The organism is Azospirillum sp. HJ39 (assembly GCF_041507355.1).
Taxonomy (GTDB): Bacteria; Pseudomonadota; Alphaproteobacteria; order Azospirillales; family Azospirillaceae; genus Azospirillum; species Azospirillum thiophilum.
The window spans coordinates 1-57,671 of record NZ_CP167912.1 but is presented as its reverse complement, the minus strand read 5'-3'; the positions used below and the strand labels follow the sequence as shown (position 1 = coordinate 57,671).

Genomic DNA, 57,671 nt, shown 5'->3' with positions numbered 1-57,671 from the left:
GACGGGCTCGCCACCGGCCTGCGCGCCCTGGCGCGGCGCATGGGGGTGACGCTGCCGACCCTGCTGCTTGCCAGCTACGCGGCCTTGCTGCACCGCTATTCCGGCCAGGACGACATCCGCGTCGGCTGCACGCTGGCCAATCGGCGAAGCGTGGACAGCGAAAGGCTGATCGGCTTCTTCGTCAACATGGCGGTGCTGCGCGCCGACCTGTCGGACGATCCCGCCTTCGACGCGCTGCTGCGCCGGATCGGCGAGGCGGCGCTCGACGCCCAGGCCAACCAGGACCTGCCCTTCGACCGGCTGGTGGAGGAGTTGCAGCCCCAGCGCGACCTTGCCCACCATCCGCTGTTCCAGGCCGCCTACGACCACCAGTGGCAGCGGCTGGACGGTCTCGACCGGCTGCCGGGCCTGCGGGTGGAGGCCGTCGAGCATCTGCAGTTCGCCACCCAGTTCGACCTGATCCTGCACACCACCGAGCGGGTGGAACCGGACGGGACCGGCCGGCTCGGCGCCTTCTTCACCTACAGCCTCGACCTGTTCGAGCCGGAGAGCGTGGAGCGGATGGCGCGGCACTGGCTGACCCTGCTGCGCGGCATCGTGGCCGACCCGGCGCTGCCGGTCACCCGCCTGCCGCTGATGGATGCGGCGGAGAGGGCGGCGCTGGTCGCCGGCTGGAACGATCCCGTCCGCAACATCGCCCGCCCTCCGGCACCGCTTCCGGCCGACGCCCCCGGCCTCCATGCCCGCATCGCGGCCCAAGCGCGCCTGCATCCCGATGCCCCGGCCGTGACCTGCGATGGCCTGACCCTGAGCTATGGCGAGCTCGACCGCCGCAGCGACCGGCTGGCGCGGCAGCTGCGCGGGCTCGGCGTCGGGCCGGACCGGCTGGTCGGGCTGGCGGCGGAGCGCTCCTTCGACCTGATCGTCGGCATGCTCGGCATCCTGAAGGCGGGCGGCGCCTATCTGCCGCTCGACCCCTCCTATCCCGCCGACCGGCTGCTCTACATGCAGGCCGACAGCGGCATCGGGCTGGTCGTCACCCAGGCCCATCTGAGCGGCAGGCTGCCGCTGGCCGATGGCGTGCGGGCGCTCTGCGTCGGCGAGGAGCCCGACGCGCCTGACGGGCCGCCGCCGGATGGACCGCCACCGGACCTGGGCCGGGCCGGATCGCTCGCCTACTGCATCTACACGTCGGGGTCTACCGGCCAGCCGAAGGGCGTGGCGGTCACCCATGCCAATGTGCTGCGGCTGTTCGATGCCTGCCCGCCCGACATGCGCTTCGACCGGCATGACGTCTGGGCTCTGTTCCATTCCTATGCCTTCGACTTCTCGGTCTGGGAAATCTTCGGCGCCCTGCTGCATGGCGGGCGGCTGCTGGTGGTACCCTACTACACCAGCCGGTCGCCGGCCGACTGCTTCGCCCTGCTGCGGGACGAGGGAGTAACGGTGCTGAACCAGACGCCCTCCGCCTTCCGGCAGCTGGTGCCGGTGGCTCTGGGCTCGCCGCGCGACGCCCTGTCGCTCCGGCTGGTGGTGTTCGGCGGCGAAGCGCTGGAGATGGAGAGCCTGCGCGGCTGGTTCGAGCATTTCGGCGACAGCCGTCCGCGGCTGGTCAACATGTACGGCATCACCGAGACCACCGTCCATGTCACCCATCGCCTGCTGGCCATGGCCGACCTGCCGAAGCCCGGCGAGGCAACAGACCGGCCGGAGGCCGGCGCCCCGGTCGGCATGCCGCTCGGCGACCTGCGCTGGTACTTCCTCGACCGGCATCTCCAGCCGGTGCCGCCCGGCGTGGCGGGTGAGATCCATGTCGGCGGAGCCGGGCTGGCGCGGGCCTACCTGAACCGTCCCGGCCTGACCGCAGGGCGTTTCGTCGCCGATCCCTTCGGCGGTTCCTTCGGCGATCCGGGTGGGCGCCTCTACCGCAGCGGCGATCTCGCGCGCTTTCGGCCCGATGGCCGGGTCGAGTATCTCGGCCGGGCCGACCAGCAGATCAAGCTGCGCGGTTTCCGCATCGAGCCGGGCGAGATCGAGGCGGCGATCCGCCGCCAGCCCGCCGTCGCCGACGCCGCCGTGCTGCTGCGCGGCGATGCGGCCGACCGCCGTCTCGTCGCCTATGCCGTCGCCGACGAGGCGGCCCTGCGCGACCGGCCGGAGGAGCAGCGCAGCGATCTGGTCGGGCAGTGGAGCACGGTGTTCGACGGCACCTATTCGCGCGCGGACGCCGCGGCTGGGCCGGGCTTCACCGGCTGGAACGACAGCTACGACGACCGGCCGATCCCCGAGGCGCAGATGCGGGAATGGCTGGACGCCACGGTCGCGCGCATCCTGGCCCTGGCTCCCGAACGGCTGTTGGAGATCGGCTGCGGCGTCGGTCTGCTGACCCAGGCGGTGGCGCCGCACTGCGCCGTCTATCACGGAACCGACTTCTCGGCACAGGCCATCGCCGATCTCGGCGCCTGGGCGGCCGGGAGGCCGGACCTGGCGCATGTCCGGCTCAGCCGGCGCGAGGCCACCGATTTCGCCGGGGTGGAGGAAGGCGGCTACGACACCGTCGTCATCAACTCCGTCGCCCAGTATTTCCCCGACGGCGACTATCTGCTGCGCGTGCTGGAGGGAGCGGCACGGGCCTTGCGGCCGGGCGGGCGCATCTTCCTGGGCGATCTGCGGCCGCTGCATCTCCAGCCGCTGTTCCATGCGTCGGTGGCGCTCTGGCGGGCGGAGGCGCAGGCGAGCCCCGCCCAACTGCGCGCCCGCGTGGTCCGTGCCATCTCCGAGGACGGCGAACTGCTGCTCGCCCCCGGCTTCTTTGCCGCCCTGCGCGGCCGGGTTCCGGGGATCGGCCGCATCGACATCGATCTGCGCCGAGGCCGGGCCGACAACGAGCTGACCCGCTACCGCTTCGACGCCGTCCTGCACATCGGCGCGGAGGAGGTGGCACCGGCCGGCGGCTGGCGCGAGGCCGGAGAGGATCTGGCCCGCCTCGACCGCCTGCTGGCGGAGGAGCGGCCCGCCGGCCTGCGGATCGCCGGGATCGCCAACCGCCGGCTCGCCCGCGACCTTGCCGCCTGGACGGCGATGTCCGCCGCATCCTCGCCCGCGGCGGGTGCATTGCGGGAGCGGATCGACCGGCTGGAAGCCGCCGGCGCCGATCCCGACGCCTACCGGGCGCTTGCCGAGGCGCATGGCTACCGCGCCCGCATCGGCTGGAGCGCCGGTCCGGACGGTGCCGGCGATGCGGACGGCCGCTTCGACGTGGAGATCTTCGACCCGGCGCGGCTGGAGCGTTCCCCGGCGGTGTCCGAACCGGCGACTGCCGGCGGTTGGCGCGCACAGTGCAGCGACCCTCTGCTCGCCCGGCAGCGGCGGTCCTTCGCGCCGCGCCTGCTGTCCGCCCTGCGCGGCAGCCTGCCGGCGCATATGGTGCCCTCCCAGCTGCTGCGCGTCGACCGGCTGCCGCTGACCGTCAACGGCAAGCTGGACCGCGACCGGCTGGCCGACCATGAACAGCCCATGCAGGTGACCGCCGCCGCCCATGTCCCGCCGGAAAGCCCGGTGGAGCAGGCGCTGGCCGCCATCTGGGCGGAGGTGCTTGGCCTCACCCGCGTCGGCCTGGACGACGACTTCTTCGAACTGGGGGGCCATTCGCTGCTGGCGACCCAGGTGGCCTCGCGCATCGCGGCCGATCTGGGAGTGACGCTGGACATCCGCGCCCTGTTCGAGGCGCCCGTCCTGCGCAGCCTCGCCCGCCGGGTGGAGGAGCGGCGAGCCGCCGCCGAGCCGGCCGCCGCATCCGCCATCGAAGACGAGCTGGCCGCCGCGCTGAAGGCCATCGAAGGCCTGTCGGAGGTCGAACTGAACGCGCTCGCGGATGCCGCCCTGACCGGCGGCGCCACTACAGACAGTGCCATTACGGGGACCGCCCGATGACCAGCAGCCCGTCCACTCCGTCCCTGCCGACCGTCCCGGCCATCTCCCTCGACGGTCTGTCGCACAGCCAGCGCCGGGCGCTCGCCGCCGTTCTGGCTGCCAAGGGCATCGACATCCATGCCCGGTTTCCGATTCCCCGCGCCGACCGGTCGGCGCCGCTGCCGCTCTCCTATGCGCAGCAGCGGCTGTGGTTCCTGTGGCGGATGGATCCCGGCGGGGCGGCCTACAACATTCCCGGCGCCATCCGGGTGACGGGGCCGCTCGACCCCGTCCTGCTGGAGGCGGTGTTCGCCCATCTGTCGGACCGGCACGAGGCGCTGCGCACCACCTTCGCCGAGCGCGACGGCCAGCCCGTCCAGGTCATCCATCCCCGGCTGGCGCCGGTGCTCGCCACCATCGACCTGCCGGTGCTTGCCCCCGCCGAACGCGAGGCGCGCGCGCGGGTTCTGGCGCGCGAGGAGGCGCTGGCTCCCTTCGACCTCGGCACCGGCCCGCTGCTGCGGCTGACGCTGGTCCGGCTGGCGGCGGCGGAGCATCTGCTGCTGGTCACCCTGCACCACATCGTTGCCGACGGCTGGTCGGTGGAACGCTTCCTGACGGAATTCGCCAGCAGTTACGACGCCCTGCGGGCCGGCCGGCAGCCGGACCTGCCGGCGCTGCCGGTCCAATATGCCGATTATGCCCAGTGGCAGCGCGACTGGCTGGAGGCCGGCGAGCGCGACCGGCAGCTCGCCTACTGGCGCGACCGGCTCGGCACCGAGCACCCGGTCCTGTCGCTGCCGTTCGACCGGCCGCGTCCGGCGGTGCTGGGCGCCCATGGCGGCACGGTGGCCTTCCGGCTGGGCGGGCGGCGCAGCCGCGACCTGAAGGCGCTGGCCCAGGCCCGCGGCGTGACGCCCTTCGTCCTGCTGCTGGCCGCCTTCAAGCTGCTGTTGATGCATCACAGCGGCGAGACCGACCTGCGGGTCGGCGTGCCCTTCGCCAACCGCAACCGCAAAGAGACGGAAGGGGTGGTCGGCTTCTTCGTCAACACCCTGGTCCTGCGCAGCCGGCTGGACAGCCGCGAGGGCTTCGGCACCCTGCTGGCCCGGCTGCGCGACACCGCGCTGGAGGCCCAGGCGCATCAGGATCTGCCCTTCGAACAGCTGGTCGAGGCGCTCCAGCCCGAACGCAGCCTCAGCCACAACCCGCTGTTCCAGGTGAAGTTCAACTACGGCTTCGACACCTCCACCCTGCCGGCACCGGAGGGGCTGGCGCTGGCGCCCGAGCCGACCGAGTTCCTGGGCGCCCATTTCGACCTGGCGCTGGATATCGCCGACGCCCCGGAGGAACTGCTCGGCTCGATGACCTATGCGTGCGACCTGTTCGACGTCGCGAACGTGGAGGGTCTGGTCGCCGACTATTGCGGTCTGCTGGACTCCGTCCTGCGCCAGCCCGACGCCCCGCTCTGGCGCCTGCGTCCGCAAGGCTCCGCTCCGGCCGGCGAGGCCGTCAGCCGGCGCGATCCGGCGCCGGGCGTGCTGGAGCTGTGGAACGCCCGTGTCGCTGCCGATCCGGAGGCCGTCGCGGTGCGCGACAGCGGGCGGACGCTCACCGTGCGTGAGGTGGACCGCCTTGCCAACCGGCTGGCGAACGAGCTGCGCGAAGCCGGCGTCCGGCCGGGCGACCGGGTGCTGTTGTGCTTCGAGCGCTCCTGCGGCCTGGTCGCCGCGCTGCTCGGCGTCATGAAGGCCGGTGCCGCCTATGTGCCGCTCGATCCGCTCCAGCCGGCGGAGCGGCTGCGCCGCCTCGCCCTGTCCAGCGGTGCCCGCCATGCCGTCGCGGCGGGGGCGACATTGGCCGCCGCGCAGGCGACCGGGCTGCCTTGCCTCGCCCTCGACGGTCCGCACATCGCGGCAAGGCCGGACCGCTTCGACGGCCCGGTCCCGGCCGGAGCGCTTCCGGCCTACGTCATCTACACCTCCGGCTCGACCGGCGAACCCAAGGGGGTCGTCGTCAGCCACGGCGCGCTCGGCAGCTATCTGCGCGGCGTCCTGGAGCGTCTGGCCATGCCGAAGGGCACCTCCATGGCGATGGTCTCGACGGTCGCCGCCGACCTGGGGCACACGGTGCTGTTCGGCGCGCTCTGCCATGGCGGCGCCCTGCATCTGGCCGACGACGCCACCGCGCGCGATGCCGACCGCTTCGCCGGCTGGATGGCCGCGTGCGGCGCCGGGGTCCTGAAGATCGTGCCGAGCCATCTGCGCGGCCTGCTCCATGCCGAGCGTGCCGCCGACGTGCTGCCGCGGGATCTGCTGGTCCTGGGCGGAGAGGCCTGCGACGGCGGGCTGGTGGAACGGGTGCGGCGGTTGCGGCCGGGCCTGCGCGTCCTCAACCACTATGGCCCGACCGAGACGACGGTCGGCGTCCTCACCCACGAGGTTCCGGCCGCCGGTTCCCCCGCAATACCGCCTGTCGTTCCGCTGGGCCTGCCGCTGGCGGATGTCCGCGCCTGCGTGCTCGACGCCGACCTGGAGCCGGCGCTTCCCGGGGCCGTCGGCGAGCTGTACCTCGGCGGCGACAGCCTTGCCGACGGCTATCTCGGCCAGCCGGCCCTGACTGCGGCCCGCTTCGTTCCCGATCCGCAGCCGCGCCGGCCGGGCGACCGGCTCTACCGCACCGGCGACCGTGTCCGCCTGCGCCGGGACGGGGTTCTGGAGTTCGTCGGCCGCCTCGACGATCAGGTGAAGATCCGCGGCCACCGCGTCGAGCCCGGGGAGGTCGCCCTGGTCCTGAAATCCCTGCCCGGACTGGCGGACGTGCTGGTGGTCGCCGGCACCGCCGACCATGGCCCGGCCGCCGGGCAGCTGATCGCCTATTGCGTGCCTTCCGCCGCAAAGCCCGACATCGCGGCCCTGCGCGAGACGGCTGCGGGCCTGCTGCCGGATCACATGGTCCCGGCCCATTGGGTGACGCTGGACCGCCTGCCGCTGACCGCCAACGGCAAGCCGGACCGCAAGGCCCTGCCGGTCCCGGCCGCCGCCGAACCGGCGCCTCAAACCGCGATGACCGAGACGGAGCAACGCCTCGCCAGCATCTGGGCCGAGGTCTTGAAGCGTGAGACGGTGGATGCCGGAGCCAGCTTCTTCGCCCTCGGCGGCGATTCGATCCTCAGCCTGCAGCTGATCGCCCGTGCCCGCAAGCAAGGGCTGAAATTCACCCCGAAACAGCTGTTCGAGGCGCAGAGCATCCGTGCGCTCGCCGTCCTGCTGGATGCCCGGGCGCAAGGCAGCGCTCCGGTTCCGGCCCAGGCCCAGGCCCAGGCCCCGGAGCCGCTGGCCGTGCCGGAAGAGGCGGCGATACCCGTCGTGCCGCGTGGCGACAGCCTGTCCCTGTCCTCCACCCAGCGCCGCCTGTGGTTCCTGTGGCGCCTCGACCCGGCCAGCACGGCCTACACCATCTCGACGGCGCTCCGCCTGCGCGGCCGGCTCGATAGCGAAAGCCTGCGGCGGGCCTTCGCGCAGGTGTCCATGCGGCACGAGACACTGCGCACCCGCTTCATCGATCGGGGCGGCGAGCCCCGGCAGCTCATCGACGCGGATCCCACCTTCGACTGGACGGTCGAGGCGCTGGAGGACGTCGCGCTGCTGGAAAGCCGGCTGCGCGGCGAGGCAGCCCGTCCCTTCGACCTGGAACGGGGGCCGCTGCTGCGGTTGCGGCTGTTCCGCCTGCCGGGCGGGGACGAGCATGCGCTGTCCCTGGCGATGCACCACATCATCTCCGACGGCTGGTCGATGAACGTCCTGGTGGATGAGATCGCCCAAACCTATGCGCTGCTGGCTGCCGGTCAGCCGGCGGCACTGCTGCCGCCGCCGCTCCAGTATGCCGACTATGCCGCATGGCAGGAGCGGTGGATGGAGGGCGCCGAAGCGCGCCGGCAGCTCGACCATTGGCGGGGCCGGCTGGGCGGCGAACAGCCGGCGCTCGATTTGCCGGCCGACCGTCCGCGCCCGCCGATGCAAAGCCATCGCGGTGCGGCGGTGGAGTTCCAGCTGGACTCCTCCCTGGTTGCCGGTCTGGTCGCCGTCGGGCGGGAACAGGGGGCGAGCCTCTTCATGGTCCTGCTCGCCGCCTTCGCCGCCCTGTTGCACCGTCACGGCGGCCAATCCGACCTGCGCATCGGCGTGCCGACCGCCAACCGCGGCCGGGTCGAACTGGAAGGGCTGGTCGGCTTTTTCGCCAACACCCAGGTCCTGCGCATCGAACCCGACAGGAGGCTGCCCTTCGACCGTTTCCTGGCCCATGTGCGCGACGAGGTGCTGGCCGCCCAGGCGAACCAGGACCTGCCCTTCGATGCCCTGGTGGAGGCCCTGCAGCCCGACCGCAGCCTCGACCGCAACCCGCTGTTCCAGGTGATGGCCAGCCACAGCCGGCCGCGTTCCGACGCGCTGCGCCGCCTGCCGGGCCTGGACATTGCCGAGTATCCGCGGCTTCACCACGCCGCCCAGTTCGACCTGTCGCTGCACAGCGAGGAGCAGGCCGATGGCTCCCTGCGGGTGGCACTGATCTATGCCACCGACCTGTTCGACGAGGATACGGTCCGGCGCTTCCGCAGCCATCTGGAGCGTATCCTCCACGGCGTGGTGCAGGCGCCCACGGTGACGTTGGGCTATCTGCCGATCCTCGACGCCGCCGACTGGCCGGAGGTGCTGCCCACCCCCCGCCATCCGGCCGGCCCGCTTGTTCCCGATCTGATCTCCGGTCAGGCTGGTGTGCATGGCGGTCTTCCGGCTGTGAGCTTCGGCGGGCGGACGTTGAGCTATGCCGAGCTGGAGGCGCAGGCGAACCGCCTGGCCCACCGGCTGCAGGCGCTGGGCGTCGGGCCGGAGGTGACGGTCGGCGTCGCCGCGGAGCGCTCGCTGGAGCTGGTCGTCGGCCTGCTGGCGGTGATGAAGGCCGGCGGCGCCTATCTGCCGCTCGACCCGGAGCTGCCGCCCGCCCGTCTCAAGGCCATGGCAGCGGACGGCGGCATCGCCCTGCTGCTCACCCAAAGCCACCTTGCCGGCCGGCTGGGCGGCGGGGTGGTGCCCCAGGCCGTGCGCCTGCTGCTGCTCGACGCCGAGGACACCGCCGGGCTGCCGGACACGCCGCCGGTCTCCGGGCTGCGGCCGGACAACCTCGCCTACCTGATCTACACCTCGGGCTCCACCGGGACGCCCAAGGGGGCGGGCAACAGCCATGGCGCCCTGCTGAACCGGCTGGCCTGGATGCAGAAGGCCTACGGGCTGGCGCCGGGCGAGCGGGTGCTGCAGAAGACGCCGTTCGGCTTCGACGTCTCGGTCTGGGAGTTCTTCTGGCCGCTGATGGTGGGGGCGCATCTGGTGGTGGCGGCTCCTGGCGAGCACCGCGACGCGGCCCGGCTGGTGGCACTGATCCGGGAGCAGTCGATCGACACGCTGCATTTCGTGCCCTCGATGCTGCAGGCCTTCCTGGAGGAGCCGGGGGTGGAGGACTGCACCGGCCTGCGCCGGGTGGTGTGCAGCGGCGAGGCGCTGCCTGCGGCGTTGCAGGAGCGGCTATTCGCCCGGCTGCCCGGTGTGGGGCTGTACAACCTGTACGGCCCGACGGAGGCGGCGATCGACGTCAGCCACTGGACCTGCCGATCGGGCGGGGCCGGGGAGGCCGGGGCGGGCGGCGGTGTGCCGATCGGCGTGGCGATCGACAATCTGCGGCTTCATGTGCTGGACGAGTGCCTGAACCCGCTGCCGGCCGGAGCGGTCGGCGAGCTTTACATCGCTGGCGCCGGTCTGGCGCGCGGCTACCATCGGCGGGCCGGGCTGACGGCGGAGCGTTTCGTGGCCGATCCGTTCGCCGGGGACGGCGGACGGATGTACCGGACGGGCGATCTTGCGCGCCGTCGCGGCGACGGGGTGATCGAGTATGTCGGGCGCATCGACCATCAGGTGAAGATCCGCGGCCTGCGGATCGAGCTTGGCGAGATCGAGGCTGCGCTGCGCGGGCATCCTGCGGTGCGGGACGCGGTGGTGGTGGCGCGGGAGGGCGGCTCCGGCAAGCGGCTGGTCGGCTATGTCGCCGCCGCTGCCGATGCCGCTGCCGAAGCGGAGCTGCCGCGGCGGTTGAGGGAGCATCTCGGCCGTGATCTGCCGGACTACATGGTTCCGGCCCACATCCTGGTGCTGGAGCGGCTGCCGCTGACGCCCAACGGCAAGCTCGACCGCAAGGCCCTGCCGGAGCCGGCACCGGATTCCGGCGTCGTGCATGTTCCGCTGTCCACGGCGACCGAACATGCGCTGGCGGAGGTGTGGCGCGCGATCCTGGGGGTGGAGCGTGTCGGCGCCGCCGACAACTTCTTCGCGCTTGGCGGCCACTCGCTGCTGGCGGCGCGGGTGGCGGCACAGGTTCGCGACCGGCTCGCCGTGGATCTGCCCCTGCGCACCCTGTTCGAAGCGCCGATCCTGGCCGCGCTTGCGGCACGGATCGACCGGGAGAAGGTGGACGGCGCCGACGAGGAGGAGATCGGCCGCATGGATGCCCTGCTGTCCGACCTCGAAGCCGATCTCGAAGCCATGCCGCCGGAGGCCGCGCAATGACCATGCCCGTCCTGCACGAACCGGCACGGCAGCCCGCCGACGCGCTGATCCGGATCGCCCGGCGTCTCGACGCATTGCCCGCCGACCGGCAGGAGGAGTTCCTCCGGCGCCTTGCCGAGACGGGGATATCCTTCGCCCGGCTGCCGATCCTGCCGGGCCGCCGGCCGGAGCGGCTGCCGCTGTCCCATGCCCAGCGGCGGCTGTGGGTGCTCTGGCAGCTCGACCGCGGCAGCCGGGCGTACCATATCCCGACCGGGCTTAGCCTGACCGGCCGCCTCGACCGGGAGGCGCTTGCCGGTGCCTTCGCCGACATCCTGGCCCGGCATGAGGTGCTGCGCACCAGCTACCCGGCCCGCGACGGCGAGGCGGAGCAGCGCATCCATCCCGCCGCTCCGCCGGACATCGGCTGGACCGACCTGTCGGCCCTGGCGCCGGCGGAACGGGAAACCAGATTGCAAGCCCTGGCCGAAGCGGAGGCCGCGGCACCCTTCGACCTGGAAGCGGCACCGCCGGTCCGCCTGCGGCTGGTGCGGCTGGCCGGGGAGGAGCATGCGCTTTTCCTGACGCTCCATCACATCGCCGCCGATGGCTGGTCGGTGAACCGGCTGGTGGAGGAATTCACTGCCCTCTATGCCGCCCGGCGGGAGGGGCGGGACGCCGGGCTTCACGCTCTGCCGATCCAGTATGCCGACCATGCATTGTGGCAGGACCGGCTGCTGCGCAGCGGCGAAGGCGCCCGCCAACTGGATCACTGGCGTGGCTTGCTCGGCGATGAGCAGCCGGAACTGATGCTTCCGCGCGACGAGGAGGGTGCCGGGGACGGCCGGCAGGGGCATGGCCAGGGACATGACCGGCGCGAGGCCGGCGTCCCGATCCTCCTCGACGATGCCCTGGGCGCCCGGCTGCGCAGCGTGGCGGGCAGGGAGGGGGCGACCGTCGCCAATCTTCTGCTGGCAGCCTTCCTGCTTCTGCTTCACCGCCACACCGGGCAGGGCGATTTGCGGGTGGGAGTGCCGGTCGCCGGGCGTCACCGTCCCGAGACCGAGCGCCTGATCGGCCTGTTCGTGAACAGTCTGGTCATCCGCGCGGACCTGCATGGCGGGCTCGGGCTGCATGAGGTGCTGGCCCAGGTCCGCAGCCGGTCGGTCGACGCCCAGGCCAACCAGGATCTGCCCTTCGAGCATCTGGTGGACGCCCTGAAGCCGGACCGCCGGCTCGACCGCAATCCGCTGTTCCAGGTGATGTTCAACCATCAGCATCGCCGGCTGTCGGCGCTGGACCGGGTCGCCGGGTTGACGATCAGGCCGCTGGCCGGCGGTGCCCGCGTCGCCCTGTTCGACCTGTCGCTCGAGGTCGAGGAGGATGACGGCGGGCGCATCCGCTGCGATCTTCGCTATGCTGCCGGCCGTTTCGCGGCGGAGCGGATCGCCGCGATGGCGGAGGATTACCGGCGCATCCTCGCCGCCTTCGCCGCGGAGGAAGGCGGTCCCCTCGCCGCCATCCGTCTGACGGCCGACGACCGCGCGGACGCCACGCCTGTCATGCCCGCGGGAACGGTCCCGGGGGCCGGCCTGTCGCCTGCGACGCTGTTCGATGTCCGCGCGACGGAAACCCCCGAAGCCGTCGCCCTGGTGGCCGATGGACGGCCGGTGAGCTTCGGTGCCTTGAAGGACCGGTCGGACCGGTTGGCCCGGCGGCTCCGCGCGCTGGGGGTCGGACCGGATGTCCGGGTCGGGCTGGCGGTCGAGCCGTCGCCCGCCATGGTTGTCGGCCTGCTGGCGGTACTCAAGGCGGGCGGGGGCTATGTGCCGCTCGATCCCCGGCTTCCCCGCGACCGCCTGGCGGGCATGATCGCCGACAGCGGCATGACTCTGATGCTGGCACAGGACGCCGTGCTTGGGTCGGTGCCGGCCGGGTTGACCTGCCTGACGCTGGACGCCGACGGGGCATGTGTGGACGGGCCGGAGGCCGGGGGCACTCCTCCGGCGCCGGTGGACACGGCATTGGCCTATCTGATCTACACCTCCGGTTCGACCGGGATGCCCAAGGGCGTCATGGTCTCCCACGGGGCGCTCGCCCGCCATTGTCTGGCTGCGGCCGAGGCTTATGGGATGACTGCCGGGGACCGGCTGCTGCATTTCGCCTCCTTCGGCTTCGATGCAGCGAGCGAACAGATCCTGATGCCCCTGCTGGCCGGGGCCGGCGTCGTCCTCGGCGCCATGGCCGATTCCACGCCGGAACGGCTGGCGGCGCTGATCCGGCGCGACGGCGTCACCGTCGCCGACCTGCCGCCGGCCTATCTCGCCCACCATGCCGAGGCTCTTGCGGCAGCCATGCCCGGCCACCGCCTGCGCGCCTGTATCCTCGGCGGCGAGGCCTGGGACCTGTCGCTCGCCGGCCGTCTTGCCGGCTGGGTCGACGCTGTCTTCAACGCCTATGGGCCGACCGAGGCGGTGATCACCCCGCTGGTCTGGCAGGCCGGCGGAAAGGGGCAGGCCGGAACCGCCCCCATCGGCAGCCCCATCGGCGAACGCCGGGCGCTGGTGCTCGACGGCTCGCTGAACCCGCTGCCGGCCGGTGCGGTCGGTGAGCTGTATCTCGGCGGGTCCGGCCTGGCGCGCGGCTACCTGAACCGCCCGGGCCTGACGGCGGAGCGCTTCGTCGCCGATCCGTTCTCGGCGGAGGGGGGGAGGCTGTACCGCACCGGCGACCTCGTGCGCCAGCGGGTGGACGGGGTGATCGAGTATGTCGGGCGGATCGACCATCAGGTGAAGATCCGTGGCTTCCGCATCGAGCTGGGCGAGGTTGAGGCTCGGCTGCGGGCGCAGGAGGGCGTGCGCGAGGCGGCGGTGGTCGCGCGGGAGGGCGGCTCCGGCAAGCGGCTGGTCGGCTATGTCGTGCCGGCCAGTGAGGAGGCCGGCGGCGGCGGTTTGGCCGAGCGACTTTTGGTCGAGCGGCTGCGCGCCGGGCTGAAGGCGGCGCTGCCGGACTACATGGTTCCGGCCCACATCCTGGTGCTGGAGCGGCTGCCGCTGACGCCCAACGGCAAGCTCGACCGCAAGGCCCTGCCGGAGCCGGAGGCGGCATCGTCCTCGGCCCAGGTGGCTCCGCGCAGCGAGGCCGAGCGTGCCCTGGCGGCGCTGTGGTGCGAGCTGCTGCGGCTGGAAAGCGTCGGCGTCACCGACAACTTCTTCGAGCTGGGCGGCGACTCCATCCTCTCCATCCAGCTGGTCAGCCGCGCCCGCCGCCACGGCCTGTCCTTCACCCCGCGCGACGTCTTCGAGCATCAGACCCTGGAGGCGCTCGCCCGCGCCGCCCGCAGCGACAGCACGGCCGCTCCGACAGCCGAGCAGGGCCTCGTCACCGGCGCGCTGGCGCTGACGCCGATCCAGCGCTGGTTCTTCGAGGAGCCGATCCCCAACCGCAGCCACTGGAACCAGTCCGTCCTGCTGCGCCTGCGCCGGCCCGTCGATCCGGCGCTGCTGGAGCGTGCGCTGGCGGCCCTGGCCGCCCATCACGACGCCCTGCGGCTGGTCTTCGCTTCCGACGGCAGCGCGCGGCATCTGGCGCCCGCTGCGCTGCCGCCGCTGCTGTGGCAGCGCTCCGCCGCCGATGCTGCGGCACAGGAGCGGCTGTGCGAGGAGGCCCAGCGCAGCCTGGAGCTGGAGCATGGCCCGCTGCTGCGCGCCCTGCTGGTCGAGCGCGGGGATGACGGTTGCCAGCGCCTGCTGCTGGCGATCCATCACCTGGTGGTGGACGGCGTGTCCTGGCGCGTGCTGCTGGAGGATTTGCAACTGGCCTGCACCCAGCTGGAGGAAGGCGGGCCGGTGGCGCTTGCGCCCAAGACGGCCTCCTTCCAATCCTGGGGCGAGGCCCTGCGCAGCCACGCGGCGAGCGAGGCGCTGAAGGCGGAGCTCGGCTGGTGGCGCGACAGCCTGGCGGGGGCTCCGGCCGGGCTGCCGGGCGTGGTGGAGCCGGTCTCGCCTGGGGCGCTGACGGTTGCGAAGTCGGCGGTTGCGCGGACGCGGCTTGATGCGGGCTGGACGAAGCGGCTGCTGTCGTCGGCGCCTGCGGCCTACCGGACGCGGGTGAACGACCTGCTGCTGACGGCGCTGGCGCGGGTTCTGTGCCGGTGGAGCGGCGCGGGCTCGGCGTTGGTGCAGCTGGAGGGGCATGGCCGCGAGGAGCTTGTGGCGGGGATGGACCTCAGCCGCAGCGTCGGCTGGTTCACCACCGCCTATCCGGTGCATCTGCGCCCCTGCGGGGAGCCCGGCGCGGCGATCAGGGCGGTGAAGGAACAGCTTCGGGCGGTGCCGGCCAATGGACTGGGCTATGGCGTGCTGCGCCATCTCGGCGACGCGGACAGCCGGGCGGTGCTGCGGGCGCTGCCCGAGGCGCGGGTGACCTTCAACTATCTCGGGCAGTTCGACGGCAGCTTCGATGCCGACGCCCGCTTCGTTCCGGCCGACGAGCCGGCGGGAGCCCGTCTCGATCCCGACGCTCCGCTCGGCAACTGGCTGGGCATCGACGGCAGGGTCTATGACGGCGAGCTTGTGTTCGACTGGAGCTACAGCCGGTCCGTCCTGGCGGCCTCGGTGGTGGAGGGGCTGGCTGCGGCCTATGCGGAGGAGCTGCGGGCGCTGGTGGCGCATTGCGAGGCGTCGGCGGGTGGGTTGACGCCGTCGGACGTTCCGCTTGCCGGTCTGACCCAGGAGCAACTGGACGCCCTGGCGTTGCCGGCGCGCGAACTGGAGGACCTGTATCCGCTGAGCCCGATGCAGCAGGGCATGCTGTTCCATGCGCTGGAAGGCGCCGCGGAGGGCGAGAATCCCTATGTTACGCAGCTTGCCGTCGAGGTCGAGGGCCTGGAGGAGGAGCGGTTCGCCGCCGCCTGGGCCTGGGTGACGGCGCGCCATGCGGTGTTGCGGACCGGTTTCCTGTGGGGCGGCGCGCTGTCGACCCCGCTCCAGGCGGTGTGGGAGCGGGTGCCCGACGCGGTGTCGGTGCTGGACTGGCGGGAGATCGGGCTTGCCGGCGACGCGCTGGAGGAGGCCTTGCGGAGGCTGGCGCGGGAGGACCGGGCCCGCGGCTTCGAGCTCGGGCGTCCGCCGCTGCAGCGGGTGGTGCTGGTGCGGCTCGGGCAGGGGCGGCACCGTCTGATCTGGACCAGCCATCACCTGCTGCTGGACGGCTGGAGCAGCGCGCGCCTGGTTGCGGAGGCGCTGGGCCGGTATCGGGGAGCGGCCGTCACGGCGGCGCCGGGCCGCTACCGCGACTACATCGCGTGGCTGTGCCGGCAGGATGCAGCGTCGTCGGAGCGCTTCTGGCGCGGGCGCCTGTCGGGTCTCGAGGCGCCGACGCTGCTGGCGTCCTGCCTGCCCTGCCGCAATCCGCAGGCGGGGCATGGCGTGGTGCGGATGCGGCTGGATGGCGGTGCGACGCAGCGGCTGCAGGGCTTTGCGCAGGCGCAGCGTGTGACGCTGAACACGCTGGTGCAGGGGGCCTGGGCGCTTCTTCTGCAACGCTACGGCGGTCAGGAGACGGTGGCGTTCGGGGCGACGGTGTCGGGGCGTCCGGCGGATCTTGCCGGGGTCGAGGAGACGCTCGGGCTGTTCATCAACACGCTTCCGGTGGTGGAGCGCCCGCCGTCGGGCGAGCGGGTCGGGGAGTGGCTGCGCGGGCTGCAGCGGCGGAACCTCGAGCTGCGCGAGCACGAGCACACGCCGCTGCACGAGGTGCAGCGCTGGGCGGGGGCCAGCCTCGGAACCGGCGGCGGCGCGCGGGCGCTGTTCGACAGCATCGTCGTGTTCGAGAATTATCCGGTCGACGAGGCCATCAGGGCGCAGACCGACGACAGCCTGAGGTTCGGCTCCGCGGAAACCGCCGATGACACCCACTATGCGATGACGCTGACGGTTCGGGCCAGCAGCGCGCTGGATTTTGCATTCGGCTACCGGCGCGACCGCTTCGACGCCGGTCATGCAGAGGAGCTGTCACAGCTGTTCGGCAGCCTGCTGGAGCGCATGGCGTCGAATGCCGAAGCCCGCGTCGGAATGCTGGAACTGCTGGAGGGCGACCGCCGCCGCCAGATTCTGGAGGAGTGGAGCGGCCTGACCGATCCAAACCTCCCGTCCCTTCCGATCCCGCGCCTGCATCAGCTGATCGAAGCCCAGGTCCGCCGCAGGCCGGAGGCGACGGCACTGGTCCATCCGGGCGGCACCCTGAGCTATGGAGACTTGAACGCCCGCGCCAACCGGCTGGCCCGTCTGCTGCGCGCGGAGGGGATCGGGCCGGACGACCGGGTCGCCATCGCGCTCGACCGCTCTCCCGAGCTGGTGGTCGCGATTCTCGCGGTCCTGAAGGCCGGCGCCGCCTATCTGCCGCTCGATCCCGGTTATCCGCCCCAGCGTCTGGCCTACATGCTGGAGGATGGCGGAGCGGCGCTGCTGCTGACCTCGGAGACGCTGCAAGGCGGCATGTCCTGGCCTGCCGGTCTGCCGACGGTCCGGCTCGACGCCGACCGGGACCGGCTGGCGGCCTTCGCCGACGACGACCTGCCGCCGGCCGGCACGCCCGACAACCTGATCTACCTGATCTACACCTCCGGCTCCACCGGCCGGCCCAAGGGAGCCGGGGTGACGCAGGCCGGGTTCGTGAACCTGATGCGCTGGTACTGCGACCATGTCGGCTTCGATGCCGGAAGCCGCCTGCTGCTGATGAGTTCGCATGCCTTCGACCTGACGCAGAAGAACCTGTTCGCGCCGCTCCTGGCCGGCGGTCAGCTGCACATGGCGGGCGACGGCTACGACCCGCAACAGCTTCTGGAGTGGATCGCCCGGCACCGCATTACCGCGCTGAACGCCACCCCCAGCACCTTCCAGCCGCTGGTGGCGCTGGAGCGGGACGGGGAGCTGGAGTCCCTGCGCGACGTGGTCCTCGGCGGCGAGCCGATCCGAACCGACGCGCTGCGTCCCTGGCTGGACAGGCGGGGCGGGTCGCCGCCGCGCATCCACAACAGCTACGGCCCGACCGAATGCGCGGACGTCGTCGCCTTCCATCGCTGGGACGGCATCGCAGCCGACATCCCGACCGGTCGGCCGGTGCCCGGCCTGCGCCTTTACATACTGGACAGTTGCGGCAGTCCGGTGCCGCCGGGGGTGGCGGGCGAACTGCACATCGGCGGCATCGGGGTCGGGCGCGGCTATCACCGCCAGCCGGGCCTGACCGCCGACCGTTTCGTCCCCGATCCCTTCGGCGGGCCGGGCGGGCGCCTCTACCGCAGCGGCGACCTCGCCCGCCATCGCGAGGACGGCGTGATCGAGTATCTCGGCCGCATCGACCAGCAGGTGAAGATCCGCGGCCTGCGCATCGAACTGGGGGAGATCGAGGCGGCGCTGCGGGCGGAGACGGCAGTCCGGGATGCGGCGGTCGCCGCGGTCGAAGGCCCCGGTGGCGGGCAGCTCTGCGCCTACGTCGTTCCCGCCGCGGAGGACGACCGGAAAGGCGATGACCACTGGCCGTTGCTGCGCCGGCGGCTGGGGGAGCAGCTGCCCGACCATATGGTCCCGACCCTCTGGGTCCGGCTGGACCGGCTGCCGCTGACGCCCAGCGGCAAGCTCGACCGCCGGGCGCTGCCCCGGCCCGAGTTGAGGCAGCGGGGCCATGTGCCGCCCTCCACGGATCTGGAGCGTCGGCTGGCCGCCCTGTGGGAGGAGTTGCTGCGGGTCGAGCGGGTCGGCCTGGACGACGACTTCTTCGAGCTGGGCGGCCATTCGCTGCTGGCGGTGCAGCTGATCGCCCGTCTGCGCCGCGACTTCGGGATCGCCCTGTCGCCCGGCCAGATCTTCGGCAACGCCAGCTTGCGGGCTTTGGCGGCCCATGTCGCCGAACGTCCGGCCGCGCCCGATCCCGGCAAGCTGTCGCGGATGAGCGCGCTGATGGACATGCTGGAATCCGGCTGACCGGCCGGATCAGGCAAGGGAAAAGGGGCGCATCCGGCCGGTTGCGCCCCTTTTCCGTTCCGCTTTCCTTGCAGGCTCCGTCACAGCGCCGGCTGGCGATCCTCCACGACCTTGCCGGCGGTCAGCCGGAGCAGATGGTCGGCCACGTCGAAATAGCGGTCGTCGTGGGAGATCACGATGATGGTCTTGCCCATCGCCTTCAGGCTCGGCAGCAGTTCGGTGTAGAAGATCCGCCGGAAGGTCGGGTCCTGGTCGGCGGCCCATTCGTCGAACACCAGCACCGGCCGCTTTTCCGTCCAGGCCTGGAGCAGGGCCAGCCGCTTGCGCTGACCGGTGGACAGGTCGGTGGTGCTGAACACCCCGTCCACCACGCTCACTTTATGGGCGATCTCCAGCCGTTCCAGATAGGCCTGGGCGTCCTCCGGCACGCTGTCGTTCGCCTGGATCAGGTCGTCGAACAGGAAATAATCGGCGAAGATGGTGGTGAAAAGCTGCCGGTAGTCGTCGCGCGTCTCCGGCGTCACCGGCCGGCCGTCCAGCAGGATCTGCCCTTCGTGGGGGGGGTAGAGGCCGAGCAGCATCTTGATCAGCGTGGTCTTGCCGCAGCCGTTCTCGCCGACGATGAACAGGATCTCGCCGCGTCCGACCCGCAGCGAGACGGGACCGAGCACGAAGGGCTCCACATCCGGACCGGCCGGCGGATAGACGTAGCGGGCATCCCGCAGCTCCAGCCGGTCGATCGTCGCGGGCGGGCGGGCATCGTCCTTCATCAGCAGATGCGGTTCCGGCGAGGCGAACTCTGCCGACAATTCCGCGATCCGGCGGAAGGCGACCTGGGCGCGGCTGACGATGGGCAGGGTGCCGATCAGATGCTCCAGCGGTCCCTTCATGTAGAGCAGCACCAGGATGAACCCGCTCAGCGTCCCGCGGTCGGTGCTGGGCCACAGCACCTCGACGCCGAGCGCCACCCCGATGACGATGAAGAACAGGGTCGACCCGAATCCCTTGGCGATGACGAAGAGGTTGATCGAGCGGATCTGGATGTCGCAGATGCGGTCGATTGTGCCGCGCAGCGCCTCGCCCTGCAGCCGCAGCCGCCGCGGCCGGTTGATGCGCAGCTCCTTCGCCCCTTCCGCCAGGGAGCGGTAGTGCTTCTGCAACTCGTCCTCGTGGGAGCGCGCCTCGTTGAAGCCCTCGATGCCGCGGACGCGCGCCACATACTGCACGGCGCTGCCGATCAGGATGGCGGCGGCGGTCGCCAGGAACATCGGCCAGGACAGCATCGCCAGATAGCCCAGGCTGCCCAGCGTGACGCTGAGCGACACCGCCAGCGGTGCGAAGGCGAAGGCGAAGTCGCTGATGGTGTCGACGTCGTGGGTCAGCACAGGGATCAGCCGGTGGCTGCGGTAGCGCTCCAGCTGGTCGATCGGCGCGGTCAGGATGCGGTCGCCCAAATCCTTGCGCAGTCGCGCGATGACCTTCTGCCCGATCCGGTTGGTGCCGATGTCGGACAGGACAGAGCCTGCGAGCGCCAGGGCGCACAGGCCGGCGAAGGCGAGCAGGACCCCGGCGCCAGGGCTTTCCTCGGCATGCAGGATGCGGTTGATGGTGGCCAGCAGGCCGGTCACGCTGAGCCCGCCCAGCACCCCCAGCAGGGTGGCGGCGGTCAGCAGCGGCCAGAAGGGGCGGAGCAGCTGGAGCAGGGCGGCGGGGCTGGTGCGGGGTGGCGTCGGCATCGGGGTTCCTGCGGGACGGGAGCGAAGGCGGCCGGCACGAAGCCCCCGCCGTGGAGGCGGATGCGCGCGGCCGTCCTGACTAGGACGAACGAGCGGGCCGAAACTGAAACCGATCTCTTCCGGGACCGGCCTCCCGATCCGTGCCTGCTCCTTCCTTCCCCTGTTGCAGAAGGTCGCAACCCTCGCCGCAGACGCGGGGGTTTCCCTGGCCGGGCGGCTCGCGTAGAGTTCCGCATGTCCGGCTCGCCTTGCGATCCCGCTTCCGCTTGCCCTATAGCTGCCGAACGCCTTCCGGAGTCGAGCGCGCCCGTATGCCTCCGTCACATCCCTCCGACGACGACCGCGTGACCGAAGAGGCTGCGGACTGGTGCCTGCGCCTGCAATCGTCCGATGTCGGCGATGCCGACCGCGCGGCATTCGAATGCTGGTGCCTGGCGGATCCGCGCCATCTGGCGGAATTCGACGCGATGCGGGAGATCTGGGGACTGTCCGCCGGCCTGCGCCCGCGGGTGACCATGGTTCCCGTGACGGCGGCGGGCGGGCGGGTGGCGCCGGCTGCCGTCGTCCGGGTCTCGCCCCGGCGGCGGCGCTGGGCGGTGGCGGCCTGCGTGGCGGCGGCCTTGGCCGCCTGCTGGCCGGTGGGGTGGTCGTTCGGCGTACTGCCCGGGCGCGTCGATGTCTTCCTCGGTGGCGGCCGGCACCGCCTGGTCGAGCTGCCCGACGGTACCACGGTCGACCTGAACGTCCACACCACCCTGTTCTTTGCCCAGTTCCGCGACAGGCGCAGCGTCCTGATGGACCATGGGGAGGCCTATTTCGCGGTCGCGCACGATGTGGCGCTTCCCTTCACCGTCTTCACCGCCGGCCATCAGGTCCGGGTGACGGGGACGAAGTTCAATGTCTGGGCCAATGACGGTGATCTTGCCGTGACGCTGAGCGAAGGCTCGGTCACGGTTGCGTCGGCGGCGGCGGCGGGGGGGGAGCCCTTGCGGCTGACGCCCGGCATGCAGGGCCGTTTCGCCCGGGACAGCCGGTTCGGCAGCGTCGCGCGCGTCGATCCGCAGCATGTCCTGTCCTGGCGCGAGGGCAAGCTGGTGTTCGACAACATCACGCTGGCCGAAGCGGTTCCACTGCTGAACCCCTATCTGTCGCAACCGCTGCGGCTGGCGGACCGCAAGGTCGGGGCGATGCGGATCGGCGGGGTGTACGACGTCACCGACCTCGACCGCGTGGCGGCATCGCTTCCGCGGGTGCTGCCGGTGACGCTGGCCCCCAAGGACGGCGAACTCCTCGTTTCGGCCCGCTGAACCCGGCCCCCGTCGACCATCGTCCTTTCACCGTCGGTCATTCCACGCCGGCGGGGTAAATCCGGCTGTCCCTTCTTCGTCACTACTGGAGACCGCGGCGCACCTGATGGTGCGACCGCGCACAGTCTGGCCGCCCCGGTCGACCGTACCGGAACCCCGGCGGCCGGATCAGCGTCAAGCCAGCCGGCGATGGGAAAATCCAGATGGTTGCTCAAGACTCCGTGGACCTGGTCCGCCGCTTCATCGGTCTGCCGGTGGAAAAGCGCAAGCTGTTCTGGCGCGCCATGCGCGACGAGGCGGTGGATCTTTCGCTGCTGCCGATTCCGGTAGACCTCGCCCCGGCCACGGAGGCGCCGTTGTCCCATGCGCAACGGCGGATGTGGGCACTGTGGAAGCTCGATCCGGCCAGCGGCGCCAACAACATCTTCAGTGCGACGCGCCTTGCCGGAGACCTCGATCGCGCTGCCCTGTCCCGCGCCTTCGGACTTCTGCTGCGCCGCCACGCCGCCCTGCGGACGGTGTTCCGCCAGGGCGACGGCGAACCGGTGCAGACCATCCTCGACGAGGCGGACTTCCGGCTGGCCGTCGACGACCTCGGCCATCTTCCGGCGGATGAGCGCGAGCAGGCCGCCCATCGCCTGATGGAGGAGGAGGCGCAGGCCCCCTTCGATCTGGAGAGCGGGCCGCTCCTGCGTGCGCGCCTCCTCCGGCTGGCGGAGCAGGATCACCGGCTTCTGGTGACGATGCACCACATCGCGTCGGACGGCTGGTCGATGGCGGTGCTGATCCGGGAGTTCGCGGAGCTCTACCGCGCCATCCGGCTGGGCGGACGGGTCGACCTGCCGCCGCCGCCGATTCGCTACGCCGATTATGCCCTGTGGCAGAAGAACATGCTGGAGGCGGGCGAGGCGGAGCGGCAGCTTGCCTTCTGGCTCGACCGGCTGGGGGGAAACCGGGCGCCGCTGGAACTGCCTTCCGACCGGCCGCGGCCGGCGAGGCAGAGCCACCGCGGCGCCCTCCTGCGTTTCACGCTCGACGGGGCGCTGGCCGGAAGGCTGCGCGCCTTCGCCCGCGAGCGGGATGTCACGCTGTTCATGCTGCTGCTTTCGGCGTTCTCGCTGCTTCTCCATCGCCACAGCGGGCAGGGCGACATCGCCGTCGGCGTGCCGGTGGCCAACCGCGACCGTGCGGAGTGCGAGGCGGTGGTCGGCTTCTTCGTCAACACCCAGGTCCTGCGCCTGCGGATCGATGGGCGCGACCGCGTCGCCGACCTGCTCGCTCAGGTCAGGCAAACGGCGCTGGAGGCGCAGGCGAACCAGGATCTCCCCTTCGAACAGTTGCTGGAGGCGCTGAAGCTGGAGCGCAGCCTCAGCTACAATCCGCTGTTCCAGGTGATGTTCAACCACCAGCGCCGCGATGGCCGGGCCATCTCGGCGATGGATGGGCTGCGGGTGGAGCCGATGGCGCTCGACAGCGCCGTGGCCAGCTATGACCTGACCCTCGACACCGTTGAGGAGGAGGGCGGCGGGATCGAGGCCTCCTTCACCTACGCGACCGACCTCTACGACCATGACCGGATCGACCGGTTGCGCCGCCATTTCGAGACGCTTCTGTCGGGCCTTGCCGCCGATGCCGGCCGTCGGTTGGGAGAGGTGCCGCTGCTGACGGCGGACGAGCAGGCGCGGTTCGCCTCGTGGAACGCGCCGGTTGCCGCCGAAGCGTTCGAGCCGGTCCATCAGCGCATCGCCGCCGTCGCCGCCGCCTTTGCCGGCCGGCCGGCGGCGATCGACGGCGGTCCCGATGGGTCCACCCTCAGCTTCGCCGCGCTCGACCGCCGGGCCAATGCCCTGGCATGCCGGCTGGCCGCGGCCGGCGTCGGGCCGGAGGTCCGCGTCGGCGTCGCCCTGCCGCGCGGCCCCGGCATGATCGTCGCCCTGCTGGCGGTGCTCAAGGCCGGCGGTGCCTATGTCCCGCTCGACGCCGCCTATCCGCGCGAGCGCCTCGCCTACCTGATCGAGGATTCCGGGATCGCCCTGCTGCTGACCGACAGCAGCCTCGCCGACCGGCTGCCGGTGCCGGACGGGCTGCCCAGCCTGCGGCTCGATAGCCTGCCGGCGGAGGAGGCCGCCGCCCCGCCGCCGGTGGCGGTGCTTCCCGGGAGCCTCGCCTATGTCATCTATACCTCCGGCTCCACCGGGCTGCCCAAGGGGGTCGCGGTGGCGCATGGCCCGCTCGCCATGCATTGCCGGGCCATCGGTGCGCTCTATGCGATGACCCCGCAGGACTGCGAGCTGCATTTCATGTCCTTCGCCTTCGACGGCGCGCATGAACGCTGGCTGACCGCGCTGACCCATGGCAGCCGCCTGCTGGTCCGTGACGACAGCCTGTGGACGCCGGAGCAGACCTACGCGGCGATGCACCGGCATGGCGTGACGGTGGCGGCCTTTCCGCCGGTGTACCTGCAGCAGCTGGCCGAGCATGCCAGGCGGGAGCAGGCGGAGCACGGGACCGCCCCGCCGCCGGTGCGGGTCTATTGCTTCGGCGGCGACGCGGTGGGGGAGGCGGCCTTCGAGCTTGCCAAGGACGCCCTGCAGCCGCAGCACATCATCAACGGCTACGGCCCGACCGAGACGGTGGTGACGCCGCTGATCTGGAAGGCGGGGCGGGAGGACCGTTGCGGGGCCGCCTATGCGCCGATCGGCCTGCGGGTGGGCGACCGCAGCACCCATGTCCTGGACGGCGACCTGACGCCGGTTCCGCTGGGTGTGGTGGGGGAGCTGTATCTTGGCGGGTCCGGCCTGGCGCGCGGCTACCTGAACCGCCCGGGCTTGACGGCGGAGCGCTTCGTCGCCGATCCCTTCTCGGCGGAGGGAGGCCGGCTCTACCGCACCGGCGACCTCGTGCGCCAGCGCGGGGACGGGGTGATCGAGTATGTCGGCCGCATCGACCATCAGGTGAAGATCCGCGGCTTCCGCATCGAGCTGGGCGAGGTTGAGGCGCGGCTGCGGGCGCAGGAGGGCGTGCGCGAGGCGGCGGTGGTCGCTCGGGACGGCAATTCCGGCAAGCGGCTGGTCGGCTATGTCGTGCCGGCGGCTCGGACGGATGACGGCTTCGTCGAGCGGCTGCGCGCCGGGCTGAAGGCGGCGCTGCCGGACTACATGGTTCCGTCCCACATCCTGGTGCTGGAGCGGCTGCCGCTGACGCCCAACGGCAAGCTCGACCGCAAGGCCCTGCCGGAGCCGGAGGCGGCATCGTCCTCGGCCCAGGTGGCTCCGCGCAGCGAGGCCGAGCGTGCCCTGGCGGCGCTGTGGTGCGAGCTGCTGCGGCTGGAGAGCGTCGGCGTCACCGACAACTTCTTCGAGCTGGGCGGCGATTCCATCCTCTCCATCCAGCTGGTCAGCCGCGCCCGCCGCCACGGCCTGTCCTTCACCCCGCGCGACGTCTTCGAGCACCAGACCCTGGAGGCGCTCGCCCGCGCCGCCCGCAGCGACACCACGGCCGCTCCGACAGCCGAGCAGGGCCTCGTTACCGGCGCGCTGGCGCTGACGCCGATCCAGCGCTGGTTCTTCGAGGAGCCGATCCCCAACCGCAGCCACTGGAACCAGTCCGTCCTGCTGCGCCTGCGCCGGCCCGTCGATCCGGCGCTGCTGGAGCGTGCGCTGGCGGCCCTGGCCGCCCATCACGACGCCCTGCGGCTGGTCTTCGCTTCCAACGGCAGCGCGCGGCATCTGGCGCCCGCTGCGCTGCCGCCGCTGCTGTGGCAGCGCTCCGCCGCCGATGCCGCGGCACAGGAGCGGCTGTGCGAGGAGGCCCAGCGCAGCCTGGAGCTGGGGCATGGCCCGCTGCTGCGCGCCCTGCTGGTCGAGCGCGGGGATGACGGTTGCCAGCGCCTGCTGCTGGCGATCCATCACCTGGTGGTGGACGGCGTGTCCTGGCGCGTGCTGCTGGAGGATCTGCAGCTGGCCTGCACCCAGCTGGAGCAAGGCGGGCCGGTGGCGCTTGCGCCCAAGACGGCCTCCTTCCAATCCTGGGGCGAGGCCCTGCGAGGCCACGCGGCGAGCGAGGCGCTGAAGGCGGAGCTCGGCTGGTGGCGCGACAGCCTGGGGGATGCGCCCGCGGGCCTGCCCGGTGTCACCGAACCGGTATCGCCTGAGGCGCTGACGGTTGCGAAGTCGGCGGTTGCGCGGACGCGGCTTGATGCGGGCTGGACGAAGCGGCTGCTGTCGTCGGCGCCTGCGGCCTACCGGACGCGGGTGAACGACCTGCTGCTGACGGCGCTGGCGCGGGTTCTGTGCCGGTGGAGCGGCGCGGGCTCGGCGCTGGTGCAGCTGGAGGGGCATGGCCGCGAGGAGCTTGTGGCGGGGATGGACCTCAGCCGCAGCGTCGGCTGGTTCACCACCGCCTATCCGGTGCATCTGCACCCCTGCGGAGAGCCCGGCGCGGCGATCAGGGCGGTGAAGGAACAGCTTCGGGCGGTGCCGGCCAATGGACTGGGCTACGGCGTGCTGCGCCATCTCGGCGACGCGGACAGCCGGGCGGTGCTGCGGGCCCTGCCCGAGGCGCGGGTGACCTTCAACTATCTCGGCCAGTTCGACGGCAGCTTCGATGCCGACGCCCGCTTCGTCCCGGCCGACGAGCCGGCGGGCAGCAGCCAGGATGCCGATGCGCCCCTGGGCAACTGGCTGACGCTGAACGGTCAGGTCTATGACGGCGAGCTTGTGTTCGACTGGAGCCACAGCCGGTCCGTCCTGGCGCCGGCGGTGGTGGAGGGGCTTGCTGCGGCCTATGCGGAGGAGCTGCGGGCGCTGGTGGCGCATTGCGAGGCGTCGGCTGGTGGCTTGACGCCGTCGGACGTGCCGCTTGCCGGTCTGACGCAGGAGCAACTGGACGCCCTGGCGTTGCCGGCGCGCGAACTGGAGGACCTGTATCCGCTGACGCCGATGCAGCAGGGCATGCTGTTCCACGCGCTCTACGAGCCGGGGGGAGACGCCTACATCAACCAGATGCGGGTGGATGTGGAGGGGCTGGAGGTGGCGCGCTTCCATGCGGCCTGGCAGGGAGCGGTCGATGCGCATGACAGCCTGCGGGCCGGCTTCCTGTGGGACGGTCTGGAGCAGCCGCTGCAGGCTGTCATGCGCAAGGCGGCGGTGCCGCTGCGTTTGGAGGACTGGGGCGACGATCCGGAGGCGGCGGCCCGCGTGGATGCGCTTGCGGCGGCCGAGCGGCAGGCCGGCTTCGACCTTGCCGCGCCGCCGCTGCTGCGGCTGGCGGTGGTGCGCATGGGTGGCGGGCAGGGTGGGGAGCGCCATCATGTGATCCTGACCAGCCACCATATCCTGCTGGACGGCTGGAGCAGCTCGCAGCTTCTGGGAGAGGTGCTGCAGCGCTATGCCGGCCATGCCCCGGTGGCGGACGGCGGCCGTTTCCGCGACCATGTGGCGTGGCTGCAGGGGCGCGACCGGGTGGCGTCGGAGGCCTTCTGGCGCGCCCGCATCGCCGATCTCGAACAGCCGACAAGGATCGTGTCGCTGCTGCCGTCCGGCTCGCAGGCGGATTCCCTGCAGGACCGGGAGGGGCAGGGTGAGCATCGCTGCGTCTTCACGGTGGAGGAAACCCGCCGCCTCACCGACCTCGCGCGGCACTGCGACGTCACGCTGAACACCCTGATGCAGGCGGCCTGGGCGATCCTGCTGCGCCAGCATGGCGGCCAGGACACAGTCGCTTTCGGCACCACCGTTTCCGGCCGCCCGGCGGATCTGCCGGGGGTGGAGCATCGGCTCGGCCTGTTCATCAACACGCTTCCGGTGATCCTGACACCCCATCCGGCAATCCAGGTGGCAGACTGGCTCCGCACGGTTCAGCGCCGCAATCTCGACCTGCGCGAGCATGAGCACACGCCGCTCGCCGACATTCAGCACTGGTCGGGTCAGACCGCGTCGGGCGATGCCGGCGGCGTCCTGTTCGACAGCCTGCTGGTGTTCGAAAGCTATCCGGTCGCCGAGGCCTTGCGCCAGGGAAGCCCGGATGGCCTGCGCTTTTCCCCGGTGGTCGGCTATGAGCGGACCAGCTATCCGCTGACCATCGCGATCATGCCCGCGATCATGCCCGGTGACCGGCTGGAACTGCACCACCGCTACGACCTCGCCCATTTGACGGAGCCGGCGGTGGTGGGCGTGGCCGGCCATCTGCGCCGCCTGCTGCTGGCGATGGCCGAAGCCCCGAGCCGGCCGCTCGGCGCTCTCTCCGTGCTGGACAGGACCGACCGCGACCGCATTCTCGGCGCCTGGAACCGGCCGGAGCCGATGGATGCCACGCCCTTGCCGCGTCTGTTCGAAGCCCAGGCCGCCCGCACTCCGGATGCCACCGCGGTGATCGCCGGCACGCGGAGCCTGAGCTATGCCGATCTCAACCGCCACGCCAACCGGCTCGCCCACCGGTTGCGCGCATACGGCGTCGCGCCCGGTGTGCCGGTCGCCATCATGCTCGAGCGGACGGAGGTTCTGCCCACCGGCCTTCTGGCGATCCTGAAGGCGGGTGGCGCCTATGTGCCGCTCGACCCCGACTATCCCGCCGACCGCGTCGCCTACATGCTGGCCGACAGCCGGGCGGCGCTGGTCGTGACGCAACGCAACCTGCTGCCCCGGCTTCCCGTTTGCGAGGGCCTGCGCGTGGTGGCGCTCGACGATCCGGCGCTCGATCTGGCGAACTGCCCGGAGAGCGATCCGCGGCCGGTCAACAGGGCGGAGGACGCTGCCTACGTCATCTACACCTCCGGCTCGACCGGCCGGCCGAAGGGCGTGGTGATCGAGCATCGCAACGCCTCCGCCCTTATCGACTGGGCATTGCGGCTCTACCGGCCGGAGCAGTTGCAGGGTGTGCTGGCCTCGACCTCCGTCTGCTTCGATCTTTCGGTCTGGGAGTTCTTCGTCACGCTGAGCGCCGGCGGCCATGTGGTGATGGCCGACAACGCCCTGGCCTTGCCCGACCTGCCGGCCCGCGACCGCGTGCGCCTGATCAACACGGTGCCGTCGGCGATCGCCGGCCTCCTGCGCTCTGGCGGGATTCCCCCCGGTGTTCGCACCGTCAATCTGGCGGGTGAGCCGCTGGCCCAGTCGCTGGTGGACGAGCTCTATGCCGCCGGTATCGCCGACGTCTACGACCTCTATGGCCCGTCGGAGGACACGACCTACTCCACCGTGACCCGCCGCGAGGCGGGAGGACGCGCCAACATCGGTCGCCCCATCGATGGAACCTGCGGTTATGTCCTGGACGGCGACCTGACGCCGGTTCCGCTGGGTGTGGTGGGGGAGCTGTATCTTGGCGGGTCCGGCCTGGCGCGCGGCTACCTGAACCGCCCGGGCCTGACGGCGGAGCGCTTCGTCGCCGATCCGTTCTCGGCGGAGGGGGGGAGGCTCTATCGCACCGGCGACCTCGTGCGCCAGCGCGGGGACGGGGTGATCGAGTATGTCGGCCGGATCGACCATCAGGTGAAGATCCGCGGCTTCCGCATCGAGCTGGGCGAGGTGGAGGCGCGGCTGCGGGCGCAGGAGGGCGTGCGCGAGGCGGCGGTGGTCGCGCGGGACGGCAATTCCGGCAAGCGGCTGGTCGGCTATGTCGTGCCGGCGGCTCGGACGGATGACGGCTTCGTCGAGCGGCTGCGCGCCGGGCTGAAGGCGGCGCTTCCGGACTACATGGTTCCGGCCCACATCCTGGTGCTGGAGCGGCTGCCGCTGACGCCCAACGGCAAGCTCGACCGCAAGGCCCTGCCGGAGCCGGAGGCGGCATCGTCCTCGGCCCAGGTGGCTCCGCGCAGCGAGGCCGAGCGTGCCCTGGCGGCGCTGTGGTGCGAGCTGCTGCGGCTGGAGGGCGTCGGCGTCACCGACAACTTCTTCGAGCTGGGCGGCGATTCCATCCTCTCCATCCAGCTGGTCAGCCGCGCCCGCCGCCACGGCCTGTCCTTCACCCCGCGCGACGTCTTCGAGCACCAGACCCTGGAGGCGCTCGCCCGCGCCGCCCGCAGCGACACCACGGCCGCTCCGACAGCCGAGCAGGGCCTCGTCACCGGCGCGCTGGCGCTGACGCCGATCCAGCGCTGGTTCTTCGAGGAGCCGATCCCCAACCGCAGCCACTGGAACCAGTCCGTCCTGCTGCGCCTGCGCCGGCCCGTCGATCCGGCGCTGCTGGAGCGTGCGCTGGCGGCCCTGGCCGCCCATCACGACGCCCTGCGGCTGGTCTTCGCTTCCGACGGCAGCGCGCGGCATCTGGCGCCCGCTGCGCTGCCGCCGCTGCTGTGGCAGCGCTCCGCCGCCGATGCCACGGCACAGGAGCGGCTGTGCGAGGAGGCCCAGCGCAGCCTGGAGCTGGAGCATGGCCCGCTGCTGCGCGCCCTGCTGGTCGAGCGCGGGGATGACGGTTGCCAGCGCCTGCTGCTGGCGATCCATCACCTGGTGGTGGACGGCGTGTCCTGGCGCGTGCTGCTGGAGGATTTGCAACTGGCCTGCACCCAGCTGGAGCAAGGCGGGCCGGTGGCGCTTGCGCCCAAGACGGCCTCCTTCCAATCCTGGGGCGAGGCCCTGCGCAGCCACGCGGCGAGCGAGGCGCTGAAGGCGGAGCTCGGCTGGTGGCGCGACAGCCTGGGGGATGCGCCCGCGGGCCTGCCCGGTGTCACCGAACCGGTATCGCCTGAGGCGCTGACGGTTGCGAAGTCGGCGGTTGCGCGGACGCGGCTTGATGCGGGCTGGACGAAGCGGCTGCTGTCGTCGGCGCCTGCGGCCTACCGGACGCGGGTGAACGACCTGCTGCTGACGGCGCTGGCGCGGGTTCTGTGCCGGTGGAGCGGCGCGGGCTCGGCGCTGGTGCAGCTGGAGGGACATGGCCGCGAGGAGCTTGTGGCGGGGATGGACCTCAGCCGCAGCGTCGGCTGGTTCACCACCGCCTATCCGGTGCATCTGCGCCCCTGCGGGGAGCCCGGCGCGGCGATCAGGGCGGTGAAGGAACAGCTTCGGGCGGTGCCGGCCAACGGCCTTGGCTACGGCGTGCTGCGCCATCTCGGCGACGCGGAGAGCCAAGCGGTGCTGCGGGCGCTGCCCGAGGCGCGGGTGACCTTCAACTATCTCGGCCAGTTCGACGGCAGCTTCGATGCCGACGCCCGCTTCGTTCCGGCCGACGAGCCGGCGGGCAGCAGCCAGGATGCCGATGCGCCCCTGGGCAACTGGCTGACGCTGAACGGTCAGGTCTATGACGGCGAGCTTGTGTTCGACTGGAGCCACAGCCGGTCCGTCCTGGCGCCGGCGGTGGTGGAGGGGCTTGCTGCGGCCTATGCGGAGGAGCTGCGGGCGCTGGTGGCGCATTGCGAGGCGTCGGCTGGTGGCTTGACGCCGTCGGACGTGCCGCTTGCCGGTCTGACGCAGGAGCAACTGGACGCCCTGGCGTTGCCGGCGCGCGAACTGGAGGACCTGTATCCGCTGACGCCGATGCAGCAGGGCATGCTGTTCCACGCGCTCTACGAGCCGGGGGGAGACGCCTACATCAACCAGATGCGGGTGGATGTGAAGGGGCTGGAGGTGGCGCGCTTCCATGCGGCCTGGCAGGGAGCGGTCGATGCGCATGACAGCCTGCGGGCCGGCTTCCTGTGGGACGGTCTGGAGCAGCCGCTGCAGGCTGTCATGCGCAAGGCGGCGGTGCCGCTGCGTTTGGAGGACTGGCGCGACGATCCGGACGCGGCGGCCCGCGTGGATGCGCTTGCGGCGGTCGAGCGGCAGGCCGGCTTCGACCTTGCCGCGCCGCCGCTGCTGCGGCTGGCGGTGGTGCGCATGGGTGGCGGGCAGGGTGGGGAGCGCCATCATGTGATCCTGACCAGCCACCATATCCTGCTGGACGGCTGGAGCAGTTCGCAGCTTCTGGGAGAGGTGCTGCAGCGCTATGCCGGCCATGCCCCGGTGGCGGACGGCGGCCGTTTCCGCGACCATGTGGCGTGGCTGCAGGGGCGCGACCGGGCGGCGTCGGAGGCCTTCTGGCGCGCCCGCATCGCCGATCTCGAACAGCCGACAAGGATCGTCACCGGGCAATCTCATGCCGGCCAGGGGCATGGAACCCTCGAACTGGTCTTCGACGAACAGGAAACCTTGCGGCTGACCCGCTTCGCCCGTCAGAACCAGGTTACGCTCAACACGCTGGTTCAGGCAGCTTGGCTGCTGCTTCTGCACCGACGGACCGGACAGGGCACGGTGGCAACGGGCGTGACGGTTTCCGGCCGGCCGGCCGAATTGCCGGGCATCGAGCGGCAGGTCGGCCTGTTCATCAACACGCTGCCGCTGGTCGGCACGCCGCACCCGGCCCTGGCGGTGTCGGAGTGGCTGACCGGTCTCCAGGCACGCAACCTCGAAATGCGGGAGCACGAACACACAGCTTTGGCCGACATCCAGCGCTGGTCCGGCCATGGCGGGGAGATGCTGTTCGACAGCCTTCTGGTGTTCGAGAATTATCCGCTGTCCGAGGCGCTCGGCCGCGGAGAAACCGGCGGGCTGCGCTTCGGCGTTCCGCAAAACCATGAGATCACCTCCGTTCCCCTGACCCTGCTGATGGGAGCCGGAGAGCGGCTGACGCTGACCTTCAGCCATTGGCGTGACCGGATCGGCGACGAGGAGGTCCGCCATCTCGCTGCACAGACCCGATGGCTTCTGCTGGCCCTGATCGGGGATGCCGGGCGCCGGTTGGGCGAGATCGGGTTGCTCGACGAAGAAGGATCGCTGAGCTTTGCCGGATGGAATGCGTCCCGGGACGAAGGCCTGACCGCCGGCCCGCTTGTTCCCGATCTGATCTCCGGTCAGGCTGGTGTGCATGGCGGTCTTCCGGCTGTGAGCTTCGGCGGGCGGACGTTGAGCTATGCCGAGCTGGAGGCGCAGGCGAACCGCCTGGCCCACCGGCTGCAGGCGCTGGGCGTCGGGCCGGAGGTGACGGTCGGCGTCGCCGCGGAGCGCTCGCTGGAGCTGGTCGTCGGCCTGCTGGCGGTGATGAAGGCCGGCGGCGCCTATCTGCCGCTCGACCCGGAGCTGCCGCCCGCCCGTCTCAAGGCCATGGCAGCGGACGGCGGCATCGCCCTGCTGCTCACCCAAAGCCACCTTGCCGGCCGGCTGGGCGGCGGGGTGGTGCCCCAGGCCGTGCGCCTGCTGCTGCTCGACGCCGAGGACACCGCCGGGCTGCCGGACACGCCGCCGGTCTCCGGGCTGCGGCCGGACAACCTCGCCTACCTGATCTACACCTCGGGCTCCACCGGGACGCCCAAGGGGGCGGGCAACAGCCATGGCGCCCTGCTGAACCGGCTGGCCTGGATGCAGAAGGCCTACGGGCTGGCGCCGGGCGAGCGGGTGCTGCAGAAGACGCCGTTCGGCTTCGACGTCTCGGTCTGGGAGTTCTTCTGGCCGCTGATGGTGGGGGCGCATCTGGTGGTGGCGGCTCCTGGCGAGCACCGCGACGCGGCCCGGCTGGTGGCACTGATCCGGGAGCAGTCGATCGACACGCTGCATTTCGTGCCCTCGATGCTGCAGGCCTTCCTGGAGGAGCCGGGGGTGGAGGACTGCACCGGCCTGCGCCGGGTGGTGTGCAGCGGCGAGGCGCTGCCTGCGGCGTTGCAGGAGCGGCTATTCGCCCGGCTGCCCGGTGTGGGGCTGTACAACCTGTACGGCCCGACGGAGGCGGCGATCGACGTCAGCCACTGGACCTGCCGATCGGGCGGGGCCGGGGAGGCCGGGGCGGGCGGCGGTGTGCCGATCGGCGTGGCGATCGACAATCTGCGGCTTCATGTGCTGGACGAGTGCCTGAACCCGCTGCCGGCCGGAGCGGTCGGCGAGCTTTACATCGCTGGCGCCGGTCTGGCGCGCGGCTACCATCGGCGGGCCGGGCTGACGGCGGAGCGTTTCGTGGCCGATCCGTTCGCCGGGGACGGCGGACGGATGTACCGGACGGGCGATCTTGCGCGCCGTCGCGGCGACGGGGTGATCGAGTATGTCGGGCGCATCGACCATCAGGTGAAGATCCGCGGCCTGCGGATCGAGCTTGGCGAGATCGAGGCTGCGCTGCGCGGGCATCCTGCGGTGCGGGACGCGGTGGTGGTGGCGCGGGAGGGCGGCTCCGGCAAGCGGCTGGTCGGCTATGTCGCCGCCGCTGCCGATGCCGCTGCCGAAGCGGAGCTGCCGCGGCGGTTGAGGGAGCATCTCGGCCGTGATCTGCCGGACTACATGGTTCCGGCCCACATCCTGGTGCTGGAGCGGCTGCCGCTGACGCCCAACGGCAAGCTCGACCGCAAGGCCCTGCCGGAGCCGGAGGCGGCATCGTCCTCGGCCCAGGTGGCTCCGCGCAGCGAGGCCGAGCGCGCCCTGGCCGCCTTGTGGTGCGAGCTGCTGCGGCTGGAAAGCATCGGAGTCACCGACAACTTCTTCGAGCTGGGCGGCGATTCCATCCTCTCCATCCAGCTGGTCAGCCGGGCCCGCCGCCATGGCCTGTCCTTCACCCCGCGCGACGTCTTCGAGCACCAGACCCTGGAGGCGCTCGCCCGCGCCGCCCGCAGCGACACCACGGCCGCTCCGACAGCCGAGCAGGGCCTCGTCACCGGCGCGCTGGCGCTGACGCCGATCCAGCGCTGGTTCTTCGAGGAGCCGATCCCCAACCGCAGCCACTGGAACCAGTCCGTCCTGCTGCGCCTGCGCCGGCCCGTCGATCCGGCGCTGCTGGAGCGTGCGCTGGCGGCCCTGGCCGCCCATCACGACGCCCTGCGGCTGGTCTTCGCTTCCGACGGCAGCGCGCGGCATCTGGCGCCCGCTGCGCTGCCGCCGCTGCTGTGGCAGCGCTCCGCCGCCGATGCCGCGGCACAGGAGCGGCTGTGCGAGGAGGCCCAGCGCAGCCTGGAGCTGGAGCATGGCCCGCTGCTGCGCGCCCTGCTGGTCGAGCGTGGGGATGACGGTTGCCAGCGCCTGCTGCTGGCGATCCATCACCTGGTGGTGGACGGCGTGTCCTGGCGCGTGCTGCTGGAGGATTTGCAACTGGCCTGCACCCAGCTGGAGCAAGGCGGGCCGGTGGCGCTTGCGCCCAAGACGGCCTCCTTCCAATCCTGGGGCGAGGCCCTGCGCAGCCACGCGGCGAGCGAGGCGCTGAAGGCGGAGCTCGGCTGGTGGCGCGACAGCCTGGGGGATGCGCCCGCGGGCCTGCCCGGTGTCACCGAACCGGTCTCGCCTGAGGCGCTGACGGTTGCGAAGTCGGCGGTTGCGCGGACGCGGCTGGATGCGGGCTGGACGAGGCGGCTGCTGTCGTCTGCGCCTGCGGCCTACCGGACGCGGGTGAACGACCTGCTGCTGACGGCGCTGGCGCGGGTTCTGTGCCGGTGGAGCGGCGCGGGCTCGGCGTTGGTGCAGCTGGAGGGGCATGGCCGCGAGGAGCTTGTGGCGGGGATGGACCTCAGCCGCAGCGTCGGCTGGTTCACCACCGCCTATCCGGTGCATCTGCGCCCCTGCGGGGAGCCCGGCGCGGCGATCAGGGCGGTGAAGGAACAGCTTCGGGCGGTGCCGGCCAATGGACTGGGCTACGGCGTGCTGCGCCATCTCGGCGATGCGGACAGCCGGGCGGTGCTGCGGGCGCTGCCCGAGGCGCGGGTGACCTTCAACTATCTCGGGCAGTTCGACGGCAGCTTCGATGCCGATGCCCGCTTCGTTCCGGCCGACGAGCCGGCGGGAGCCCGTCTCGATCCCGACGCTCCGCTCGGCAACTGGCTGGGCATCGACGGCCGGGTCTATGACGGCGAGCTTGTGTTCGACTGGAGCCACAGCCGGTCCGTCCTGGCGGCCCCGGTGGTGGAGGGGCTTGCTGCGGCCTATGCGGAGGAACTGCGGGCGCTGGTGGCGCATTGCGAGGCGTCGGCGGGTGGGTTGACCCCGTCGGACGTTCCGCTTGCCGGTCTGACGCAGGAGCAGCTGGACGCCCTGGCGTTGCCGGCGCGCGAACTGGAGGACCTGTATCCGCTGAGCCCGATGCAGCAGGGCATGCTGTTCCACGCGCTGGAAGGCGCCGCGGAGGGCGAGACCCCCTATGTTACGCAGCTTGCCGTCGAGGTCGAGGGCCTGGAGGAGGAGCGGTTCGCCGCCGCCTGGGCCTGGGTGACGGCGCGCCATGCGGTGCTGCGGACCGGTTTCCTGTGGGGCGGCGCGCTGTCGACCCCGCTCCAGGCGGTGTGGGAGCGGGTGCCCGACGCGGTGTCGGTGCTGGACTGGCGGGAGATCGGGCTTGCCGGCGACGCGCTGGAGGAGGCCTTGCGGAGGCTGGCGCGGGAGGACCGGGCCCGCGGCTTCGAGCTCGGGCGTCCGCCGCTGCAGCGGGTGGTGCTGGTGCGGCTCGGGCAGGGGCGGCACCGTCTGATCTGGACCAGCCATCACCTGCTGCTGGACGGCTGGAGCAGCGCGCGCCTGGTTGCGGAGGCGCTGGGCCGGTATCGGGGAGCGGCCGTCACGGCGGCGCCGGGCCGCTACCGCGACTACATCGCGTGGCTGTGCCGGCAGGATGCAGCGTCGTCGGAGCGCTTCTGGCGCGGGCGCCTGTCGGGTCTGGAGGCGCCGACGCTGCTGGCGTCCTGCCTGCCCTGCCGCGATCCGCAGGCGGGGCATGGCGTGGTGCGGATGCGGCTGGATGGCGCTGCGACGCAGCGGCTGCAGGGCTTTGCGCAGGCGCAGCGTGTGACGCTGAACACGCTGGTGCAGGGGGCCTGGGCGCTTCTTCTGCAACGCTACGGCGGTCAGGAGACGGTGGCGTTCGGGGCGACGGTGTCGGGGCGTCCGGCGGATCTTGCCGGGGTCGAGGAGACGCTCGGGCTGTTCATCAACACGCTTCCGGTGGTGGAGCGCCCGCCGTCGGGCGAGCGGGTCGGGGAGTGGCTGCGCGGGCTGCAGCGGCGGAACCTCGAGCTGCGCGAGCACGAGCACACGCCGCTGCACGAGGTGCAGCGCTGGGCGGGGGCCAGCCTCGGAACCGGCGGCGGCGCGCGGGCGCTGTTCGACAGCATCGTCGTGTTCGAGAATTATCCGGTCGACGAGGCCATCAGGGCGCAGACCGACGACAGCCTGAGGTTCGGGGCGACGGATCGGGTCGATGTGACCGGTTTTGCCATGGATCTGGAAGTGTCGGCCGGTGACGAGCTGGAGGTCAAGTTCATCCACCGCCGGGACCTGATCGATGGCGACCTGTGTGACCGTATCCGAGGCCATTTCGAGACGCTTCTGTTGGGGCTTGCCGCCGATGCCGGCCGCCGGGTTGGAGAGGTGCCGCTGCTGACGGCGGACGAGCAGGCTCGGTTCGCGTCGTGGAACGCGCCGGTTGCCGCCGAAGCGTTCGAGCCGGTCCACCAGCGCATCGCCGCCGTCGCCGCCGCCTTTGCCGGCCGGCCGGCGGCGATCGACGGCGGTCCCGATGGGTCCACCCTCAGCTTCGCCGCGCTCGACCGCCGGGCCAATGCCCTGGCTTGCCGGCTGGCCGCGGCCGGCGTCGGGCCGGAGGTCCGCGTCGGCGTCGCCCTGCCGCGCGGCCCCGGCATGATCGTCGCCCTGCTGGCGGTGCTCAAGGCCGGCGGCGCCTATGTCCCGCTCGACGCCGCCTATCCGCGCGAGCGCCTCGCCTACCTGATCGAGGATTCCGGCATCGCCCTGCTGCTGACCGACAGCAGCCTCGCCGACCGGCTGCCGGTGCCGGACGGGCTGCCCAGCCTGCGGCTCGATAGCCTGCCGGCGGAGGAGGCCGCCGCCCCGCCGCCGGTGGCGGTGCTGCCCGGCAGTCTCGCCTATGTCATCTACACCTCCGGCTCCACCGGGCTGCCCAAGGGGGTCGCGGTGGCGCATGGCCCGCTCGCCATGCATTGCCGGGCCATCGGTGCGCTCTATGCGATGACCCCGCAGGACTGCGAGCTGCATTTCATGTCCTTCGCCTTCGACGGCGCGCATGAACGCTGGCTGACAGCGCTGACCCATGGCAGCCGCCTGCTGGTCCGCGACGACAGCCTGTGGACGCCGGAGCAGACCTACGCGGCGATGCACCGGCATGGCGTGACGGTGGCGGCCTTCCCGCCGGTGTACCTGCAGCAGCTGGCCGAGCATGCCAGGCGGGAGCAGGCGGAGCACGGGACCGCCCCGCCGCCGGTGCGGGTCTATTGCTTCGGCGGCGACGCGGTGGGGGAGGCGGCCTTCGAGCTTGCCAAGGACGCCCTGCAGCCGCAGCACATCATCAACGGCTACGGCCCGACCGAGACGGTGGTGACGCCGCTGATCTGGAAGGCGGGGCGGGAGGACCGTTGCGGGGCCGCCTATGCGCCGATCGGCCTGCGGGTGGGCGACCGCAGCACCCATGTCCTGGACGGCGACCTGACGCCGGTTCCGCTGGGTGTGGTGGGGGAGCTGTATCTTGGCGGGTCCGGCCTGGCGCGCGGCTACCTGAACCGCCCGGGCCTGACGGCGGAGCGCTTCGTCGCCGATCCGTTCTCGGCGGAGGGGGGGAGGCTCTATCGCACCGGCGACCTCGTGCGCCAGCGGGTGGACGGGGTGATCGAGTATGTCGGCCGGATCGACCATCAGGTGAAGATCCGCGGCTTCCGCATCGAGCTGGGCGAGGTGGAGGCTCGGCTGCGGGCGCAGGAGGGCGTGCGCGAGGCGGCGGTGGTCGCGCGGGACGGCAATTCCGGCAAGCGGCTGGTCGGCTATGTCGTGCCGGCGGCTCGGACGGATGACGGCTTCGTCGAGCGGCTGCGCGCCGGGCTGAAGGCGGCGCTGCCGGACTACATGGTTCCGGCCCACATCCTGGTGCTGGAGCGGCTGCCGCTGACGCCCAACGGCAAGCTCGACCGCAAGGCCCTGCCGGAGCCGGAGGCGGCATCGTCCTCGGCCCAGGTGGCTCCGCGCAGCGAGGCCGAGCGTGCCCTGGCGGCGCTGTGGTGCGAGCTGCTGCGGCTGGAGAGCGTCGGCGTCACCGACAACTTCTTCGAGCTGGGCGGCGACTCCATCCTCTCCATCCAGCTGGTGACCCGTGCACGGGCGTTGAAGCCGCTGGGAGTGTCCTTCAAGCTGCGCGACCTGATCCGCAAGCCGACCATCGCCGAACTGGCCGGCACGGCTGCGGGGGCGACGGCGTCGAAGGCCCGGCATTCGCCGATCCTGGCGCTGAACCGGCAGATGGCCGGGCAGCCGCCGCTGGTCTGCGTCCATGCCGGCTTCGGTACGGTTTTCGATTACGAACCGCTGGCCCGTCGCCTGGAGGGGCGGCGGGGCGTGCTGGCGATCCAGTCGCGCATGCTGCTCGATCCGGCATGGCGGGACCGGTCGCTGGAGGAGATGGCGCGCGACTATGTCGACCTGCTGCGCGAGCGGCAGCCGCAGGGCCCCTACGACCTGCTCGGCTGGTCGCTGGGAGGAACGCTTGCCGCACTGATGGCGGCGGAGCTGGAGCGCCGGGGGGAGGTCGTGCGGGAGCTTGCCCTGCTCGATCCTTTCGTGCCATCGCCGGGCATCCGTGAGCGCGGGTTGGATGACTGGCGCGACGATCTGGCCGGCTTTCTGTCGGTGATGCTGCCGGGGGCGGCTTTTGTCCGGCCCGGGGCGGAAACGGAAGATGCCGATGCGATCCGAAGCGCCATCTCGCAGGCGTTCGATCACCCCCGTACCGGCGGCACCGAGGGATTGGGGGCCGTGATGGGAGCGGAGGATCTCACCCAGGCCTTCCTGACCGCCCGCCATCTGAAGCGGCTGTCCGCAGCCCTGCCTGCCTGCCTGCCGGTTGCCGCCGCAGTGCAGGGTTGGTGGATCGCCGGCCGCGACGACGACCGGCTGCGTATGGAGGCGCAGCTTGGCGGACGTCCGCTGCCCTGGCGGATGCTCGGCTGCGGTCATTTCGAGGCGCCGCGCGATGAGGGCTTTCTTGACGGCTTTCCGGACGGGGGCTTCCCGGCGGACATCGCCGGACTGCCGGCGGCACGGCCCGACGCCACGACCACCAACCTAGCGGATGCCGCGGAATGAGCGCGCCCATCCTGACCGGGAGCACCGATCGATGCCTGTGAACCCCGATATCGCCGCCTTCCTCGCGCTCGCTGCGGGTGGACGGGAGGGCGGCAGGGTGAAACCGATGCACGCCCTGTCGCCGGCGGAGGCGCGGCTGGCCTTCGAGCGGACCTCCCGCATGATGGATCCCGGCGGCGATCCGGTCGGGCGGGTGGAGGACCTGTCCATCCCGGCCCGCGACGGCGCCGTCCTGCCGGCCCGCCTCTATGCCGCGGACCCGGCCGCTGCGGTGCCGGCACCGGTGCTGCTCTTCTTCCATGGCGGCGGCTATGTCGTCGGCAGCCTGGAGTCCCATGACGGGCTTTGCCGGGCGATCGCGTCGAAGAGCGGGGTTGCGGTCCTCTCGGTGGGCTACCGGCTGGCCCCGGAGCACCGCTTTCCCACGGCCTTCGACGATGCGCTGGACGCGCTGGACTGGCTTGGCAGGACCGGCGCCGGGCTGGGGCTCGACAGCGGCCGGCTGGCGGTCGGGGGCGACAGCGTCGGCGGCAGCCTGGCGGCGGCGATCAGCCTGTGGGCCGCCGCAGAGCCCGGCCTGCCGCGCCCGCGGCTCCAGGTGCTGATCTATCCGGTGACCGATGCCACCGCCGATACGGCTTCGCTGCAGCGGTATGGCGAAGGGCATCTGCTGGAACGGGCGACGCTGGACTGGTTCTATCGCCAGTATTCCCGCGAGGAGGCCGACCGGCGGGACGGGCGCTTCTCGCCATTGCTGGCGGAGATTCCTCCCGGTGTCGCGTCATCCCTGGCACCGGCACTGCTCGTGCTGGCCGAATGCGATCCGCTGGCCGATGAGGGGATCGCCTACGGGCGCAAGCTGGCGGCGGCCGGCGTGGCTGTCGATGTGCAGGTCCATGCCGGCATGACCCACGACTTCCTGCGGATGGGCGCCCTGGTGGACGAGGCGGAGGAGGCGCAGGATCTGATCGCCGATGCCTTGGTCCGGTATCTGGGAGCGTCCGGCTGACCGTCGTCACCAGTTGTAGGACAGGGTCGCCAGCACCATCCGGCGGTTTCCGTAGAAGACGGAGTTGTCATAGAAACCCGGCGAGAAATAGCGGCGGTCGAACAGGTTGGTCGCCGTCAAGGTGAGGGCGGCGCCGTCGAGCGCCGGGCCGAGCCGCCCCAGATCGTAGCCCAGGCTGACATCGGCCAGCATGTAGGAGGGGACGCGCACGCTGTTCGCGGCATTGAAGGTTGCACCGACATAGCGCACCCCGATGCCGGCGGTCAGGCCGCCGGCCGCTCCCTCGTCGATGTGCCGCCGCAGCCAGACCGCGGCGGCGTGGCGGGGAACCGAGGCCACGCGCTTTCCTGTCTTGTCGGTCCCGCCGGGGTAGGGGCTGTCGCGGGTGACCTGCGCGTCGGTGTAGCTGTAGGCCGCCGTCAGATCGGTGCCGGTTCCGAGCGCCGCCTTCGCCTCCAGCTCGACGCCGCGCGACCGCACCTCGCCGGTTTGGACGGAATAGCCGGGATTGTCCGGGTCGGCGGTGGTGAGGTTGCGTTGGACGGCACGGAACAGCGACAGGGTGAAGAGTCCGTCGAAGCCCTTGGGCCGGTAGCGCAGCCCGGCTTCCAACTGTGTCCCCCGGCTCGGCGAGAAGGGGCGACCCTGCACGTCGCTGTCGCTGTTCGGCTGGAAGGAGGTGGAATAGCCGGCATAGGGCGTCAGGCCGCCTTCGGACCGGTAGGCCAGCCCGATGCGTTTGGTGAAGGCCCGGTCGAACTGGGTCGTCTCCACCAGTGGACCGCCCGACAGGCGGCCGACCGCCCCGGTGCTGCTCCAGTCCAGCCGTCCGCCGAGCGTCAGCCGCCAGTTGCCGGCGGCGATCTGGTCCTGGGCATAGAGGCCGGTCTGGCGGATGCTGTCGGTCAGGTCGCGGGCAAGCGTCGTGTCCCAGCCATAGGCGCCGCCATAGACGGGATCGAAGACGTCGAGCGCGTCGGCCACCGTGCCGTTCCGCCGCGTCTCGTGCGCCCGGTAGCGGCCATGGTCGATCCCGGCCAGCAGGCCGTGACGAAGCGGGCCGGTATTGGCGTTGCCTTGAAGGTTGGTATCCACCAGCAGGGTCGAACTGGTCTTGGGCCGGTCCTGCAACCCGAAACGGTAGTAGCGGTCCGCTTCCAGCAAGCCCGACGACGCCCAGCTCGACAGATAGCCGACGCGGCTGCGGCTGTAGCGCAAGGTTTGATTCAGCGTCCAGTCCCCGGCCAGGGCATGCCGGATGTCGTAGCCGGCCGACAGGGTGCGCGAGCGGTAGGAGCTCAATCCCGGGTAGCCGAGAAACAGGTTTGAGCCCAGGCGGCCATAGGGATTGTCCAGCACGGTTCCCGATGCCGGGAAACTCTGCTCCGCACCCATCTTGCGGAAATCGAGATAGCTGGCGAGCAGCGTGATGTCGGTTCCATCGCCGGCCGACCAGGACAGGGCGGGCGCGACATAGAGCCGGTCGTCCGGCGTCCGTTCGACCTGTGTGCCGCTTCGCCGTGACAGCATCGTCAGGCGGTAGCGAAGCGTTCCCCCGGCGTCGATCCGGTCGCTGAGGTCGGCCGTGACCTGCCGCCGGTCATGGCTGCCGCCCTGCAACTGGAGCCGATGGAGCGGGCTGTCGGTCGGGCGCTTGCTGACCAAGGCGATGGCTCCGCCGGGCGGCATTGCCCCGTAGAGCGTGGAGGCCGGGCCCTTCAGCACCTCCACCCGCTCCACGCCGAAAGGCTCGTACTCCAGCCCATATGGGTTGTAGCCGCTTCGCAGCCCGTCGATCATGACGGATTCGGAGCTTTGGCGGAAGCCGCGCACGAAGACGTCGATGGCGCCCTGGCCGCCTGGATAGTCGATGGGGCGGACCCCGGCGCTGTAGGCGAGGGCGCTGTTGATGTCCTGGGCGTCGCGCTGGTCCAGGTCTTCCCGTGTGACGATGGAAAGCCCTTGCGGCAGATCCTCGACAGGGGTTGCGGTTTTGCCGGCGCCGCGGCTCTGGCCGGGGATCCGCGCCGCGCCTGCCGACGGTGTGCGGCCTTCCACCGTCAGGCCCGGAAGAAAGCCGGGATTCTCCTGCAACCGGCCGATCGTCACCATCCGGCCCCGCATCTCGAAGGCGAGATCGGTTCCGCTCAGCAGAATGGAAAGGGCGACCGCCGGGTCCATTCGTCCCGACAGGGCCCGCGACCGGTGGTCGGACAAGACATCGGGGCTGTAGAGAATCTGCAGGCCGGTCTGGCGGCCGAAGCTGGTCAGCGACTCCCGAAGGGGGAGGGCAGGGATCTCCAGCAGCATCTCCTGAATTGCCGGCCGATCGATATCGGACGGAGCGGGAGCCGGATCGGTGGAGGTCGAAAGGGCATGGGCCGGCAAGCCCGGCAACACCGTCCAGCCGCCCGCGACCCAGCAGACCGTCAGCCAGCCGAGCGCAGGCGCCCTGCGACCGGCACCGTGGCGCCGTATGGTCGGGCGGAGCCCAGCGAGACGATCGGTCATCCAAAGCCCCTACAACGCACGCTGGAAACCGCGCAGGGAAATTCTGCTATTTCCCTGTTTGCAAATGATTGTCAGTTGCATTAACTTGCGGCAGCTTGTCAAGCCATTGGGATTGCAGCCCGCTACAGCTTCCCTCTGCAAGGAGATCTCCATGCGACAGGTAGGATCCGTCGAAAGCCAGACCCTGTGCGACGTCTTCACCACGCACCGGCGCTCGTTGGTCGGAATAGCCGAGCGGATCACCGGCTGTCGCCACCATGCCGAAGATGTCGTCCAGGATGCCTTTCTGAAGCTGCTCGGGGCGGAGTCGACCAGTTCCATCCGGGCCAAGGCGGGCTACCTGATGATGGTCGTTCGCAACCTGGCCATCGATCATTACCGCCGGAAGGGCATGGAGTCACGCCTGCTCGCAGCGGAAGAGGAAGGGCAGGCGGTAAGCACGCCGGACGCGGCGTCGCCGGAAAGCGTGAGCGTAAACCGCCAATTCCTGCAAACGCTCGAATTCGCCTTGGCCGATCTGCCGGAGCGGACCCGCTATGCCTTCGAGATGCATCGGATCCATGGCCACAGCCAGAAGGACATCGCGGCCAGTCTCGGCGTATCGCCGACGCTGGTCAACTTCATGATTCGCGACGCGCTGATCCATTGCCGCAAGACGATGAAGCGACTCGACCCATCGTCTTGAAGAGCGGGTTCCTTCCGAAGACATCTCAAGTTTGATAGTGCCCACCCAGGGTCTCCGACAGCCGGTGACCGGCCGCCAGCAGCAGGCGCGTCATCGCCGTCACACGTTCCTCGGTGAAACGGGTCAGCGGGCCCGATAGGGTCAGGGCGCCGATCAGCCCTTCCCGCTGGGAAAAGACCGGCACGGCGGCGGCCCCGGTCTCGGACTCGCGTTCGCCGAAAGAGAGCAGGGGCAGGGCGGCAAAGTCGGCCGCCGATACCGTCCCGGCGAAGCGCGTGAGCACATGGCCGGCGGCCCCCCGGTCCAGGGGCAGGCGGTCGCCTTCGTGGACATGGTCGCGGATCGCCTGCGTGGAATCCTCGCGGAACGCGCAGATGCGCCAAGCCCCTTCGCGCCGGAAGAAGGACGCGCTTTCCCCGCTCTCGCGCATCAGCTGGCGCAGCACCGGCCGGACATGGTCCTCCAGCCGCAGCGAACGCTGGTAGAGCCCTCCCAACCGCATCAACTCCGGGCCGAGCCGATAGGACTTGTCCTGATGGCGGACGAGATAGCCGGCCTTCTCCAGCGACACGGTCAGCCGCAGGATGGTGCTCTTATAAAGGCCGGTCCGCGTTGCGATTTCCGTCAAACTCAGCGCGTGATCGCCCGCCTGGAAGCAGCCGACGATGCTCAGCGCCCGGTCGACGGACTCCACCCCGCCGGCGGATGCGGTGGTCGTGTTCGGCTTCGCGTCGGTCATCTCGCATCCTTCATTGGCAGCCTGGGCCATTGGCAGCCTGGGCGCGCATTTTTCCCCGACACCACCATCGGACGTCAAGGATGGCCGGCGCAAGGCACAGGCCGGAAAAGTGGGGAGGCAAACGGTTCGGACTTGACGCATTTAGCATGCGTATGTTCTCTTAGATGAAACATGGTTCTATCTAACAGAACTTTTGCGAGGCGAAGGGTGGAACGCTACAAGCTGTTCATCGATGGGGACTGGTGCGATCCGGTTTCCAACGAGTGGTTCGAAACGACGGAGCCCTTTTCGGGGCTGGCCTGGGCGGAGATCCCGCGCGGCACTCAAGGCGATGCCGACCTTGCGGTCGAAGCGGCGCACCGCGCCTTCCTGTCGCCGGAGTGGGCCGGGCTGACCGCGACCCAGCGCGGCGCCCTGCTGCGCCGGCTGGCCGAACTGATCGAGAGCAACGTCGACCGGCTGGGCGCCATCGAGCAGCGCGACAACGGCAAGCTGATGGCCGAGGTCAGCGGACAGGTGCGGAACGTCGCCCAGTGGTTCCATTACTATGCCGGCCTCGCCGACAAGGTTCAGGGCGCCGTCGTGCCTATCAACAAGGCTGACGTCTTCAACTATGTGAAGTACGAGCCGCTCGGCGTCGTCGTCGCCATCACGCCGTGGAACTCGCCGCTGGCGCTGACCACCTGGAAGATGGCCCCGGCGCTGGCGGCCGGGAACACCATCGTCATCAAGCCGTCGGAATACACCTCCGCCTCCATCCTGGAGCTGGCGAAGCTGGCGCATGAGGCGGGATTCCCGCGCGGCGTCGTCAATGTCGTCACCGGTTTCGGCGGCGAGGTGGGCGAGCCGCTGGTCCGCCACCGCCTGACCGCCAAGGTCGCCTTCACCGGCGGTGACATCGGCGGCCAGCGCGTCAACGAGGCCGCGGCGCCGGGCCTGAAGAAGGTGACGCTGGAACTGGGCGGCAAGTCGCCGAACATCGTCTTCGACGACGCCGACCTCGACCAGGCGGTGAAGGGGGCCATCTCCGGCGTGTTCGGCGCCTCGGGCCAGACCTGCATGGCCGGTTCGCGCCTGCTGGTGCAGAAGACCATCCACGACGCCTTCGTCGGGAAGCTGGTCGCGGCGGCCGGCGCGGCCCGCATCGGCGACCCGTCGTCGATGGAGACGCAGATCGGCCCCATCGCCACCCGTCCGCAATGGGAGAAAATCCTGCGGATGATCGACATGGCGAAGGCGGAAGGGGCGGTCTGTGCGCTCGGCGGCCATGCCCTGTCGGGGCCGGAATACGGCCAGGGGCAGTTCGTCGCGCCGACCATCTTCACCGGCGTTCGCAACGACATGCGCATCGCCCAGGAGGAGGTGTTCGGCCCGGTCCTCTGCGTCATTCCCTTCGAGGACGAGGAGGACGCGCTGCGTATCGCCAACGACGTCGAGTTCGGTCTGGCGGCCGGCGTGTGGACGCGCGACCTGCACCGCGCGATGCATTGCGTCGACCGGCTGCGCGCCGGGACGGTGTGGGTGAACAACTACCGCTCGACCAGCTTCACCACGCCCTTCGGCGGCTACAAGCGCTCCGGTCTCGGCCGCGAGGGGGGAGTGGAGGCGATCAAGGAATATCTCCAGACCAAGAGCGTCTGGATCACCACCAAGCCCAACCGCGCCAACCCCTTCGTGCTCGGCTGAGGCCAGGCCTGCAGGGGCATTGCCCCGGGAGCATTCCCATGTCCGAAGCGACCATCGATACCGCCGCCGGCTGGTGGCGGACGTCGATCATCGACATCCATCCGGGTTCCATCCGGGTGCGCGGCTACGCCATCGAGGAACTGATCGGCACGATCGGCTTTCCCGACATGGTCTGGCTGATGCTCCGCGGCGAATTGCCGTCAGAGGCGCAGGGCCGGCTGCTGGGTGCCGCGCTGGTGGCGGCGGTGGACCACGGGCCGCAGGCGCCGTCCATCGCCACGGCCCGCATGGCCGCCACCTGCGGCGTCGGGCTGAACAACGCCATGGCCTCCGGCATCAACGCGCTGGGCGACGTCCATGGCGGCGCGGGCCAGCAATGCATGGAGCTGTACGCCGCCGTCGCCGCACGCATGGCCGAAGGCATGCCCGCGGCCGTGGCGGCGGAGAGCGAGATCGCCGCCCGGCTGGAGCGGCGCGAGCACATCCCCGGCTTCGGCCACCGCTTCCATCCCGTCGACCCGCGCGCCGGCCGGCTGCTGGCCCTGGTGGAGACGGCGAAGGGGGAGGGCGCCGTGACGGGAGAGGCCGCCGCCATCGGCCGCGCGGTGGAGGATGCCCTTGCCTCGCGCAAGGGCAGGCGGCTGCCGATGAACATCGACGGAGCCACCGCCGTGGTGTTCGCCGAACTCGGCTTCCCGGCCGGGCTGGGGCGCGGGCTGTTCGTGCTGTCGCGCTCGGTCGGCATCCTGGCGCATGCCTGGGAGCAGTCGCAGCAGGGCGGCCGCATCAAGGGACCGATGCCGCCGTCCATCCCCTACCGCTACGACGGAGCGTCGCCGCGCCCTGTTCCAGGAGACGGCGCATGACCGACCAGTCCCCCGCCCGATCCCCCGACAAGCCGCTTCCCCTGGCCGGCGTCAAAATCCTCGATTTCGGCCACACGGTGATGGGGCCGTCCTGCGCGATGATCCTCGCCGACCTCGGCGCCGACGTGGTGAAGATCGAACCGGTGCCCAACGGCGAGCCGACCCGCCATCTGAAGGGCTTCGGCACCGGCTATTTCGGCTATTTCAACCGCAACAAGCGCTCCTTGGCGGTCGACCTGAAGACGCAGGAAGGCCGCGACATCGCACGCCGTCTCGTCGCAGAGGCCGATGTGCTGGTGGAGAATTTCGCCCCCGGCACCATGGAGCGGCTGGGGTTGGGTGCCGACGCGCTCACCCGCGTCAACCCGCGCCTGATCTATGCCAGCCTGAAGGGATTCCTCGACGGCCCCTATGCCGGCCGCCTCGCGCTCGACGAGGTGGTGCAGATGATGACCGGGCTCGCCTACATGACCGGGCCGAGCGGCCGGCCGCTGCGGGCCGGCACCTCGGTCGTGGACATCACCGGCGGCATGTTCGCGGTCATCGCCATCCTGGTGGCGCTGCGCGAGCGTGAGCGGACCGGCAAGGGCCAGGCCATCGAAACCGCCCTGTTCGAGACGACCGTGTTCCTGATGGGGCAGCATCTCTGCTACGCCGCACAGTCGGACGGGCCGATCCCGCCGATGCCGGAGCGCGTGTCGGCCTGGGCGGTCTACGAGACCTTCCGCACCGCCGACGGGCGGCCGATCTTCGTCGGCATCACCACCGACAGCCATTGGGAGCGCTTCTGCGCCGTCATCGACCGGCCGGACCTGCGCGACGATCCGGAATTCCGCACCAACAACGACCGCATCGCGGCCCGGCCGCGCCTGCTGCCGCTGCTGACCGCCCTGTTCGGCGGCCTGTCGATGGAGGAGGCCGTGTCGGTGTGCGAGCGCGCCCGCATTCCCTTCGCGCCCATCGCCCGGCCGGAGGATCTGTTCGACGACCCGCACCTGCAGGCGACCGGCGGGCTGATGCCGACCACCCTGCCCAACGGGGTGCGGACCGCCCTGCCGCGGCTGCCGATCCATGTGGCGGACGCCGATCTGACCATCCGCCGCGATCCGCCGCGCGTCGGGCAGGACACGCGCGCGGTGCTGGCCGAACTCGGCTACGGTCCGGCGGCGATCGAGCAACTGACGGAGGCCGGAATCGTCGTGGCCGACAGCGAACCCGACAGCGACCGGAAACGCCTCGCGGGATAATGCGGGACAGATCGGGAGATCAATCAAATGACGGAGGAAACACGGATGTCTGACTACGCCATCAGCGATCTGGCCATCAGCGATCTGGTCATCGTCGGCTGCGGCATCGCCGGGCTTTCGGCGGCGGTGACGGCGCTGCAGGCCGGCCTGTCGGTCACCCTGCTGGAGCGGGCGCCCGAGGAGGATTTCGGCGGCAACTCACGCTGGACCGAAGCCTATATGCGGATGAAGAACGATTCCGAGATCGCCGACGATTTCGAGGAGCATTTCGCCGCCAACGCCGGGCTGAACATCGACCCCAACGTGCTGGCCGCCGCCGCCGAACCCTACGAGCATTGGCCGGACTATGTGAAGGCCCACCCCTTTCCCGATCCGGAGGTGATCTCCCGCTTCGCCGAGCGGGTGCCGCCGACCATCGCCTGGCTGAAGGGCTTCGGCCTGCGCTTCGAGCCGCAGCCGATCTATCTGCTGACCCAGAACACCCAGCGCATCGCGGCGCAGGGCGGCGGCCTTGCCATGATCGAGCGCCTGATGGCCGAGGCGAAGGCGCTCGGTGCCCGCGTGCTCTACCGCACCACGGCGCTCGACCTGCTGCGCGACGGGCAGGGCCGTATCGGCGGCGTCCACGCCACCGGGACGGACGGCTTGCGCGTCGCCATCCGCGGCCGGTCGACGATCCTGGCCTCCGGCGGCTATCAAGGCAATCCGGAGATGATGACCCGCTACATGGGCCAGCGGGCCAAGCATGTGCGGCCGGTGGCGCGCGGCGGCTACTACAACCGCGGCGAGGGCATCCGCATGGCGCTCGACGCCGGGGCGGCGCCGGCCGGCGATTTCGGCTCCTACCATGCCGAGCCGGTCGACCCCCGCTCCCGCCAGCCGGAAGCGGTGATCTTCATCTGGCCCTATGGCGTGCTGGTCAACAAGCGCGGCGAGCGCTTCCTCGACGAGGCGCCGGGCACCGCCGACGCGACCTACGACCACATCACCCGCATCGTGGCCGACCAGCCGGACGGGATCGCCTATGTCCTGTTCGACGATCAGGTCGAGGACATCCCGCGCTGGCGCACCAGCATCCGCAGCGACGTGCTGGCCATCGAGGCGCCCACCCTCGACGCCCTGGTCGAGAAGCTGGGCCTGCCGCGGGAGGCCACGATGGCGACGGTCGCCGCCTACAACGCCGCCTGTCCGGCCGACGCCGGCCGCTTCGACCCGACGCGGGTGGACGGGCTGGCGACCACCGGGCTGAGCCCGGCCAAGACCAACTGGGCGCGCCCGCTGGTCAAGGGGCCGTTTCGCGCCTTCCCCATCGTTTCCGCCAATTGCTTCACCTTCGGCGGGTTGAAGGTGGATTCCGACGCCCGCGTGCTGGACGGCAACGGGCGGCCGATGCCGGGACTCTATGCGGCGGGCGAGACGGTGGGCCTCTACCACCAGGTCTATACCGGCTCGACCTCGGTCCTGCGCGGCGCCGTGTTCGGGCGGTTGGCCGCCCAGCATGCCGCCGCGTCCAGGGACGCCGTCTGAGCACTCAATAAAGAACCTTCGGGAGGAAACCATGAACCGTTATGCCGTGACGGCGGCCGTCGCCGCCTGCCTGCTCGCCCAGACCTTGTACCAGCCGGCGCTTGCCCAAGGCGCGGCCTACAGCGACGGCAAGATCAAGATCGGCATCCTGACCGACCTGTCGGGCCAGCTGTCCGACAGCACCGGACAGGGTTCGATCGCCGCTGCGCAGATGGCGGTGGAGGATTTCGGCGGCGCCATCGGCGGCACGCCGGTCGAACTGATCTTCGCCGACCACCAGAACAAGGCCGATGTCGGCGCCTCGACGGCGCGGCGCTGGTACGACGTCGATCAGGTCGACGCCATCATCGACGTGCCGAACTCCGCCGTGGCGCTGGCGGTGCAGCAGATCACCAAGGAGGCGAACCGCATCGCCATCTTCTCCTCGCCGGCCAGTTCCGACCTGACCGGCAAGGCCTGCACGCCGAACGGCATCCACTGGACATACGACACCTATGCGCTGGCCCATGTGACCGGCGAGGCAGTGGTGGCCTCGGGATTGGACAGCTGGTTCTTCCTGACCTCCGATTATGCCTTCGGCCATGCGCTGGAGCGTGACACCGGCGCCGTCGTCGAAGGCCAGAAGGGCAAGGTGATGGGGAGCGTCCGGATGCCGGCCAACAATGCCGACTTCTCCTCCTTCCTGCTCCAGGCCCAGGCATCGCCGGCCAAGGTCGTGGCGCTCGCCACCGCAGGGGCCGATACCCAGAACGCCATCAAGCAGGCGGCGGAATTCGGGCTCGGCCAGTCCGGCAAGAACATCGTGGCGCTGCTGCTCGCCATCAGCGAGGTCCACGCGCTGGGCCTGCCGTCGACGCAGGGCATCATGCTGACGACGCCCTTCTATTGGGACATGAACGACGGGACGCGGGCCTTTTCCAAGCGCTTCTTCGAGAAGCGCAAGGCGATGCCGACCTTCTACCAGGCCGGCGTCTACGGCGCGGTCAGCCATTATCTGAAGTCGATCGAGGCGGCCGGGACCGACGCCGCCCCCACCGTCATGACGACGATGAAGGCGACGCCGGTAAACGACTTCATGACGAAGAACGGCACGGTGCGCGAGGATGGCCGGGTGCTGCGCGACATGTCTCTGTTCCAGGTCAAGACCCCGGCCGAATCCAAGGCGCCCTGGGACTATTACAAGCTGGTCCGCAGCATTCCCGCCGACCGCGCCTTCCGGCCGCTGTCGGAAAGCGAGTGCCCTCTGGTCAAGAAGATGTAGGCGGCCCCCGCAGGGCACCGGCCCCTGGCTATGCATAACCGATGGTAATGCACCGCTTACATTAACGAAGTTGAGCCGGAGGGCGGATTGCTTAGGATTTCCATCGAATCCGCCGCAGCCCTTCCGGCGGTGGCGCCCCTCCCCCCTTACCGGACAGCATGACGATGGAGCGGATATCGGCCGCCGATACCAGCCTGAGCGGTGGCGACCCGGCGACGGGCGAGATGGTGATGCGCGGGCATCGCCTGCCCGACCTGATCGACCGCTCCTATGAAGAGGTCGCGGCGATCCTGTGGGACGTGGAGATCCCGGCACGGATGAGCCTGGATGCGTTGGGAGCGGCGAGATGCGACGCCTTTGCGCGGCTGTCTCCCCGTTTCGCGGCGATGCCGTCCGATCTTACGGCGATCGAGCTTCAGCGCTGCCTGCTGGCCTCGCTGCCGGGGGCCGCGATGACGCCGCTGCTGCTGGTGGCAGGGACCGCCGTCGCCGCCGCTTCGGCCATCCGGCTGGTTCGCGGTCAAGCTCCGGTGGCGCCGGACCGCTCCCTGCCGCATGCAGCCGACCTGCTGCGCATGATCCATGGCGCAACCCCAGGCGAGGCGGAAACGCAGGCCCTGGGTCGCTATCTGGTTGCCATGGTCGATCATGGCGTGAACGCCTCGACCTTCACGGCCCGCGTGGTCGCCTCGACCGGGGGCGGCTTGTCGGCCGCCGCGGTGGCGGCACTGGGCGCGCTGGAAGGGCCGCTGCATGGCGGCGCGCCGGGGCTGGTCCTCGACATGCTGGACGCCATCGGCGAGGAGGGTCATGCGGAAGGCTGGGTGGTGGCCGCGCTCGCCCGGGGGGAGCGCCTGATGGGCTTCGGGTCGCGGGCCTACCACATCCGCGATCCACGCGCGGACATCATGAAGGACAGCCTGCTGGCGCTGCAGCGGTCCGGCGCGAGCCGGGCGCCCGATGGTCGGCTCGCCTTCGCCGAAACGGTCGAGCGGACGGTGCTGTCGGTGATGGCGTCGCGTCGACCCGACCGGCCCCTGCACACCAATGTGGAATTCTACGCCGCCCTGCTGCTGGAGGCGCTCGGTGTGCCGCGGGCCGGCTTCACACCGTTTTTCGCGGCCAGCCGTTCAGCCGGATGGGCGGCGCATGTGCGCGAACAGGAACGGACCGGGCGCATGCTGCGACCGACATCACGCTATGTCGGTCCGCCGCCGATCGACCGACCCAAGACCGGGAAAGGACAGGAATGACCACCGGACCCACCGACGACATCATCCTGGAAGCGCGCAACCTGACGAAGGAGTTCAAGGGCTTCGTCGCGGTCAAGGAGGTGAACCTGCAGGTGAAGCGGGGCACCATCCATGCGCTGATCGGCCCGAACGGCGCCGGCAAGAGCACGGTGTTCAACCTGCTCACCAAGTTCCTGACGCCCACCCGCGGCCGGATCCTCTACAAGGGCCGCGACATCACCAGGACCAAGCCGGCCGACATCGCGCTGATGGGCTTGGTGCGGTCCTTCCAGATCTCGGCCGTCTTCCCGCATCTCAGCGTGCTGGAGAATGTCCGCGTCGCCCTCCAGCGCCCGCTCGGCACCAGCTTCCATTTCTGGAAGTCGGAGTCGTCGCTCTACGACCTGCACGATCGCGCGCTGGAGCTGATCGAGGCGGTCAACCTCTCCCCCTGGGCCGGGCACACCGCCGCCGAGCTGCCCTACGGCCGCAAGCGCGCGCTCGAGATCGCCACCACCCTGGCGCTCGACCCGGAGGTGATGCTGCTCGACGAGCCGCTGGCCGGCATGGGCCATGAGGACATCGAGGGCACCGCGGCCCTGATCAAGCGCGTCGCCGCCGACCGCACCGTGCTGATGGTCGAGCACAACCTCTCGGTCGTCGCCCACCTGTCCGACACCATCACCGTGCTCCGCCGCGGCGAGATCCTCGCCGAGGGGCCCTACGAGGTGGTGTCGAAGAACCCGCAGGTGATGGAAGCGTACATGGGCACTGGGGGGACCGGACATGCCTGATGGGATGCAGACGAAAACCGCCCAAGTGGGAACGGCGATGCTTGAGATTTCCGACCTGCACGGCTTCTACGGCGAGAGCCATGTGCTGCACGGCGTCAGCCTGGAGGTGCGCCACGGCGAGGTGGTGACGCTCCTTGGCCGCAACGGCGCCGGCAAGACCTCGACCATGCGCGCCGTGATGGGCATCATGGGCAAGCGCACCGGCTCGATCCGCTTCCAGGGCCAGGAGCTGATCGGCATGGCCCAGCACAGGATCCCGCGGCTCGGCATCGGCTATGTGCCGGAGGAGCGCGGCATCTTCTCGAGCCTCAGCGTCGACGAGAACCTGACGCTGCCGCCGGTGGTGAAGGAGGGCGGCATGACCGTCGCCCAGATTTACGAGCTGTTCCCCAACCTGAAGGGCCGCGGTTCGACCCAGGGCACGCGGCTGTCGGGCGGCGAGCAGCAGATGCTGGCGATCGCCCGCATCCTGCGCACCGGTGCCACCCTGATCCTGCTGGACGAGCCGACCGAAGGGCTGGCGCCCGTCATCATCGAGCAGATCGGCGTGGCGGTGCGGGCGCTCAAGGCGCGCGGCTTCACCATCCTGCTGGTCGAGCAGAATTTCCGCTTCGCCGCCACCATCGCCGACCGCCATTACGTCATGGAGGAGGGGCATGTGGTGGACATGATCCCCAACGACCGGCTCAACGCCAACATGGACAAGCTCCACACCTATCTCGGCGTGTGAAGCGGGAGACGAGAGACCCACCATGTCCCATCTGCTCGGCATTCCGCCGCAGGCCCTGTTCGGCCAGCTGCTGCTCGGCCTGATCAACGGTTCCTTCTATGCGCTGCTCAGCCTCGGGCTGGCGGTGATCTTCGGCATGCTCAACGTCGTCAACATGGCGCACGGCGCCCTGTACATGGTTGGCGCCTTCGTGGCGTGGCTGCTGCTGACCTATGCCGGCATCGGCTATTGGGGAGCGCTGGTGCTGGCGCCCCTGGCGGTCGGCGCCATTGGGCTGGTGCTGGAGCGCACGCTGCTGCGCCGGCTCTACACGGTCGACCATCTCTACGGGCTGCTGCTGACCTTCGGGCTGGCGCTGATCTTCGAGGGCGCCTTCCGCCACCAGTATGGCGTGTCGGGCCAGCCCTATCCGATCCCCGACCTGCTGAAGGGCGGCACCAACCTGGGCTTCATGTATCTGCCGACATATCGTGGCTGGGTGGTGGCGGCGTCGCTGCTGGTGTGCCTGGGCACCTGGTTCGCCATCGAGCGGACGAAGCTGGGGGCGTATCTGCGGGCGGCGACGGAGAACCCGACGCTGGTGCAGGCCTTCGGCATCAACGTGCCGGTGATGGTGTCGCTGACCTACGGCTTCGGGGTGGCGCTGGCCGGGCTGGCCGGGGTGCTGGCGGCGCCGATCTACCAGGTGTCGCCGCTGATGGGCTCCAACATCATCATCGTGGTGTTCGCGGTGGTGGTGATCGGCGGCATGGGGTCGATCCTGGGCGCCATCGTGACGGGTCTGGGTCTGGGGCTGCTGGAGGGGTTGACCAAGCTGGTCTACCCGGAGGCCTCCAACATCGTGGTGTTCGTGATCATGGCCGTGGTGCTGATGGTGAAGCCGGCCGGCCTGTTCGGACGGGAGAGATAGGCGATGAGCATGCAAACCCAGGCGCTGCCGCGGACGGGGATGGAGGCGGGGGCGCGCAAGGCGCTGCTGCTGGGGGGCGGGCTGCTGCTGGCGGTGCTGGCGCCGTTCCTGCTGTACCCGGTGTTCCTGATGAAGCTGCTGTGCTTCGCGCTGTTCGCCTGCGCCTTCAACCTGCTGGTCGGCTTCGCCGGCCTGTTGAGCTTCGGCCATGCCGCCTTCTTCGGCGGGGCGGCCTACATTGCCGCCCACACGGTGAAGGAATGGGGCTGGGCGCCGGAGGCGGGGCTGGTCGCCGCCACCGCCGTCGCCGGGCTGATGGGGCTGGTCTTCGGGATGATCGCCATCCGGCGGCAGGGCATCTACTTTGCCATGATCACGCTGGCGCTGAGCCAGATGATCTTCTTCCTGGCGCTGCAGCTTCCCTTCACCCATGGCGAGGACGGCATCCAGGGCGTGCCGCGCGGCATGCTGTTCGGGCTGTTCGACCTCAACCAGCCGCTGACGATGTATTACGTCGTGCTGGCGATCTTCCTCGGCGGCTTCGCGCTGGTGTGGCGCACGGTGCATTCGCCGTTCGGGCAGGTGCTGAAGGCGATCCGCGAGAACGAGCCGCGGGCGGTGTCGCTCGGCTACCGCACCGACCGCTACAAGCTGGTGGCCTTCGTGCTGTCGGCAAGCCTGGCGGGGCTGGCCGGCGGGACCAAGGCGCTGGTGTTCCAGCTGGCCTCGCTGACCGACGTGACGTGGCAGATGTCGGGCGAGGTGGTGCTGATGACGCTGCTCGGCGGCATGGGCACGCTGCTCGGCCCGGTGGTGGGGGCGGCGCTGGTGGTCACGCTGGAAAGCTACCTCGCCGCCACCAGCCTGCCGGTGCCGGTCGTCATCGGCTGCATCTTCGTCGTCTGCGTCCTGCTGTTCCGCCGCGGAATCGTCGGGGAGATCCTGCATCGGCTGCCCGGGAAGGGGAATCGCTGATGTTCCGCCTCGCCGACATCAGAGCCGCATAAGGAGGTAAGCCATGAAAATCCTCGTCCCCGTCAAGCGGGTGGTCGACTACAACGTGAAGATCCGCGTGAAGGCGGATGGCAGCGGCGTCGAGACCGCCAACGTGAAGATGAGCATGAACCCCTTCGACGAGATCGCCGTAGAAGAGGCGGTACGGCTGAAGGAAGCCGGCACGGGGAGCGAGATCGTCGTGGTGTCGGTTGGCCCGGCCGGGTGCCAGGAGACGCTGCGCACCGCGCTCGCCATGGGAGCCGACCGCGCCATCCTGGTGCAGACCGACGGGGCGACCGAGCCGCTGGCGGTCGCCAAGGTCCTGAAGGCGCTGGTCGACAAGGAGGCGCCGGGGCTGGTCATCCTCGGCAAGCAGGCGATCGACGACGATTGCAACCAGACCGGCCAGATGCTGGCCGCCCTGCTCGGCTGGGGCCAGGGCACCTTCGCCTCCAAGGTCGTCGCCGGTGAGGGCACGGTCGCGGTGACCCGCGAGATCGACGGCGGGCTGGAGACGGTGGAGTTGAAGCTGCCGGCGGTGGTGACCGCCGACCTGCGGCTGAACGAGCCGCGCTACGCCTCGCTGCCCAACATCATGAAGGCGAAGAAGAAGCCGCTGGAGATCGTCACGCCCGACGCGCTCGGCGTCGACGTGACACCGCGGCTGACGACGCTGAAGGTGGTCGAGCCACCCAAGCGCAAGGCCGGAGTCAAGGTCGCCGACGTCGCTGCGCTGATCGACAAGCTGAAGACCGAGGCGCGGGTGATCTGAAGGGAGTGGTCGCTCCATTGCCCCCTCCCCATCCCTCCCCCGCTCACGCGGGAGAGGGGGTAGGACGCTTGCCGGCGTGAATTGTTCGCGCAGCGGCGGCAGTCCCCTCTCCCGTGAAACGGGGGAGGGTTAGGGAGGGGGCATCCGCAGCCGACACTCCTCCACACCATCCGCCAAGCCCCGCCACCAAAGGACCCGCCCCATGCCCATCCTGATCCTCGCCGACCACGACAACGCGACCCTCAAGCCCGCCACCGCCCATGCGGTGACCGCCGCCGCCGAGATCGCCAAGGGGCTCGGTTCCGACATCCATGTCCTGGTCGCCGGCCGCAACGCCGCGTCCGCCGCGGACGCCGCCTTCAGGCTGGACGGCGTCGCCAAGGTGCTGCTGGCCGACGATGCCGCCTACGGGCATGCCCTGGCCGAACCGCTGGCGGCGCTGCTGGTGTCGCTCGCCCCCGGCTACGGCCATATCCTCGCCGCCGCGACCTCGACCGGCAAGAACGTGCTGCCGCGGGTCGCGGCGCTACTCGACGTGGCGATGATCTCCGACATCACCGCGGTTGTGTCGGCCGACAGCTTCGAGCGGCCGATCTATGCCGGCAACGCCATCGCCACCGTGCGATCCGCCGATCCGGTGAAGATCCTCACCGTCCGCACCACCGCCTTCGAGGCCGCCGGTTCCACCGGCACCGCCGCCCCGGTCGAGCCGGTCGCCGCGGTGGCCGACCCCGGCCTGTCGGGCTTCGTCTCGGCCGAGCTGTCGAAGTCGGAGCGGCCGGAACTGACCAGCGCGCGCATCGTCGTGTCGGGCGGGCGCGGCATGCAGTCGGGCGAGAATTTCCCGCTGCTGGAGGCGCTGGCCGACAAGCTGGGCGCCGCGGTCGGTGCGAGCCGTGCCGCCGTCGATGCCGGCTTCGTGCCGAACGACTATCAGGTCGGGCAGACCGGCAAGATCGTGGCGCCGGACCTCTACATCGCCGTCGGCATCTCGGGCGCGATCCAGCATCTGGCCGGCATGAAGGACAGCAAGGTCATCGTCGCCATCAACAAGGACGAGGAGGCACCGATCTTCCAGGTCGCCGATTACGGCCTCGTCGCCGACCTGTTCAAGGCCGTGCCGGAACTGCGGCAGGCGCTG

The 57,671-nt window shown here is 70.7% G+C and carries 21 protein-coding genes and 1 pseudogene (1 of these 22 running past the window's edge); 19 read left to right on the top strand and 3 right to left on the bottom strand.

Going from position 1 to position 57,671, the window contains the following annotated elements:
- The 3 genes in view from ABMY26_RS27940 to ABMY26_RS27930 are tightly spaced (each overlapping or abutting the next) and all read left to right on the top strand, a layout consistent with a single transcriptional unit that may run on beyond the window.
- Window positions 1-3,933, top strand: partial view of an amino acid adenylation domain-containing protein gene (locus ABMY26_RS27940; protein WP_372399440.1) — the 3' portion only. The gene continues 2,754 nt to the left of window position 1, outside the view; the window shows 3,933 of its 6,687 coding nt (coding positions 2,755-6,687); its start codon lies off the left edge, out of view; the stop codon is at window positions 3,931-3,933.
- Window positions 3,930-10,523 (top strand): amino acid adenylation domain-containing protein, encoded by a 6,594-nt coding sequence (locus tag ABMY26_RS27935; RefSeq protein WP_372399439.1) that lies wholly within the window; start codon window positions 3,930-3,932, stop codon window positions 10,521-10,523. The genes ABMY26_RS27940 and ABMY26_RS27935 overlap by 4 nt, the downstream gene beginning before the upstream one ends.
- Window positions 10,520-18,484, top strand: coding sequence for an amino acid adenylation domain-containing protein (locus ABMY26_RS27930; protein ID WP_372399438.1), 7,965 nt, complete (start codon window positions 10,520-10,522; stop codon window positions 18,482-18,484). Before ABMY26_RS27935 ends, ABMY26_RS27930 begins: the two co-directional genes overlap by 4 nt.
- An 80-nt stretch (window positions 18,485-18,564) precedes the next feature.
- Here ABMY26_RS27930 and ABMY26_RS27925 read toward each other — a convergent pair whose 3' ends face one another.
- Entirely contained in the window at window positions 18,565-20,220 is a 1,656-nt protein-coding gene (locus tag ABMY26_RS27925) for a cyclic peptide export ABC transporter (RefSeq protein ID WP_372399437.1), read from the bottom strand.
- Between the two features lie 344 nt (window positions 20,221-20,564).
- Here ABMY26_RS27925 and ABMY26_RS27920 point away from each other — a divergent pair, with 344 nt between their 5' ends.
- The 3 genes from ABMY26_RS27920 (at window position 20,565) to ABMY26_RS27910 (ending at window position 40,574) form a co-directional block, all read left to right on the top strand.
- Window positions 20,565-21,527, top strand: coding sequence for a FecR domain-containing protein (locus ABMY26_RS27920; RefSeq protein WP_372399436.1), 963 nt, complete (start codon window positions 20,565-20,567; stop codon window positions 21,525-21,527).
- A gap of 203 nt (window positions 21,528-21,730) precedes the next feature.
- Window positions 21,731-39,565, top strand: a complete 17,835-nt coding sequence (locus tag ABMY26_RS27915; protein WP_372399435.1) for a non-ribosomal peptide synthase/polyketide synthase — start codon at window positions 21,731-21,733, stop codon at window positions 39,563-39,565.
- 31 nt (window positions 39,566-39,596) lie between these two features.
- Window positions 39,597-40,574 (top strand): alpha/beta hydrolase, encoded by a 978-nt coding sequence (locus ABMY26_RS27910; RefSeq protein WP_372399434.1) that lies wholly within the window; start codon window positions 39,597-39,599, stop codon window positions 40,572-40,574.
- A gap of 6 nt (window positions 40,575-40,580) precedes the next feature.
- Here ABMY26_RS27910 and ABMY26_RS27905 read toward each other — a convergent pair whose 3' ends face one another.
- The gene (locus ABMY26_RS27905; RefSeq protein ID WP_372399433.1) at window positions 40,581-43,085 is read right to left on the bottom strand and encodes a TonB-dependent siderophore receptor; all 2,505 of its coding nucleotides are present in this window, start codon (window positions 43,083-43,085) and stop codon (window positions 40,581-40,583) included.
- Between the two features lie 151 nt (window positions 43,086-43,236).
- Between ABMY26_RS27905 and ABMY26_RS27900 the strand changes: the two genes are divergently transcribed.
- Window positions 43,237-43,770, top strand: a complete 534-nt coding sequence (locus tag ABMY26_RS27900) for an RNA polymerase factor sigma-70 (RefSeq protein WP_045584378.1) — start codon at window positions 43,237-43,239, stop codon at window positions 43,768-43,770.
- A 25-nt stretch (window positions 43,771-43,795) separates the two neighbouring features.
- Here the strand turns inward: ABMY26_RS27900 and ABMY26_RS27895 are convergent, their stop codons facing one another.
- Window positions 43,796-44,509: an IclR family transcriptional regulator gene (locus ABMY26_RS27895; RefSeq protein WP_372399432.1), complete on the bottom strand. Its 714-nt coding sequence runs from the start codon at window positions 44,507-44,509 to the stop codon at window positions 43,796-43,798.
- A gap of 207 nt (window positions 44,510-44,716) precedes the next feature.
- Here ABMY26_RS27895 and ABMY26_RS27890 point away from each other — a divergent pair, with 207 nt between their 5' ends.
- The 12 genes and pseudogenes from ABMY26_RS27890 to ABMY26_RS27835 form a co-directional block, all read left to right on the top strand.
- A complete protein-coding gene (locus ABMY26_RS27890; protein WP_372399431.1) occupies window positions 44,717-46,195 on the top strand; it encodes an aldehyde dehydrogenase in 1,479 nt (492 codons plus the stop codon).
- Between the two features lie 38 nt (window positions 46,196-46,233).
- A complete protein-coding gene (locus ABMY26_RS27885) occupies window positions 46,234-47,061 on the top strand; it encodes a citryl-CoA lyase (protein ID WP_372399430.1) in 828 nt (275 codons plus the stop codon).
- Window positions 47,058-48,308, top strand: coding sequence for a CaiB/BaiF CoA transferase family protein (locus ABMY26_RS27880; protein WP_372399429.1), 1,251 nt, complete (start codon window positions 47,058-47,060; stop codon window positions 48,306-48,308). Before ABMY26_RS27885 ends, ABMY26_RS27880 begins: the two co-directional genes overlap by 4 nt.
- A gap of 45 nt (window positions 48,309-48,353) precedes the next feature.
- Window positions 48,354-49,835 carry an FAD-dependent oxidoreductase gene (locus tag ABMY26_RS27875; protein WP_372399428.1) on the top strand — a complete coding sequence of 494 codons (1,482 nt, stop codon included), beginning with the start codon at window positions 48,354-48,356 and terminating at the stop codon, window positions 49,833-49,835.
- Between the two features lie 31 nt (window positions 49,836-49,866).
- Window positions 49,867-51,096 carry an ABC transporter substrate-binding protein gene (locus ABMY26_RS27870; RefSeq protein WP_372399427.1) on the top strand — a complete coding sequence of 410 codons (1,230 nt, stop codon included), beginning with the start codon at window positions 49,867-49,869 and terminating at the stop codon, window positions 51,094-51,096.
- Window positions 51,097-51,260: 164 nt separating this feature from the next.
- Window positions 51,261-52,349 (top strand): citrate synthase, encoded by a 1,089-nt coding sequence (locus ABMY26_RS27865; protein WP_372399426.1) that lies wholly within the window; start codon window positions 51,261-51,263, stop codon window positions 52,347-52,349.
- Window positions 52,346-53,122 (top strand): ABC transporter ATP-binding protein, encoded by a 777-nt coding sequence (locus ABMY26_RS27860; protein WP_372399425.1) that lies wholly within the window; start codon window positions 52,346-52,348, stop codon window positions 53,120-53,122. Before ABMY26_RS27865 ends, ABMY26_RS27860 begins: the two co-directional genes overlap by 4 nt.
- Window positions 53,123-53,159: 37 nt before the next feature.
- Window positions 53,160-53,852, top strand: a complete 693-nt coding sequence (locus ABMY26_RS27855) for an ABC transporter ATP-binding protein (protein WP_372399424.1) — start codon at window positions 53,160-53,162, stop codon at window positions 53,850-53,852.
- Between the two features lie 22 nt (window positions 53,853-53,874).
- Complete coding sequence (locus ABMY26_RS27850; protein WP_372399423.1) at window positions 53,875-54,762, top strand: branched-chain amino acid ABC transporter permease; 888 nt, start codon at window positions 53,875-53,877, stop codon at window positions 54,760-54,762.
- 39 nt (window positions 54,763-54,801) lie between these two features.
- Entirely contained in the window at window positions 54,802-55,737 is a 936-nt protein-coding gene (locus ABMY26_RS27845) for a branched-chain amino acid ABC transporter permease (protein WP_372399746.1), read from the top strand.
- Between the two features lie 43 nt (window positions 55,738-55,780).
- Entirely contained in the window at window positions 55,781-56,530 is a 750-nt protein-coding gene (locus ABMY26_RS27840) for an electron transfer flavoprotein subunit beta/FixA family protein (protein ID WP_372399422.1), read from the top strand.
- A gap of 202 nt (window positions 56,531-56,732) precedes the next feature.
- Window positions 56,733-57,671: pseudogene (locus ABMY26_RS27835) on the top strand (electron transfer flavoprotein subunit alpha/FixB family protein); the annotation flags it as partial.

What these genes read in the sequence shown, in the direction of transcription:
- ABMY26_RS27875 (WP_372399428.1), top strand. Translation starts at nt 48,354, where the DNA reads ATGTCTGACTACGCCATCAGCGATCTGGCCATCAGCGATCTGGTCATC.
- ABMY26_RS27910 (WP_372399434.1), top strand. Translation starts at nt 39,597, where the DNA reads ATGCCTGTGAACCCCGATATCGCCGCCTTCCTCGCGCTCGCTGCGGGT.
- ABMY26_RS27895 (WP_372399432.1), bottom strand. Translation starts at nt 44,509, where the DNA reads ATGACCGACGCGAAGCCGAACACGACCACCGCATCCGCCGGCGGGGTG.
- ABMY26_RS27850 (WP_372399423.1), top strand. Translation starts at nt 53,875, where the DNA reads ATGTCCCATCTGCTCGGCATTCCGCCGCAGGCCCTGTTCGGCCAGCTG.
- ABMY26_RS27840 (WP_372399422.1), top strand. Translation starts at nt 55,781, where the DNA reads ATGAAAATCCTCGTCCCCGTCAAGCGGGTGGTCGACTACAACGTGAAG.
- ABMY26_RS27885 (WP_372399430.1), top strand. Translation starts at nt 46,234, where the DNA reads ATGTCCGAAGCGACCATCGATACCGCCGCCGGCTGGTGGCGGACGTCG.
- ABMY26_RS27930 (WP_372399438.1), top strand. Translation starts at nt 10,520, where the DNA reads ATGACCATGCCCGTCCTGCACGAACCGGCACGGCAGCCCGCCGACGCG.
- ABMY26_RS27905 (WP_372399433.1), bottom strand. Translation starts at nt 43,085, where the DNA reads ATGACCGATCGTCTCGCTGGGCTCCGCCCGACCATACGGCGCCACGGT.
- ABMY26_RS27860 (WP_372399425.1), top strand. Translation starts at nt 52,346, where the DNA reads ATGACCACCGGACCCACCGACGACATCATCCTGGAAGCGCGCAACCTG.
- ABMY26_RS27845 (WP_372399746.1), top strand. Translation starts at nt 54,802, where the DNA reads ATGGAGGCGGGGGCGCGCAAGGCGCTGCTGCTGGGGGGCGGGCTGCTG.
- ABMY26_RS27915 (WP_372399435.1), top strand. Translation starts at nt 21,731, where the DNA reads ATGGTTGCTCAAGACTCCGTGGACCTGGTCCGCCGCTTCATCGGTCTG.
- ABMY26_RS27925 (WP_372399437.1), bottom strand. Translation starts at nt 20,220, where the DNA reads ATGCCGACGCCACCCCGCACCAGCCCCGCCGCCCTGCTCCAGCTGCTC.
- ABMY26_RS27900 (WP_045584378.1), top strand. Translation starts at nt 43,237, where the DNA reads ATGCGACAGGTAGGATCCGTCGAAAGCCAGACCCTGTGCGACGTCTTC.
- ABMY26_RS27855 (WP_372399424.1), top strand. Translation starts at nt 53,160, where the DNA reads ATGCTTGAGATTTCCGACCTGCACGGCTTCTACGGCGAGAGCCATGTG.
- ABMY26_RS27870 (WP_372399427.1), top strand. Translation starts at nt 49,867, where the DNA reads ATGAACCGTTATGCCGTGACGGCGGCCGTCGCCGCCTGCCTGCTCGCC.
- ABMY26_RS27880 (WP_372399429.1), top strand. Translation starts at nt 47,058, where the DNA reads ATGACCGACCAGTCCCCCGCCCGATCCCCCGACAAGCCGCTTCCCCTG.
- ABMY26_RS27935 (WP_372399439.1), top strand. Translation starts at nt 3,930, where the DNA reads ATGACCAGCAGCCCGTCCACTCCGTCCCTGCCGACCGTCCCGGCCATC.
- ABMY26_RS27865 (WP_372399426.1), top strand. Translation starts at nt 51,261, where the DNA reads ATGGAGCGGATATCGGCCGCCGATACCAGCCTGAGCGGTGGCGACCCG.